The sequence below is a fragment of the Streptomyces sp. CNZ301 genome (assembly GCF_004217425.1).
The window spans coordinates 1-56053 of the sequence record NZ_SHLG01000001.1; the positions used below are offsets into that span (position 1 = coordinate 1).

The following is a 56053-nucleotide window of genomic DNA, read 5'->3' on the forward strand; positions in this document are numbered from 1 at the left end:
GGAGTGGAGAGGAAAGACGCCGGCGCTCCGCGCCGGAAGCGAGCTACGCGGAAGGGCCAGACCTTTCCGGTTCACCTCAGACAGCCTTTGGCGTCCATACACACCAGAGGCCATTCCGTCCTGTCCGTCGGACTCCGGGGGCCCTCAAGAGGCAGGAAGCAGGACTCCCCGTTTGGCGTCCGGACCCGGGGCATCCCCGCCGGAAATTGGGGCTTGCGCTCTTGACCGAACAGCCCGTTACAACACGGGCGCACTGATCAACGACTATGACCAGGAGGGCACTTGTAATGTCTGTCGACCTCAACTCGCCTGAGCCAAGGCGCAGATACGAACTGCGCACCAGGAGTGTCGATCTCAGCGTCGACGCGCACACCGTGGAGCGCCTCCGGGCGTGGCTCTGGCTATGGGCCCGGGTCTGGGCCCGAACAGGGCTGACACTGCTCGGGATCGCTGTCGCGGCGGGCTGGCTCCCACGCTGAGGCCATTTACCCGCGGGGCCCCTGCCGCTCAAGGCGGCAGGGGCCCCACGCCATTGCCGAGGTCAGTGCGCGGCGCCCATTCGCCGGCACAGGGGTGGTGCTGGAGGGGCTGGAGACTGCTGCGTGTTGGGTTGGGAGGGTTTACGCGCCGGGAGTTTCCCGGCGCTGTGGGGCCGGCTGGAGGCTGCGGTCAGCAGAGTGCGGATGGTCGAGGCGAACTTGGGGCCGGGGAGAGGCAGTTCCATGCTGGGTTCGCGGAGGTAGCCGACGGCTACGGCGGTGGGCATGTATTCCATGAGGTTGATGACCTGGGCTGATCGGGGTCGGGTCACCTGTTTGGCTAGGTGGCGCAGAACGCGCATGAGCGTGGTCGTCGGGACTTCGTCGATGCGTTCTGGGTGCGCTGGGGCTTGGGTGGGAGGTCGAGGCTGGACGTCGTCGGTTTGGCAGTGCCACCAGCGGGCGGTGTCGTCCTCACCCAGAGAGAGATGGTGAAGGTAGAGGCAGTAGGCGGCAGCGGGGTGGCCGGCGCCGGCGGCGTACTGCCACCAGAAGCGGGCGCCGTCGTCGGTGTCGGTCAGCTGCAGGACGCAGGCGAGGATGAGCGCGCTGCGGGGTTCGGGTACTTGGTCGGTGACGAAGGCGGTGACCACGGTGGCCGGGGCGTGCGTGACGAGGGTCTCGCACAGCGCGCGTAGTTCTTCGGCCGCAGCGGTGTTGGGTGTCTCTTCCGCGCTGTCTGGTGGGGCGGCCGGTCGGGTTCGGGGCGCATCCTCGCTGGACGGAACGACGTCACGGGGCACGGCCCGGTCACGGACCAGCAGCGCCCTGGACAGGATCTCTTCAAGAGGTGTCATGCGGTTGGCCCTCCGGACTGGGACGGGTAGATGACGCTCTCCAGGTAGCGGATGGCGTGGCGTTCGTCGGAGCGTACGGCGGCCAGCGGCACGCCGAGGAGTTGGGAGGTCCTCTGGTCGGTGAGGCCGCACAGGTGACGGAGGACCATGACGTCGAGCTGGGCGTCGGGCAGCTTGCTGATCGCTTTGAACAGCTCCAAGCTCTCGGTCAGCTGCGTCATGCGGCCGGTGTGAGACGTCTGGCTGCGCAGTGCGACGGTGTCGAATACGGAGTTCTCGAGTTCGGGCAGGCCGTCCCTGTGCGTCGCCTTGGCCATGACGGTGGTGCGGAAGATGTTCCACGCGTAGCGGCGGATGTCGGGGCTGGCCAGGCCGTCGTTCCAGGAGAGCCACAGGGCGGCGAAGGCTTCTTCCACCGCGGCGTCGCGTGCGTCATCGAGGAGGAACGTTTGGGCGTAGTAGCGGTAGTCGTTCTCGACCATCTGACGCAAGGCGCCGTGTGCCAGGGGCGGGGGCTGTGTGGTCGTCACAACGGCCTTGTCTGTGGAGCGTTCGATCCATTCTTTGGTCTTCCTGGCGTCGAGGGCGGCCTGTCGCCATAGCCGGTAGAGGGGCCAGTCGGGCATGTTCAGCTCGGTGGACAGGCGGTGGAGGACCTCCCACCGCGGGTAGTGGCCGACACCGCGTAGCAGTTCGGACAGCTTGGACTTGGCCATCCAGACGTGATCGCTGAGATCGCTGAGGGTGCGGCCGCTGGAGAGGTAGCTGTTGCGGGTCGGGACCAGCCAGGCCCGGTGGGAGCTGCTCACGCGGTTCGCGATCGGGCCGAGTTTGCGGCCTGGGCGCGCTGGTGCGTGGCGGGGGTTCGGCGCCGGTGACTCGTAGGGGGTTGTCATACGGCGCTGTCCTCCTTATCGGGCACCGCGGTCACGCGGTGCCCGGAGGCTCGTTCGGTGGTGCGTGAGCGTGCCGCACGCACGATCTGCTGCACGGTCAGGCCCAGGACCGGGGCGGCGGTGATGAGGGCCGCGTGGCCCAGCGCCGCCATTCCCATGCTCCAGCCGAACACCACCACCGCGATCATCAACGCTGTACCGGCTATGAGCTTGGTGTTCATCGATCTCCTTCGTGTCGTGCCGCAGCCATCCGGAAGACCACGCCTGGTAGGCCCCTTCAACGAGCGGGTGCCGAACCGCTGTTGGTGGGAGAACTCAGCATTAACCGACACGGGGGTGCTACGCCACGTGATCAAGGAATCACGGAACATTAGCTGTCGTGGAGTGCTCGATGTGCGTCCGGGGATGACCGTTCCAGGGCATGTAGAGCAAGGTCGAGCAGCCCGGTGGGGGGAAGTTCCCGGTTCTCCTTGCAATCTCTCGGGGTAGCCCGTCATATGGAGGCAGGACACCTTGGTGTCGGCCTTCCATCCGGAAGGGGCCCGCCCCGTGCCGAGAATGAAGGGGTGCGCGCCACAGGGTTCCCGCCTGGCCGGCGTTGGAGGCCAGGCGGGAACAGGGCGTCCCGCAGGACGGCGACGACCGTAACCCACAGGACTGACAGCGTCTCAGGTCCTTCCGTCGCAGTCGGGGCGTGCTGCCCGCCAGAACCGTGCCGGCCTTCACGGTCTCCGACATCAAGTCGGCCACGATCCGCCGTGATCAGTTCGCGTGCCGGTTTCGGTCAGACAGCCGCCTTATAGCGTCAAAGGTGCCGTTTCGCCTGCGTTGCCTCCCACTTGAGCAATAGACAGGAAGGGCGCGGTCACGCTGGCCGGAGTGGCGTGCGGAGGCAGGGGGAGGGGCCGGATGCTGACGATGGACGTAGCGGTCCTGCTGGCGATCATTGTCTTTGTGCGGCTGCGACGCCGTACCGAGGCCAGAAGTCGCTTCGATGAGAAGCTCACCGTCGTCATCGTCTGGGTACTGGGCATCCTGATCGCGCCGACCGATCTCGGGCACGGCCTCCTCCGGGTGACCGGCCAACTGATCGAAGGCGTCTCCCAGGTGAAGCTGTAGCTCGAGTGCGGGGCCCCGCTCCGGCTCTCCTCACCGCCCGTACGGGACGGGCGGATCGGACAACCGGTCAGGCTCCGATACCGATGCCGGAGACGTAGGCGTAGGCCACGTACTCGGAAGCGATCTCCGCGATGATGTCGCCCCACGCCTGGTCGAGTTGGGCGTCGTCGCCGGCGGCCCAGGCATGGGTGATGGTGGCCCAGTCCCGGATCCGGATGGAGCGCTGCGGGACGTCCCGCTGGCGCTGTACCGGCACATCGGTCTGGTTGACGGGGTAGATCTCCACGCGGGTGCCGCGGCCCTCCTGCTGGAGACGCTTCGTCAACGCGCCGGAGCGGGCCATGTTGTGGGCCCTGATCTCGCGGTAGGCGCGCTCGATCTTCTCCCTCGAGCCCTTGCTGGGCTTGGCCTTGCCCTGCTGCCAGCGGCGCAGGGTGCCCGGCCGGACGCCGGCCTGCCGCAGGGCCTGGCGGCCGGCGTCGTTGTCGAGGTAGTGCAGCCGGGCGCCCAGGCCGCGCGGGGTGGTGATGGGGGACTTGATGCCGGTCTCCCGCACGATGCGCTCCAGCTCGGCGGCGAGGGCGGCGGAGCCGGGGATGCCGCGGGCGCCGTGTTTGGCGTACCAGCCCCATTCTTCGCGGGCGCTCACTGGCCTTCACCTCCGAGGAGGTACTGGTGCTTGGGCTTCATCTCGGACAGGTCCCTTCCTTCCGTGAACACCGCGCGCCAGTCGCCGGCCAGGTGCAGCTCGTCCGTGCCGGTGACCTCTACGACCGTGAGGCCGGCCTTGTACGCCCGGTGGGCCTTGAGCCACAGGTTCGCGAAGGCCTGCGAGCGCAGGATGTGCATCCAGTCCGGCCGGCGGATCTCCCGGTTGTACGTGGACTCCCCCATGGTCGAGATGAACTTGGAGTACGCCGCCTTCAGGTACTCCGTCGTCACCTCGTCGCCGGCCTCGATCGCCTCCCGGCGCACCAGGGCGAGCGTGCGGCGCAGCTTCTCCAGCACGTTCTCGGTCGCGCCGGACGTCCACGACTCATGGATGACAGGGGCCTCGCACAGGCCGTCCCGGGCGCAGCGCTGGAGCAAGCGGAGGGTGGGTTCGGTGACCCAGACGTCGCCGGCCTTACGGCGGTCCCCCAGTGGCGAGGGCAGATCGTCGTGCTCCCAGGCGGGTGGGGTGATCAGGTGGATGCCGGCGCGCTTGGGGTCGTGCGTTCCGCTGGTGTCGTGGGTGAGCTGTCCGATCGGCAGGTGCGTCTTGAACGCCGCGAGGTAGGCGGCGTTCGCGTCCAGCGCCGTGACCTCCCGGGGCGTGGCGTCCGTGCGCAGTGGCATGTTCTTCCAGTTCAGCCGTCCTTCCCAGACGGCATCGGCGCCGGACTTCTGGCCCGTCTTCTTCAGCAGGTCATTCACCGGCGGGAAGGAGCTGTGTTCGTAGCGGCCGCCCTTGCGGGTGTGGTCGAACCAGCCCATCACATCGGGCACTGCCCGCTTGACCAGCGCGTTGGTGGCGGCGTCCGCGTCCCCGCCGGCAGCCTCCAGCGCGGCGGTGACGGTGGAGCGGATCTGGTCGGCCACGTCCGCGTCGACCGACCCGGACCGTGAAGCGGCAGGACGCGCCGTGGGAAGCGTTGTCGCGGGCGGGGACGCTGCCGCCGGGGGGTGGTTGGGCCCCGACGAGGCCGACCCGGGCGCAGACGGCTGCACAGGGGCTTGTGCGGGCGCCTGGGCCGGTGCGGGGCCGTCGAGGAAGCGGGCGCGCAGGAAGTCGGGCCACAGCCGGATCGTGGGACCGCTGGTGGCAGTGCCGAAGTCGCTTTCGGCAACGGCAAGTTGAGCCGTGTCGCCGTCGCGCTCCAAGCGCAGCACGACGTCCGCGGACAGTCGTCCGATGACGGCGGGGTCGTCGGTATCGACGGCCGCCAGCACCGGCACCTGATGTTCGCGGGCGAGGCGCACCAGGTCGCGCGTCACCGCGGGCAGAGCATTGCCTGACAGCGGCACAGCTGGGTCGGCGGCCGCCTGGAGGCGGTCGACCACCAGCAGGGCCAGGTCCTCCACGTCCGCGATGGTGCCTGCGATCGCGGTGGTGTCCAAGTCCTCGCCATCGTCGACCCAGAGCGGTGCCTGGCGGGCTTCATCGAGGGCTGCGTGCACCTCGGCGGGCGCATCGAGCGACCCGGCGCGCAGTAGCTGGTAGTTGACGCCCGCGTGAGCGGCGGCGACGCGGCACGAGACATCCGTGGCGCTCGGGCCCGAGGCCGCATACAGAACGGTACGGCCGTGCATGACAGCCGCGTCCCGGGCCGCGGACGCCGCCAGCAGGGAGCCGCCGACGCCAGGGGCCGCGGCGACAAGGGCGAGGCGGCCGGGCAGGAGACCACCCGTCGCCTCATCCAGCGCAGGCAGCCCGTAGGACAGCGGAGCCCGGTCGGTGCTCGCGAGCGAATCGAGAGCAGCCGCAGGCCCGGTCAACGTCCGCGGACGGCGGGCCGGGCGCGAGACCTGCGCCGACGGGCACGAGATACCAACCGACGGACCGGGTGTCGGGACCGGCGCCATGGGGATCACGTCGACGTCAACGGGGAGCAGCACCGCAACATCCCGGGTGCGCTTACGCAGCCGCTGCGGAGCACCGCTGGCCGCCTGAGTCACCAAGCTGCCCAGTGTCTGTCGAGCCTGGGTGAGCCCATGGGAAGGCCAGGACTCCAGCACCGCACGCTGCTCCTCAGTGAGCGCATCCAACGGGGTCAGCACAGCCCGCACGAGCATGTCACCGGACTCCCGCGTGATGACGACCGGAGCGCCTGCATCGAGCAGCTGGAAGAGAGCCTTACGAGCGGCCTCCGTCCCGTACAGACCCGTCTCACTATGCGCGGCCACGCGGCGACCCCCTCACAACTCCACCTCACACTTGCGCATGTAAGCCAATTACAGAAAACCTATCAAGAAGTGCGGCATCTGCGCGTTGGACTAGGGGTTTCTCTTGTGGGATGACTTGCCTTCATGCCAGGCGTCATGATCGGAGGGAAGCCTTCATTTGTAGCTGTCCTCGTGAGCTGGAGAGAGGGCCAGGAAGGTGCGCGGGTGTGCGTGGGTTCAACACGTCGGGTGCGGCATCGTGAAGGTATGTCTGTGTTTCAAGCTCGTGCGTGGCAAAGACTTTGATCCTGGAGAAAGAGCAACATGTACTGGAAGGCGGCGGGTTCGTCGTCGAGCCCGCTCTGTGGTGCGTGGTGGAGTCGGGGGCACGCGGGGTTGCATCACACTCCGGCGCAGGCACTGAAGGCTGGCGGCAGCCTGCCTCCGGTTATCGTGTGGCTACGGTGGCCGGATGGCGACGCATTCGGTGCGTTGCGGCAGATGCTGGTGCTGCCGCACTGTCCGGAGCGGTTCCTTGCAGGCACGGTGCAGGAAGAATGGTGCGGCCTGCCGGCCCATCACGACGGGCGCCATGGGTTCGAGTTCGGCCCTCCGCTCACGGACGCGGATATCACCCTGTGCTGATTGCCGGTAGTCCCAGCCAGCCCACACCCGCAAGCAGGCCCTACGCGCCAGCAACCCGCGGCCTATCCAGCCAGAGACTCGGCTAGCTCTTCGCTGATTTGCTAGCACCGCAGCATGGGCAAGGAAGGCCCCTGCGGGCTCACCCTGCTGGGGCGTCAGCGCGATGTTTGAGGCGGGCTCCCTCCTGTCGAGCGGAGTTCGCTCAATAGCTCTCGGGCTGCAGTCGTGAAGGGATGATCTGGTCCCAGACTGCGTTCACGCCGGACGAGGACGTCGGACATCAGCTCTACCGCTGATGACACGCGGCCAAGTGCCACTTGTATCCGGGCAAGGAGTTGTCTCGCAGAAAGCGTGATCGGGTAGTCGGGTCCGAACCTGCGCTGGTACTCCTCGGCAACCAGGCGGATTTCCTCGTCGGCCTCGTCAAGGCGGCCCAACACGTAGAGCGCCCATGCATGGTTGTGTCTGGCTCCCAAGGTGACGGTGTGCGCGGGGCCGAGGTGTTGGGCGCATTCTTCGGGCAGGGACAGCGGTGTGCAGGGGGCTTCGGCGGCGAGTTCAGCAGCGGGCAGGAGCGCCAAGAGACTTGAGCGGGATCGCAGGGTCAGCGGGTGCCCAGGCCCCAGCACGGATTCCCTCGCGGCTGCGATGGAGCGGAGGAGAGTGAGGGCTTCGTCGCGTCTGCCGAGGTTGTTGAGTACGAGTTGGAGCCCGTGACCGGTGTTCAGCGTGTCGGGGTCGGTGGCTCCGAGTGTGCGTTCCTGGGTGGTGTGGACGCGGCGAAGCAGCCCTTCTGCTTCACCGTAACGTCCGAGTCGGAAGAGTGCTCGACCGGTTCTGGACTCTGCGGCCAAGATGAGGCGGTGGTCGGGTCCGAGAGTGGGCTCTGCGACGGCTGTCGCGTCACGGAGGGTCTCCCAGGCGGAGAGGTAATCGCCAGTGCGGTGCAGGGCAGTGGCCAGACGTGTGGTTAGGGCCAATACGTCGGCTGTGAGGTGAGGTTCCGTGAGGCGTCGTAGCAGGACGAGCGTGTGCGGGGCGAGGAGTTGCAGTTCGGGATTGTGAGGTCCAGCATCCGGGGTTTCAGGAACCGCAGCATCGAGTAATTGAGCCGCTGTCGAATTGAAAGTGGCGAGTTGATCGGCAGGTGTGGCTGCGGCGACGCTGTCGAGCAGAATGCGGTGGCTTTGGGCGCAGGGTAGACCGACGTCCACGAGCTCGGTCAGTGAGTGGTCAAGGAGGGCTCTGAATGCTGTTTCTGATCGGGCGGGAGGCAGAACGCTGCTGATGTCGGAATTGTTGAGTACTGCGAGCGGCAATGGTTCGGGGGCCAGGCGTGCCAGGAGTCTGAGGAGGGCTGCTGCTTCGGGTAGGCCGTGAGTCTCGAATGCGTCGAGGGTGAGTTGCCAGGTCCGTCCGACGAGGTGTCGGGGGCTGTCATGGGCGAAGGGGTCTGCTCCTTGGTCGATGAGATCGATGTGTCCCTCGTCTAGGTGGTGTCCGTACGTCTCCATGCTCCAAGGGTCGATGACTTGGTGGGAGAGGAAGCCGCCGGCCAAGGTGAGGGCGAGAGGTAGGCGTCCGAGGCGGTCTGCTATGTGAGCGGCCTGCTCGAGGGTGCCGCTGTGGGGAGCGAGGTCGTGTAGGACGCGTGCGGCGTCTTCGCGAGGTAGTACGCCGATGTGCTGGAGTTGCGCTCCTGGCCACCAGCGGGCTGCTGCGCGGCGGGTGGTGACGACGACGGTTCCTTGAGGACTGGTGCGTAGCCAGCTGCCGTCTTTAAGGATGGTGGGGTCGTCAACGTTGTCGAGGACGAGCAGCCACGGCGTTGAGGAGTGGTCGAGGTATCCCCATGCCAAGTCGGCGGCGGGGCGTAGTCCGTTGCGTGCGGCGACCAGTTCGCCGTCTTGCGCTCCGCGGTCGGCTGCGACCGCGAGCATGCCGGCGCGGAGGCTCGCGCGGTCGGAGGCGTGAACCCAGAGCCCGATCCGCCCGGCCTCGGCGGTGGCGTAGTGGAAGAGTGCGTGTGCGACTGCTGTCTTGCCGCATCCGCCCATGCCGTGGAGCACAAAGACCTCATTGTGCTGGCTGGAGATGATGCTGTCCTGGAGGCGCTCGAGTACGGCCTCGCGGTCGCGCAGAACTATTGGTGCACGACCGACTGTGGGACGGCGGACGGAGTCGGGACCGGGTGGGGCTTCTTCACGGCCGTAGTGGTGATGCTCGTTGATGTACTGGTCGCCGCTTGCTTGGTAGACACGTCCGTCATCCTCGGCGTGTCCGTCCATCCCATTTGTCATCGGTCCTGAATGTGCTGGTCACGTCCGGCCTGGTAGATGCGCGCATGCCCGGAAGCCGTAGCGCGCTGGGCAACCGTTGGTGTCGCTGCCGTGCCTGCCGGGTCGAGCGCCTTGAGGAGTCGGCGCAGGTCAGGAACTGCTTCAGGCTTGGCGGCGAACAGGCGCTTGAACCAGTTCTGCCACTGCGCACGCACTTCATTCAGGGTCGCTTGATCATCATTCGTTTGGCCGATCAATACGTCTTCTCTGCTGATTTCTAATTCAGCAGAGACAATTTCCACTCGTTCTGGTTGTATTCGTTGCCAGAGTCGAGTCAGCTCCTCCCGCGCATGAGGCCATGCCTCCGTCGTCATCACAGTGACCAAAGTGACCCCAGCGGCCTGTGCGAGTGCCGTGACCTCAGAGCTCATCGCTCCCCCAATCAGCTATTTTACTGATTGCCCAACTTGCTAGCAGTAGGTCAGATAAGTACGCAATGCCTTGCGCCAAACAGTTGAATTAGCTGTACAATATTGACACTCTCCCCGGGTCCCACGCAACGAGTTGTCACTCTTCTCACACACCAGAGCCGAGCAACTGTGCTCAAGGCATATACCGATTCGAGTTCTGCTTGTGTCAGGCATGGCCCTTATTTCGCCCCGCTGCTACGGTGCCGTTGTCTTGTCGTGACCTACCTAAGGGGGAACGGCTGTGGCCAGGCCGTGGGAAGCGGATCCGACAACAGGCTTCAAGAAACGATGGGGAAAGTCACCTCAAGAACTAGGGGTGACAACTGATACCCCCGAATGCCCCGAAATCTGGGAGCTCGAGAACGGGGACATCGCCATTATCGGCAGGGACCTCACCGATTCACTCAGCAGAAAACTTCCGGATGGGGTATCCATCGGATCCGACGAGCGACTCGTGGTGATCCCAAGGAAGATGATGATCTCAGCAAAGAGAGATATTCCGCATGTTTGACTCGTTCCCAGGTGGCCACTACGAGTTCCTTGAGCGTGAGCGCTATCACGAAGATTTTCGCCATCAGCTCCGGAGCGGAATCCGGCACCTGGAAAAACTTGAACGCGGCCAGCACTTCCGGGAGCAAGGCTTCCCGAGTTGGGAAGCCTTCGCGGCTGGAGATTGGGAAAGGTCGCTCATGCTGATCGAGAAAAAGCGCGATATCTACAAACAACAGCTGCAGGATACGGCGGACAGCAACATCACAAACCGACGCCTGCGTGTTGTGGAAATTCCCGTAACACCGTACGTGCAATGGGAATTGCACGTCCTCCGCCTGCGTGTCGAGCTGGGTGACCAGATCAGAGTCCTTGACGCTGCATCCATCAAGGACATCGAATTAAATCGGACCGTTCCCGAAATTGTCATCCTCGGCGATTCGGTTATGTATGAGGTGCGCTACGATCAAGACGGGAGCCCAGCGGGGGCTAATCGCTATACCGACCTGGACCTGATTGAGGAAACTCTGGATGGCTTCGACACGCTTTACGACCGCGGAGAGGCCTTCAAAGATTTCTTTGATCGGGAAATTTCTCCGCTCACTCCTCCACTCGTAGATAGATAGTGGGCCACCTCAGCTGAGCAAATTCCTGATCTTCCCCGCGGTCTCCAGAGCCTCACCAAGCGGCATCCCTCACATCAGGTGCGAACTTGAAGGACCGGGGTAACGCCATGTCAGTCGACAGCCGCAGGTCCGGGCGCTCCTTGCAGAGCCCTCCCTCGGATGACTGCCAGGCGAACCTGCACGAAGGAAATGCCTGAGTGCGATTCTGTGAGTGGCCTACGAGATTGCTTGGCAGCAGTAGCGCCCGCGTGCTGTGTACACGCCTGGGCGAGGCGACGTTGTGCATTCGGCAAACACCAAGCAGGACTCCGTCGCCTTCGATGCGGCAGTCGCGGGGGTCTTCCAGCTCCCATGCAGGCGAGACGACGAGCACAACGCAGACGCAGGCCTGCTTGATGGTTGTCTCCCCCCACGGTGGCCTTGGCGCCCGGTTAACTCTCGTCGGAGGACCGTGCAGGTTAGTGACAGTGGATAGCACCCGATAAAAGATCCTCAGGCGCCCAGAAGGCCGGCCCATCCTCGCCGAAGTCGGCACGATCGCAGCCCGATGCCGAGGAAGCGGTTGCTCCAAGAGCGGATCAGGGCCCTGTATTCCTGGCACGGACGCCATGCGCGCCGTCCATGGGCGGATTGTGACTGACTGGGTGTTCGCTGTGCCAGTTGGTGGGCACGCTCGTGAGATCTTCTCTCCCATATTTGTTGCTCGTCGAACGGCTCGATACGAGTGAGGAGGGGCCGTGAACGGAGGAACGGGTGAGAATGTCGAGTCTGCTGAGCTGCTTGCGGCGGACAGGCTGCGGGGCAGGGCTGCGGACATGTTCGTGGAAGTGCAGCGAGCTGACGGGAAGGCTACGGTGCTGTGCGGCGTGGCCGGAGGAGTATTGGCTGTCTATGTGGCGATGCTGCCGAGACTGACTGAAATCGCCGGGCTCACGGCTGCGTTGGCGGTGGCATCTGCTCTCCTGGGCTTGGCGCTCATCGCCGCTCTGGTGGCTATCCGTCCCGTGCTGCCCCGTAACCACACGCTTACGGGCCTGGAAGCTACGTGCTCCGACGCTGCTGCGACGGATGTCGTCGCGGTTCTTCGCGCTCTGGGGCCACAGGAGCAACTGCGCATGGAGGCAAGCCGGTTGGCGGCTTTGAGCACTCTGGCTCGCAAGAAGTTCCGCGCGATCAAGGCAGCGGTCGACCTCACTGCCGCTGCTCTTCTGGTGGCCGGATTTGCGTCGTTGATCACCTACGTTACCCGTTGAGATTATCTAATGTGTGATGGAAGCCACATCTCCGGGGGAAGCATGTATCAGCCGCATATCGCCGTCATGGGTCAGCACCGGTGGTCACAGCTGCGCGACATGGCGCCAGTACGGGTGCGTCCGGCTAGAAGCGTGCTCCTGCGGCAGGGAGATCCCGGCACCCATGTGATCCTTTTGGATTCGGGGTCGACTCTGGTGACGCTGACAGGGCCAGATGGACAACGGACGCTGCTGGCAGTTCGCGGAGCGGGCGAGTTGCTGGGTGAGTTAGCCGTCCTGGACACCCAGCCTCGTACGGCGTCCGTCATCGCTGCTGAAACCTGTCGTGTGCACATTATTCCGGGTCCTGACTTCCTCGCGTTCGTGGAGCAGCACGATCTAGTGACTCCGTTGCTGCGTCATGCGATTGCGCGCGTACGCGAGGGGGAAGCGGTACGGCTCGAGCTTGCCACAGCTCCGGTGCCCGCGCGTCTCGCGGCCGCACTAGGGCGTCTTGTCTCCGCGGCTAGTGCAGCGAGTTCGGAGGTCTCAGTGCGGCTAACGCAGGCAGAGCTTTCGCAGATGATCGGGGCGTCCCGAAACGCTGTCGGAGATGCGCTAAGGGTATGGCGTGAGCAGGGCTGGCTTTCCACGGAGGCGAGTGGAGGGCTCCTCGTCCGGGACATCGGGTCCATTCAGACGCATGCAGGAAATCGGACGTGACGGACCGCACCGTGGTGGTGCCCAGTGCTGGGCACCACCTCTCCTCGGGGCGGGTCAGCATGGGGCCTCACCTCGACGTTCCTGTCTGAAAGGCCGGTGCCTCCGTGGAATCTTCCGTCCCCTCTGATGCGCTCGATGTACCGCCGGAGCATGCGCTCTTTGTGGTCGATATGAAGGGCTACAGCCAGATTCCCGAGGCGAGAATGGCCCCGGCGCGTTTGGATCTGGATGACATCCTGGTCACCGTCTTCGACCAGAGCGGGCTGAAAGACATCGAAGCTGTCAAGGACACCGGCGATGGCGGCATCTTCGTGTTGCCTACCCGGCACCTGGCGCGTCTGGTCGACCCCCTGCTCGGACATCTGGATGCTGCTCTGGCCCGATACGACCGGATGCGGTTGGCCAGCGCGCCGACGATTCGGTTGCGGGCAAGTGTGCACGTCGGACCGCTGTCGCCGTCGAGTCACCGGGGTGACGCCATCAACGAGGCGTGCCGGCTGGTCGAGAGTCAGGCCGTGCGGCAAGCGATGACCGCCGCAGTGGAAAGTGGCGTTTTTCTGGCGGCTGTTGTCTCAGAGACCGCGTTCCGCCGCACGGTGCATGCAGGGCGCACACCACGCCTCGATGGGCATCAGTTCCTGCTGGCCACAGCTCGCGTGGAAGGGAAACAGGACTTCGAGGAAGCATGCAGGCTGCTGGTCCCTGGTGTGACTCCCACGGTGCTCAGTACCTACCTCACGGCCGCCGAGCGCGAGATAGCGAGTCCGTCACGGCGCTCCGCAGGACAGAGGGACACGGGGAGCAACGGCGACGGGGAATCACAAGGCGTGGTGAAGCAGAAGGCCAAGGCGAGTGGTCATGCACGAATTGTGCAGGTCGGTCGTGATCAGAACACCATCCGTCCGGAGGGGAAATGACGGTGCGTGAAGAGACGAGGGTGAATCAGCAGGCCGAGGCTTCTGACAACGCCAGGGTGAACCAGGTCAGCGGCGACTACGAGGAACATCATCACCAGTACGTGCGGGGTTGGGAGTACCTGGGCGGGGTCCAGGTAGACAAGCTGGAGATGGACCTCGTGGAGCGGGCCTTCTTCGACGCATCGGTCAGCGAGCTACGGCGGGGGCAGGTGGCCGAGGCGGCAGGCATGTTGCGCCGTGAAGCCGTGCAGCCGTGCAACGTGCTTGTTCTCCTCGGTGAGGCAGGTTCAGGACGGCGCGCTGCGGCGCTGCGTGTACTGCATGAGGCGCGAGTGCCACGAGAGCAGGTCCAATGGCTGCTGCTGGACTGGGACAGCCCACGTGCGGAGCAGATCCCGCACACCCCGAGGCACGCGTTCGTCCTGGACCTTACGAACTACAGCTCTTTGCCTGAGGAGTTCTACACAGGGCTCTCCAACTACCGGAAGGACGCTGAAGCGTCTGAAGCCATCTTGATCATTCTGGCGACTCCGGGTACATGGAGCCCGGGACATCTCATCAACGTGCCGAGCGTGGCTCTACGGCGTCCTCCAGCGGAGCGGGTTGCCAAGGCTCATCTGCGGTATCTGGCTGCTGACAGGGTGAATTGGCTGGACGAGGCTCCCCTTCAGGGGCTGCTGACTGAGGGGACGCATGCCCGCGACGCAGCTCGCTTGGCCGAGCTTGTCGCCGGCGCTGACGAGAACGGCAAAGACACGGTCAGGCAGGAGTTCACTGGCTGGAAGGAGCATCTGCGGGGCTGGTTCGACAAGCACTGCAGTGCAGAAGACCTGCACGAGCGGTCACTTCTGGTGGCTGCGGCCTTGCTGGAGGGAGCGCCGGCCGATGTCGTGATGGATGCCGCTGACCAGCTCTTCAGGGCGGTCGGGGGCGTCTTGCCGCCGGGGGGTGCGTTGGCCGGCCGGGACCTGTCTGTGCGGCTGAGCACCATCAAGGCGTCGCGAGTGGGCGAGAAGATCTCGCTGGAGGCCGAGCGCCATGGGCTGGCCGAGGCCGTCTTGACGCACGTGTGGGAGCAGCGGCCCCAGCTGAGGAACGTGCTGCTGGAGTGGGCATCGAGGATCAGCGCTGCGAACGGGATTGCTGTGCGTCATCTGCGTCGCATCGCGGACGCTCTTGTTCAGCTGTCCTTGCTGCCGGGCGGCACGAAGGTGTCGTCGGTGGCAAGTAACTGGATCGACATGGGTCGTGTCGAGCACCGGCAGTTGGCCTTGGAAATCCTGGAGACGATGGCTCTCCACCCCGTCATAGGTGTCCGCGTCCGCAAGCAGTTGTACGACTGGGCGCACCAAGCCGGTACCAGCGAGGCGCTGGCGACGGCAGTGGCGGAGCTGTGTGCCGGCAGGCTGGGAGAAAGGTATCCCCGTGTTGCCTTGACCCGGCTGCGGCTGCTCGCATCACGAGGGGATGGCCGGGCTCGAGAGGCAGTGGCAGAGGCGGTACGCACGTTGGCCAGTGCTCCGGAGCAGCGTCTCTTGCTTCTGTCGGAGATTGTCGAGTGGTCCGAATCGGACGAGCTGGCCATGCGTCAGGCCGGAGCAAGCACCTTCCTGGCGCTGACTGATGTCACAAGCGACAAGCTGCTCCCGATTCCCCCGACAGCGGATGATGCGGCTGAAGACCCGGCCGATGCGCAGACTGGTCGGCTCTTCATACGCGGCTGGCGCGCGGCGATGTCGGAACCCGGTACAGCTGAGGCAGCCCATGAACACCTGGCGGCCTGGCTGGATTCGGACAAGCTATCCGACGAGCAGGTCCTGCCCCTGGCCACAACAGTGCTCCGCGGGCTCGTTGGCAGAACAACAGTCTCCAACGTGCTGGTGAGTTCTGCTGACGGCCCCGACCTCGGGCGGAGCCGGCGCCGGAAGCTACTTGATCAGTTGTTCGGCGGCCAGACGGCCTTCCCGGGCGAATCCCACGCGGTGCCTGAGCCTGACGGCCAAGGCGCCTCACGGGCGGCGTGAACATCCTGCTGTGGCGCGGTAAGGCTGCCCGCCAGCAAGCAGTCGACGCTGACGCAACACATCCGCTCACCCTGAATGGCGAGCGGATGGCCAGCCACATCTCCAGCGTGTTCTTCACCGTGAACCTCCGCGGTGCGTGGCGCCTGGAAGAGGACGAGGCAAACGCCTATCCCAACCTCGCAGGGCTCCTCCGTCATCACCTACGCCGCGCTGTAGGCCAGGTCCTGGAGAGTCATTCCGTTCTGCGTCTCGACGCTGCTCAGGACGCAGCCCATACAGCTGTGAGTCGGTGGACTCCCCCAGTAGCCGGACTAAAGATCACCGTTTCCGTTCAGCTGACCGCTTCATCTCAAGACCGGGACCTGGCCGAAGAACACGCACGTCGTCAACAGGCCAGCGAGCTCGAGCACGAAGACGAGCTGCGTCACCTGGCACATCTGCAGCGCATACTCGCCGATCCTGACGTGCGCCGAGTGTGGTGGATGGCTCAGTTCCCCGACCGACACAGTGAAATCCCCCAGCTGAAGACAGCGTTGGAGGATCTACCCCTCCCCCAGACCTCTGGGGATGGCGACATCCGCAGTGACATCAGGCGCTTCACCGACCGGCTCATCAATGTCCTGCAGACACCTCAGCAGCGCGAAGTCTTCCTCGAGGCGCTCACCCGGACCCTCCACACGCTCGGCCATCACAGCCTGGGAGCCACGGCCGCCCGATGGCATTCCTCAGACGAACCCCGGAGCACACCGGAATGAACCAGCACACCACCCGATGGCTTCTGGCCCCTCGGCTGCAGTTACGCACTCGCAGGCTCATGATCCAGCACGGGCTGACAATGCCGTACGGGACCGCATGGGCGCTGATCACTTTGCACAACGACCCGCACGACACCTATTGCGTCAGCGAGTGGGCTAGGGAGAACTCCTACGACACACCGGGCGTGCATTATGACCAATGGCATGACATCAGCCGTGCAGAACAGCACCGTCGCTGCCAGTGGTTACACCGCCATGGCCGCTCCCCCTTCCAACTCCTACGCCTCGACACCGACCTCATCAAGAGCACAGGAATCCATGTCCTCGATTGGGGCTCCCGCGCCCCTTGATTACCTTTGGCGCGATCAGCTCTCGCCAACACCCCTAGCTTTCACGCCAGCCCGGGACTCACAATCACTTCCATCCCGAGGACCGTCGAGGTACAGAGGTGAGCAGTTGAGACGGCTTCAGGGCGCGGTCGGGTGTCCATGCCGAAGGGGCGCGGCGATGAAGCAGGAAAACGAGGCGTTAGCCGGTACCACACAAGCGACCGTCTGAGTACTGGTCTCCTTGCTCGCTTGCGCCTTGGTGCGGGTGCATACAACGAACGGTGGAACTGCCGATCATGGAGTGACACCGGATGACTGATGTTGTGAACGGGGCCGAGGCCGCCGAGGAGCCCGCCAAGCCGTCGGAGCCTGCGGCTGGGGCGGTGGATGAGCAACTGGTAGGGATGCTGGTCGATCGGGCCCGTGCTCGCCTTCGAAGGCCGGTCTCCGCAGCCCGCCGCTGACCAACAGCCCCAGATCAACCGTTCGTTGGACACGCCCAATTGAGAACGCACACACTCCACGCGTGCCGCGGTCGCCGCGCCGTCGAGGGCACGGACGTGGTACCCGGTGTGGAGGCCGTGGCAGCGCTCGACGCGAAGCCCGGGCCGTCAACCGTTTCCTGCGCAGGCTGCCAGGGGTGTGGGCGCCGTCAGGCAGCGGTTGGCACCGATCGTGCGACGACAGGCACCCGGCTCGTTCTAGGGACTCGGCCACAGCGTGAGACGGTCGGCGACCCAGTCCCACACCTCGGCCTGCGCGCTCCTGTCCCATCCGCGGGGATCGAGGTCCGGCGCCCGATCATGGAGCCACTCTGCTGTGGCTTCGGGGTCCGTCACGGAGACGGAGAGCAGCCTCCATGGCGACCCGGGCCACAGCTCGACGCACACCACAGGACGGCCGGGCCGGAAGGCGACGAAGTCGTCCTCCCGGTGGTGGCGGCGTGTGCCGACATACAACATCCCCGAAATCCAGACGCCCCGGTGAGCGACTCCGCGCAGGGCACGCCACCAGTCATGCTCGACCCTCACGTGCCGTACCGCGGCGAACGGCATGCGCGCGTCCCCGTGCCGCGCCGCCGCTTTCTCCCACCAGGGCAGTCGAACGACCAGATCATTGCCTTCGACGAGTAGCCGTACCATCGCGCGCCCGTTTCCCACTCCGTGGCGATTCTGGCCATCAATCGGGTTCCCGCCGAGACCGGCTTCACTCCCGCCCCGTTTCACCGCGCGACGGTTGCGAGGTCGCCCCGTACTCGGTTCCTGTTCGCTCCGTGTGACAGTCGAGCGACGGAAAGCCATCACCTCTGGCCCCGGCACTCGTAGTCCTTAACCCCTGATGCATCGACATCGATCAAGCCCTCGCCCATGCTTAGTGCCGCAGGCGGAGAGCAGTCAGTCGCGAGAGGTTTCTGACCTCTTGGGAGTGCGCCCAGAGATGAAGCTGCTCTTGAAGGGAGGAAGTCAGGCCGGCCAGACCGTGGCGTGGGCGTCGATGGTGGGTTGCAGAGTCGCTTCGATTACTGACTCGGAACGCAGATGAGTGCCTCGCTGGTAGTCCTCGTCGCGCACCATCTGCGAGAAGGCGTGGCGGGAGGGGTAGGAGACGAGCAGGACCGCGTCCCAGTCCTGTCCGGCTTCAGCGACCACGGGGGTGGAGCCGGTTCCGTAGTAGATGATCGTTGCGCCGACTCGCTCCGCGTGAGGGCGGAAGTGGCGGAGGTAGTTCGCGTACCCCTGTTCGCCCCCTTCGGTGAAGCGAAGCAGGTTCAGCATCACGATGGGTTGATCCGGGTCTTCCTCGAGGAAACGCTTCAGGTCCTTGCCTGTTGGGTCGACTGCCATCTCAGCTCCCGTCTGCCTCTTGCGTCGTTACCGGTGCGGGTGTCGGCACGGTGGTGGCACCTACCGAAGCACAGGAGACTGTGTCCCGGTACTTGGCCATGACTCCGGTCGTGTATCGGGGTGGTGGCGGTGTCCAGTGGTTCATCCGCTCTTCCACTTCGTGTTCTGTCAGGTGGGCTGAGAGCTTGCGTGCGGTCAGATCGACCGTTATCTGGTCTCCGTTGCGCAACGCGGCGAGGGGGCCTCCGTCGGCTGCTTCTGGTGCAACGTGGCCGACCATGAGTCCGCGGGTTGCGCCGGAGAAGCGGCCGTCGGTCACCAGGGCGACGGAGCTGCCTAATCCGTGGCCGACAAGTGCGGCGGTGACGCCGAGCATTTCGCGCATGCCGGGGCCGCCGCATGGGCCTTCGTAGCGGATCACCAGGACGTCGCCAGCCTGGATCCTCCCGTCCTGCACAGCGGTCATGGCGTCTTCTTCGGAGTCGAAGACCGCTGCTGGGCCGGTCATTTGAGCTGTGACAGTGGCTGAGGCCTTCACGACAGCACCGGCGGGCGCCAGATTTCCCTTGAGGACCAGCAGGCCACCCGTGTCACTCAAGGGCCGGTCGCAGGGCAGAACGACCCGTTGTCCCTCTGCCTCCTGAGCGTGGCAGAGCTCGGCCTTGAGGGAGTGGCCAGTGACGGTGAGTGCGTTGTCGGCGAGGTGTCCGGCGTCGGCCAGCACCTTGCCGACGAGACGTGTGCCTCCGGCACGGTCGAGATCTACGGCTGTGTAGCGGCCACTTGGTCGTAGGTCTGCGATGACGGGGGTGCCTGCGCTGATGGTGTCGAAGTCGTCCATGCTCAAGGGAATGCCTGCCTCCTGCGCGATCGCGAGCAGGTGCAGTACGAGGTTCGTCGAACCACCGGTGGCCACGGCTGCGGTGATGGCGTTTCGGACGGCATCCGGCGTGAGGATCTGCCGTGGTGTCAGCCCTTGGTTCACCAGTTTCATGACGAGGGCTCCGGCGTCTTTGCATACCGCCGCCTTGCGAGGATCGGAGGCGGGGGGATCCATGGAGCCGAACGGGCTGAGCCCGAGGAATTCCATGGCCATGGCCATGGTGTTGGCGGTGTAGTGCCCTGCGCAGGCTCCGGCACCTGGGCAGGCTGCGCGCTCGAGCTCCTCCAGGCCGCTGTCGTCCAGTTCGCCGGCTGCGTTGCGGCCTACTGCCTCGAAGACGTCTTGCAGCGTTACCTCGCTGCCGCGGAAGTTGCCGGGAAGCATGGTGCCGGAATAGAGGATCAGTCCGGGGATGCCGAGCCGGACGTGGGCCAGGGCAGCGGCTGGGATGGTCTTGTCGCAGCCGGCAAGAGTGACCAGGCCGTCCAAGGCGTGGCCGCGGCCTACCAGTTCGATGGAGTCAGCGATCACTTCGCGGCTGACCAGCGAGGTTCGCATGCCCTCGGTGCCCATGGTGATGACATCGGAGATGGCTACGGTGTTGATCTCCATCGGTGTGCCGCCGGCAGCTCGGATTCCTGCCATGACCGCTTCGGCGAGACGGCGGTGGTTGAGGTTGCAGGGCATGGTGCCGATCCAGCTGTGCGCCACTCCGATGACTGGTTTGGCCAGGTCTTCGGTAGACAGGCCTATGGCTCGCAACGCTGCGCGTGCCGGAGCGCGGTCACGGCCGCTCAGGAACGGGTTCATGGGTCACGTCCCCCTGCTCTGGTGCAGGACTGCTCTTCAGTCCCGGCTTTAGGTCGAGGATCCTGGCCGCAAGCCATAGCACGTGGGGTGCTGTTCACTGGTACTGGTTCGCGGGCTGTGGGTACGTCAAATCCGTACTCCACATAGCAATTATGGGAATCTTGCAGCTTGTGAAGTTGCATCTACTGATGCTTGTAACCCTATGGGTCAGTCCCCCATGGCAACAGAATCCATGATGAGAAGCCACCTTTGGGCGTAGGGCGCCTACCCTCAAAGGTGTATATCTGTGCGTCCGATGTCCGTTTATTTTCATGCCAGTTGACCGGTAGCGTCGCAGTGAACGCTAAGGGATAGACTTTTCTTTGGGAGTGTCAAAAGTGCTGTCTGGTTCCGGTGCAGGAAATGTACACGTCGGCATCATTGGCGGTAGTGGCCTATATGACATCGAGGCATTGACCGACGTGCGCCCGGTGCATGTGCCCACCCCGTACGGTGATCCGAGCGATTCCTTGATGGTGGGCTCGCTGGGTGGTGTGTCGGTGGCATTCCTGCCCCGGCACGGCCGTGCCCATCAGTTCACTCCGACGCATGTCCCGGCCCGAGCGAACATCTACGCACTCAAGAGCCTCGGCGTTCGCCAAGTGATCAGCGTGAGTGCGGTCGGAAGCCTGCGCGAGGACTTCAAGCCGGGCGATCTGGTCGTTCCTGACCAGATCGTGGACCGCACGAATCGACGTGCCACGACGTTCTTTGAGGAGAACCTGGTCGTGCACGTGCCATTCGGTGAGCCGTTCTGCGGAAGGCTGCGCCCGCTGCTTGCTTCGGCAAGCCGGCGTGCGACTTCTGCGGATCTGCACGAGGCCGGCACCTACTGCTGCATGGAGGGACCCCAGTTCTCCACCCGGGCGGAGTCGGAGCTGTACCGGTCCTGGGGTATGGACATCATCGGCATGACGGCGCTCCCTGAGGCAAAGCTGGCGCGCGAGGCGGAGCTTTGCTACGCCGGTCTCGCGCTGGTCACCGACTACGACTGCTGGCGAGTGGGATTCGATGATGTGAGTGCCGGTGGAGTGGCAGCGGTGATGAAGCAGAACAGCGCTGCTGCTAAGGCCACGCTGGTGTCCCTGCTGGAGTCTCTGGACGTCGAGGCAGAGTGTGCATGCCAGGAGGCTCTTGCCGATTCCATCATCACTCCCCTCGACGCAGTGCCGCCCATCACTCGTGATCGAAACGAGCTGCTCATCGGCAAGTACTGCACCAGCAGTACTCCGACAGAGCGTCCGGTGACCGACACGCAGCCGGTGTGAGTGAACCGGCCGCACCATGGCGGCCGGGTCCACTCGTTCGACGTGGCGGCGGCTGTGATTCACGGCCGCCGCCAGCGTCTCCCCTCGCGTGCGAGCAGCTCGTCTGCCTCGGCGGGGCCCCAGGTTCCTGCGCGGTAGGGCGCCGGCCTGCCCAGGGCCTCCCAGTACTCCTCGATCGGGTCGAGGATCTTCCACGAGAGCTCGATCTCTTCGGTGCGGGGGAAGAGTCCGGGGTCGCCGAGCAGGACGTCGAGGATGAGTCGTTCATATGCCTCCGGGCTGGGCTGAGGGAAGGTCTCTCCGTAGGAGAAGTCCATCGTCACGTCCCGGATATTCATGGACGGGCCGGGCACTTTGGAACCGAAGCGCGCGGTGATGCCCTCGTCCGGCTGGACGCGGATCACGATGGCGTTCCCGCCCAGTTGTTCGGTGGCGGCGGTGTCGAAGGGTGAGTGGGCGCTCCGGAAGATGACCGCGATCTCGGTGAGGCGTCGGCTGAGGCGCTTTCCTGTCCGCAGGTAGAAGGGGACTCCCGCCCATCGGCGGTTGTCCAAGTGCAGTTTGATTGCCGCGTAGGTGTCGGTCCTGGAGTGGGAGTGGATGCCCTCTTCTTCCAGGTAGCCGCGCACTCTGCGACCATCCTGCCTGCCTGCTGTGTACTGGCCGCGCACAGTGTGCTTGCTCAGTTCGCCAGGCAGGTGGACTGCGTTGAGTACCTTGAGCTTCTCGGTGACCAGGGAGTCGGTGTCGAAAGCGGCAGGCTCCTCCATCGCGGTCAGAGCAAGGAGTTGGAGCAAATGGTTCTGGATCACGTCCCGAGCTGATCCGGTGCCGTCGTAGTAGCTGGCGCGGCCGCCGACGCCGGCGTCCTCGGCCATGGTGATCTGTACGTGGTCGACGTAGCGGCGGTTCCAGATGGGTTCGAACATCACGTTGGCGAAACGCAGCGCGAGGATGTTCTGGACGGTCTCCTTGGCCAGGTAGTGGTCGATGCGGAAGATCTGCTCGGGGGCGAAGGCCTCCGCTACGACTGCGTTCAGCTCCCGCGCGGATGTGATGTCGTGGCCGAAGGGTTTTTCGATCACGACGCGCCGCCATGCTCCATGTTCCTGGTTCGTCAGGCGGTGTCGGTTGAGCTGCTGGATGGCCCTGGGGAAGACGGTGGGCGGCAGGGCCAGGTAGAAGGCGAAGTTGCCGCCAGGGCCGTGGAGTTGGCCGTCTGCCGCCATGAGAGCTTTGAGCGTCTCGAAGGCGTTGTCGTCTTCGAGGTCTCCCTGGACGAAGCGCATGTTCTGAACGAGCTGCGCCCAGACCTCCTCGCGGAAGGGGGTACGGGCGTTGTCTTCAGCAGCCTCGCGCAGTTGCCGGGCGATGTCTTCGCCCGGTTTCTGGCAGCGGGCGAACCCGATGAGTGAGAAGTGCGCCGGTAACAGACCCCGGTTGGCCAGGTCGTAGACCGCAGGTATCAGTTTCCGGCATGACAGGTCGCCGGTGACACCAAAGATGACCAGGCCCGAGGGCTCGGTGAGGGGCAAGTGCCTGCGAGCCAGTACATCAGGAGGTGGGTGTGGTGAGGTGATTGACGGTGACAGCACTGGTGTCGGCCTCCGGGATGAGACAGCGTCACGCTCAGCCGGAGGCCGACAGCAGGGAGAAAACCTGCTCGGGAGCCAGGCGTGCCTGTCCCTGCAGTCCGGGGATCGCTGTCACCACGGCGTACCCGGCCACGACGGCATCACTGCCCAGGATCAACTCTCTGGCCGCGGCAAGCGTTCCGCCGGTGGCCAGGACGTCATCAACCACCAGGACTCGCTCGCCCGGAACCAGGGTGTCTTTCTGCAGCTCCAGGGTGGCGGTGCCGTACTCGAGCGCGTAATCCGCTCGATGCACGGGGCCGGGAAGCTTGTTCGTCTTCCGGGCCAGTGCGAGCGGTCGGTCGCTGACTATCGCCACGGCGGTCCCGAGTATGAACCCCCGTGCCTCGACGGCGAGGACCTGGTCGAACTCTCCTTGGAATGCGCCCGTGAACGCTTCCGCCACTCTCCGCACGAGAGAGGGCTGTCCGAAGACCGGGGTGAGGTCCTGGAACTGGATTCCCGGCTTGGGAAAGTCGGGGAACAGCCGGATCTTGGCCTCGAGGGCGTCGGTGAGTGCTGTGGTCTTAAGCATCGCTCTTCTCCGTCTCAGGCTGTGCGTTGGGGCTGTTTCACTGGGCCAGGTAGCCGCCGTCGACCGGCAGAACCGTGCCGGTGATGAAGGAGGCATCATCGGAGGCCAGGAAGCAGATCGCCGCCGCGACCTCCTCCGGTTCGCCAAGTCGTCCAAGGGGGTGCTGTTGTTCGATCCTGGTCAGGTACTGCGTGCCGCCCGGTTCCTGAGGCAGACGCCTTACTCGTTCGGTCCTGATGGTTCCGGGTGCGACCGCGTTCACGCGGATGCCGTGCTCGGCCCACTCGACCGCCAGGTGCATCGTCAGCCCGGAGGCCACGAACTTGGCCGGGCCGTATGTGCTCTGGCCCTTCTGGCCGGCCAGGCCGGAGATTGAGGACAGGCAGATGATCGACCCATGTTCGGCCGGCAGCATGGCTTCGATGGCGTACTTGCAGGTCAGGAACATGCCGCGGCCGTCGATGGCCATCACGTGATCCCAGTCTTCTGCGGTGGCTTCGGTGATCTCCTGCAGCGGGAGCACGCCCGCGTTGGCCACCAGCACGTCCAGCCCGCCGTGGGCGTCCACCGCAGTATCGATCATGCGTCTGGCGTCGGCAGGATCGGAGACATCGCCAACCACTGTGCTGACCTCGGTACCGCTGGCGGTGAGTTCAGCGCCAAGGTGTGTCAGCGCTTCCTCCTCCACGTCGCTGATCACCAGGCGGGCACCCTCACGTGCAAAGCGTTCGGCCGTAGCTCTGCCGATGCCGTAGGCGCCTCCGGTGACCAGACAAGACTTTCCCGCCAGCCGTTCTGCGGAACTGTTCATGGAATCTCCTGGGGTATCGAGCTCGTGTGGCGCTGCGCCGTTTGGTACTGCGGGGCGAGACGTTGCCTCCTCGCGTCGCGTGCGAGGGCCCGCTCGAGCCAGAAACCGGCGATCTGGCAGGTCACGATCGACATCAGCACGAGGGCGGCCAGGAACTCGGCGTTGATGATTCCGGCGCTGTAGGTGACGGTGGCGAGCAGTACGCCGACGGTTCCGCGGGCGTTCAGGGCTACGGCCAGCCGGGCGGAGAAGGTGCGCCCCTCGCCTGAAGCCATTCCGGCCAGCCACACGCTGCCGCCTTTGACGGCGCAGGCAAGCGTCAGGAACCAGGCGAAGAAGATTGGGTCGAACTGCCGCGTGAGGTCGAGCCGGAGGCCAACGAGTGCGAAGTAGACCGGTATGAAGAAGGCCAGAGAGAAGTGTTTGATCGCCTCCCAGGCGTGCAGTGCTCGCCCCTCTGCCTGAAGGTCGCTGTTTCCGGCGTCGCCTCGGGCCGCGCAGAGTCCGGCCATCAGTGCACCGAAGACGGGGTTGATGCCTACTGCGGCACAGCCGGCGACGCCCGCGAACAGGAAGACCAGGCGGAATGCTGTGGGGCTCTGCCGCTCGACGGCGTTCCAGCGGTGACCGACCAGCCAGTGGTAGAACCGGGGGCCCCATAGTGCGCACACGCCGAAGAACAGCAGGGTGGCGATGATGTAGTACGCCATCGTCGGAAGCGCCTCGTGCGTATGTGCCAGTGCCCACAGTCCTGTTGCTTCGGAGGACTGGGCCGCAGCCAGGCCGAGGACCACTGCCAGCACGATGTAGAGGACTGCGTCTTCGGCGACGGCGACCATGAGCACAATCCGCGCGAACGCTGTGTCTTGGATCCCCAGATCCATCACGATCCTGGAGATCACGGGGATCGCGGCCACCGCAGTGGCGATCCCGAAGACCAGCGCCAGGGACAGCGCTGTTCCGTTCGGCCCGGAGAAGTCCCGGTAGTCGACCATGCGCACGATCAACACTCCGGCGGCGAATGGCAGTACCAGTCCTGCAGCGGCGATGACGGCAGCAGTGCGTCGTTCCCGTGCTTGGGTCCGCACCCGCAGCTCTGAACCGGCCAGGAACATCATGAGCAGCAGCCCGATCTGGTACACCACGTCGAGTCCCGCAGCGACTGGGCCTGAAGTGGGAAAGAGCTCGGCGGTGGTTCCGGGCGCAAGTGCCCCCAGCGCTGTGGGGCCCAGTAGCAATCCTCCGACTACCTCACCGATCACTGATGGTTGCCGGAGTCGGATGAAGAGTCGCCCCATCAGGTGGGCGACGAGAACGATGATCATCAGTACGGCCAGCAGGTGTGCGACGTCGGCCGCTGACAGCGACATCCGTTCCTCCGGAATTCGATGACTGGGATAACGAATTCCAGAACATAATTCCCTGTGCGTACTTAACACCACTCTATTTCTGACACAACAGAGGTGCACATTCATCCTGGGGGAACTGCACCAAAGTAGCAGCATTCGGTGTGACTCTTGGTCGATGCGGCCTATTTATTTTTCAGGATAGAAACCGGGAAGAGTCTTGCGGCCGATATTCTCAATTCAAAGGAGCCGCTTGTGATTGTCCTTTTTTGTGGAGACATCGTTGGTGAGCGTGCGTCGGCTCGGCTTGCGGAGAGCCTGCCGGCGCTGCGTCGTGATCACCGGGTCGATCTTGTGGTGGCCAATGCTGAGAACTGCGCTCCGAACGGGCTCGGCATGGGCGCCAAGCAGGTGGATGCGTTGCTGGAAGCCGGGGTCGATGTTCTTACGGGTGGCAACCATTCCTGGGACAGCGAAGAGTCCGTCGAGCTGCTCGCACTCCCCCAGGTTGTCCGACCGGAAAACCTCCACGCAGGGGTGCCGGGGCGAGGCAGCGTTCAGGTTGAGGTGCACGGCGAGTTGGTCACCGTGCTGAACTTGGCGGATCACTGTGCGATGAAGTCGGTGAAGGCGACAGCGGGCAAGTTCCGTCCTGCGTATGAAGCGTGGTGCGCGGCTCCCAAGGCAGGAACGGTGATCGTCGACTACCACGGTGATCACGTGTTGGAGAAGCAGATCTTCGCGCATGCGGTGGACGGACAGGCCGCGGCGGTTCTCGGTAGTCACACGCACGAGGCCACGGGGCCGCTGCATATCCTGCCGGGAGGCACCGGGTTCGTTGCCGAGGTCGGCATGACGGGCCCGGGCGACGGAGTTCAGGGGTTCGCGCCGGCGAACCTCGTGTCCGGTCTTCGCGAGACGGGAAATCCCTTCTCCGCTCCGCTGCCTTCGGTCAGCCTCGGTCCGCTGGTGCTGGGGGCCGTGCTGCTGGAAATCCGCCACGAGCGCGCCGTGCGGCTGGAGCGGGTCTCCTGGCCGACGAGCGAGGAGCAGGCATCATGACCCAGAACGCTCTCCCTCTGGACCAGACAGCGGGGCCGTTCATGCCAGGGTGCGAAGTCCTCGACCTTTCGTTGCTGCTTGCCGAGGACTTGCCCTGCCACTGGGCGACACACCAGCCGTTCCAGCACAAGGTCTGGCACTGGTTCTCCACCCTCAAGGACAGCGCCGGTGCGGTCTACAACCGCAGTGGCGCACCGTATTCCACACGGTGGATGGCCATCGATGAACATACAGGCACCCACTTCGACGCTCCCAGTCACTTCGTTCCCCCACCCGATTCCGGACTCCCCGGCGCAGCGCCGGAAGGGGATACCACAGCGGAGAAGGTTCCGGTTTCCCAGCTCATGGGGCCGGCAGCGGTCATCGATGTCGTGGAGCTGACTGACCAGAGCGCTGAGGCTGGGGTCAGTCCCGGCATCGATCCTGAGCACATCGCTGCCTGGGAGGAGCGCCACGGCCGGCTGGATCCGTCGAACATCGTGCTGTTTCACACCGGTTGGGATCGGCTCTATCGGCGGGGTCCCGAAGGCAGCGCCTATCTGCACGATGTCATCGTGACCGGCCAGGCTCCGGGATGGCCAGCTCCCACTGTGGCAGCAATGGAACTCCTGCTGGATCGAGGGGTGCGCTGCGCCGGGATCGATGCGCCCTCCATCGGCCAGGCTCACGACCCGGTTCCTGTGCATGTGCTCGGTCTGAGTTCGGGCGCGGTGTACATCGAATGCCTCACCGGGCTGGAGCAGTTGCCGTCTCGGGGCGCTTGGTTCTGCTTCCTGCCGCTGAAGGTCGAAGGCGGTACTGGGGCGCCCGGCAGGGCTGTTGCTCTGCACAGCCGGCCCGGCTCGGTGTAGCCGTCGGGCCCTTCGGAGCTGATCGAAATTCTGCGCTGGTCTTTCTCTGAGTATTCGGCCTTGTCAGACGCCCCTGGGCGGGGTGTGACGAAGGGCTGTTGAGCGCTTCCCATCTGGCACTACTTCCAAGGAGTCTTCTCATGCGTCGTCTTCTCTGGCTGTCTGGCGCTGCCCTGCTCACCGTGGTGAGCGCTGCTGCTCCAGCGTCCGCGGTCTCAGCGTCCCCGTCCTCGGTGATCACATGCGCAGGAAGCGTCAAAGAGACCTACTCGCCCGGACTGACCGTCAAGAAGCGACCCACCAAGGTCTCCGCGCACAGCACTCTGTCCTGCAACGGCGGGCCGGTGCGCAGCGTTACGTTCTCCTCCAGCTACACCGTCGAGGCCAGTTGCCTGGTCAACCAGCTCATCACGGTGGGCTCGACCCAGTTCCACTGGGACAAGGGGCCGAAGAGCTCCGCGACCTTCACCTACGCGGTGGGCAGGCCCGCAGGGCAGACTGTGGCAGCCGGCGTGGGCTCGGTGACTGGTGGACAGTTCAACGGATACAGCGCAAGCCGGTTCCTGGCCTCTCCTTCCGCTGACGCGGTGAAGTGCCTGGGTGAGGGGATCTCCTCGGCGAGCGGGATGGATCAGGTCACGCTTGTCGCGCAGCCGTAATCGCGCTGCCGGTCCTCAAGGGGACGTCAAATGCGGTTGCCGCAAAGCCTGCAGGCTTTGCGGCAACCGCATTTCCCTCGCGACGGGGATAGCGACTGCCTGTCACTTGCCCAGGCAGTCATCCACATTGACGGCCCCTAGACGCTGACGTGCTGTGGCGCGGTGGCGGCTGCGATGAGCTGTCGTGCCGTCACGTGAGCTGTCTTGGCCGCCTCGAGGACGTTGCCCAGGGCGTGTGTGGCGATGGCGCCTTCGTAGATCAGCAGCAACTGGTCGACGAGATGTTCAGGCTCTGACGCCTCGGTCGCCTTGGCGAGCTCGAGCATCCGCTCACGCAGCGTCTGCTTGTATGAGGTGATCATGATTCGGAGCTGGTGTTCTTTGCCGGCGAGTTCGGCCGTGGCGTAGCTGAAGAAGCATCCGCGGAAACGGGAGGGGTCCGATGCCCACTGCTGCAGGGCGTCGAAGACAGCAAGGAGCTGCGCGTTGGGGGCTTCCCCCGCGTCGTTGATGCATCCTTCGAGCGTCACCTCCCAGCGCACCTGGCGTCCGTCGAGGTAGGCCATGAGGGTTCCGGTGTCCAAGGTGGTCACGGGATTCACCTTTCATAGAGAGTGTTGTCGTTCCCACGAGGGGGTCTCGTGGGTGAGTTACGCGGTGGGGCGATGTGCGCCTAACAGCGGGGCCTGCTCGGGTTCTTCGCGAGTACTGAGGTGTGGGATGACTTCCGCAGTGGTCTGCTGCGTGTGCTGTGCGGGGCGGGTGCGCCTGTGCTTGATCGCGTGTCCGGCATTGATGCCGTAGCCGAAGTCCTTGATGGCCTGGAGTACATTTCGGGCGATGAGCTGAGTGAGATCTCCCATGTGATTTCCTCCTGCGCTCGAGTGGGAAGTGATCGCGGTGCTGCGCTTGTGTGGCGGCTTGCCTTGCGATGTCTCAGGTGCGCGGGAGGAGTTGCCGGGTGAGTGCTGCGGTCAGCAGCAGTAGGGCTGCAGTTGCGGCAAGGCTCAGTTGCATGCCGTACGTGCTGAACTCCTGTGCGCTGTCGTGTTGTTGAGTGGCGAGCAGAGAGCCGAAGACAGCGACGGCGAAGGCGCCGCCTGTCTGGCGTACGGCGTTGAGCAGTCCTGAAGCGGTGCCGGCGCGGTGGCTGGGGACGCTGTCCATGAGCAGCGCGGTCAGTGCGGGGACGCTGAGAGCGCTGATGCCGAAGGGGACCAGGAGGAGCAGGACGAGCCACAAAGGCGTGTCAGGGCTGAGTGTGAGCAGGGCAGCCAATGCCAGGGCCAAAATCACCTGTCCCCAGGCGATCACTGGTCGGCGGCCGTAGCGGTGGGCAAGGCGTGGTGAGAGCAGGTTCACCACTGTGATCGCCAAGGCTGTGGGTACGAACATCAGCCCTGCGGTCGTTGCCGACATATCGCGAAGCTGCTGGTAATAGAGGCTGAGCAGGAAAATCGTGCCGTAGTAGCCGGCGTTGACCGCGAAGCCGACAACGAGGGGAACGGCCACCTGTCGTTTGCGGAGTATCTCCAGCGGCACCATGGGTGAGTGGTGCCTGGCCTCCACCACCCGGAAGATCACACCTGCGGTTATCGCTGCTGCAAAGGCTGTCGGCACCTGCCAGGCCGTCCACCCCACCCGTCCTCCCTCGATCACGGCGAAGGCCATGGCCGCCAGCGCGAGGACGGCCGTCAGCTGGCCGATGAGGTCGAATGGCGTGGAGAGCCTGGACGAGGGGGTGACACGGACGAGAAGGATAAGGATCAGCGCGCCCACAGGCAGATTGAGAAGGAAGACTGCGCGCCAGCTGGCCACTTCAGTCAGTACTCCGCCGAGCACCGGCCCGAGAGCCATGGCGACGGAGCCTCCCACTGACCAGAGGGCTATCGCCCGGGCGCGGCGCTGGGGTTCGTCGTAGGCCTGGCGTATTAAGGCGAGCGAGGCAGGCATGACGACAGCCGCGGCAGCACCTTGAACGGCTCGTGCTGTGATGAGTGCGCCGATCCCTGGTGCCAGGGCACAGCCGAGGGAGGCGAGGGTGAAGAGGCCGACGCCCCAGGCGTAGGCACGTCGAGCGCCGTACCGGTCGGCGAGAGCGCCTGCGGTGAGCATGAGGCCGGCGACCATGAGTGTGTAGGCATCGACGACCCACTGCAGTCCCGTGATCCCACCGTGCAGATCCGAACGGATCGCGGGGAGGGCGACGTTGACGCCGGAGACATCAACGGTGATGACGAGGAATCCCAGCAGCGCTGCGGTGAGCGCGAGGGCGGGTGTCCGCGGAGGATGTTCCGGGCTCGCGGATATCCCTGTGGAGACAGAGGAGGGGGACGCAGACATGAGCTGATAGACCTCCTGGCGACTGCTGCCGGATGAGGTGGTGTCACGCGATATGGGTGGGCGTTCCTGGCCTCGTCGGAGCATCCGTTGAAGGCGGATGGCCTCTAGGGCTTGTGTGCGGCCGTGTCGTTGTCAGGCCGCGTGGGAGGCAGGCACGCGGGCTAGTTGAGGAAGCGCAGAAGTTCTTCGGCGGTGCCGCGGGGGTTGTCCTCGGTGAGGAAGTGGCCGGCTGCAGGGACCGTTGCACGCTGAGCCCCGGGGATGGCAGCGGCGAGCCGGTCGCCGACGGAGGGATCGAGCCATGCGTCTTGCTCCCCCCACAGCACCAGTGTCGGGGTGGTGATCTGATCGAGTCGGTCCACTACATCGCTGGTGTCTTTGAAACTGACGCTTGCGACTTGGTCGACCCAGCGATGCTGTCCGGCCGTTCCCTCCCACGGGGCAAGGTAGGCGTGCGCAGCGGCCTCGCTCATCGGACGGTGTGTGGTGGTGCGGAAGCGTGCAGCGATGATGTCGGCGAAGACGTCGGAGGGCATGGTGCGATAGGCCTCTTCGTGGCGCTGCTGATGATCTGTGAAGGGCGTGTTCCACGGGCCCAGGACGGCAGCGTCCAGCAGAGCGAGGCGACGAGCGGGAACTTTGTGGATCAGATGGGTGCGTAGCACGACTCCGCCGCCGATGTCGTGCCCGACCAGGCTGGGTTCCTCAAGGCCCCAGTATTCGGTGAGTTCGGCCAGGGTGCTGGCCTGACGGGCGATCGAGGGTGCCACGTCCGGATTCAGGCGGGAGTCTCCGAACCCGAGTAGGTCCCAGACGTATACGGAGTGGCTCTCCGCCAGGAGTGGAACGACCTCACGCCACAGGTAGGACCAGGCTGGGGTGCCGTGGACTAGCACCACAGGTGGGCCTTGCCCGAAGACGTCGGTAGCGACTTCGCCACCCGAGACGCGGACCCGGTGGGAGAGCCTCCAGGTCTCGGCTTTGGTGCGTGCAGGCATGCCGACTCACTCCCGCCTAAGAGGTACAGTGGTGTTTCTCCGGTTACTGTAGCAGAGGAGTAAGGCTTGAACATACCTTTTTCCGATTACACTCTGGGAGCCGGTGTTGCGACAGCATTGGTGAACACCTCGGCACTGGTCCGAAGAAGCACAGGTGAGGCCCTCACGGACCCTGCTTCCCTGGCGCAGTTCCTCGCTGAGCACGGCCTGAGCCTCGACGCCTTGTCGGAGGGTCGTGAGGCCACCGAGGAGGATCTCGATCAGGTGTACGCACTCCGTCAGGAGGTCCGGGGCGTACTTGAGGCAACCAGTGAAGATCACCTGGTGGAGGGAGCGACTGCGCTGGTGATGCGTGCTGGTACCGGGCCCGTCCTGCGACGTGATGCGGATGATCACTGGCAGTGGCACGTCACCACGTCACCGGAAGCCTCACTCGCCGACGAGCTCGCGGTTCTCATGGGTACAGGCTTGCTCGGAGTCCTGCGCACTCTGAGCCACGAGCGCTTCCGTCACTGCGCTTCTGAGACGTGTGACGGCATGTTTGTCGATACCAGCCGCGCTGGCCGCCGCCGGTACTGCATGCCGGAGCTGTGCGGCAATCGCCTCAACGTCGCCAACCACCGGGCACGTCAACTGGCGGGCGGCGAGGGAGTATCCAGCAGACATGCAGGGTGAGGGGGGTCTGCTGGTGGAGTCGGCTTCATTGCGGAGTACCTCCGGGATGAAGCGTGTGGGGACACTCCTGGGAGGTGATCCCGCCCAAGACAGTCCCCCAGGTCTGCGTCAGCTGTGTGTAGGGGCGGACATTCGTATGAGTACAGATCCCTTGGAGTGCTGACGTCTCCCCTGCCGCCACAAGGCTCACCGCTAGCACCGTCACCGCCATCGGGTCGACCTTGGCCAGCAGCTCTCTGCGCTGCGCAGCCCGGGTACTCAAGACGTGAACGCTGGGAACCCACGAGCTGTACCAGTGCTCAGAGACCTGGCCCCCCAACCTGCTCGCCGCCCGCACTGTGGCGTCGTCTTTCAGGAGAAGAACCAGAAGGTGCGTGATATCGACAATTGCCTGGAGAGAGGAAGAGGAGTCGCTGACAGCGCGAGTGACGGTTGCACGTGTCACTTCGCACCCCTGGGCGCACACAGCCCCAGCCAGAGCTTTCTTGGTGGAGAAATGGAAGGTTAGGGCCCCCATGGTCACTCCCGCCGAGGACGTGATACGCGTGAGAGCCGTCCCCTCGTACCCCCGTCTGGCGAACTCCACGGCCCCTGCTCGTATCACACGGCGCCGTGTCTGTTCGGCTCGTGTCTGACTCATATGCGCTTCCAGACGCTCAGTCCCTCCCCAATCGGATTACCGCCATCGACACGGGCCGGGACGCGGACGGTTCCGGCTCCCGCCGGTGCAGTGGACACACCAAGGCGGGAGCCGGCTGTATCTCATGTTTCATTGCCGCTTCAAAGGTTGGCCAGCTCCGACTGGATTGCCTCTGCCTCGATCTCAACCAGCAACGCCGGATTCGCCAGTGCCGAGACCTCCACGAATGTCGTGGCGGGCCGGATTTCGCTGAACACCTCGGCGTGTGCCCGGGCAACGTCCTCGAAGTCCTGGATGTCGGTCAGGTACACGCGAGTGCGAATCACATCGGCCACGCCGGAGCCCGCTTCACCCAAGGCGTCGGCGATGCGCTTCAGCACCTCAGACGCCTGCTTACCCGCGTCGTCGCCCCCCACCGGCCCGTCCGGTGCAGACGCCGTCGTGCCGGAGACGTGGATGAAAGGGCCCACGCGAACAGCGCGGGAGAACCCGACCACGGCCTCGAACGGTGAGCCGGAAGGGAACAGCTTTCGCTCAGAACTCATGAGAATGATACTCCCAAACAAGACGAGAAAGATCCATTTACATTTGTGAGGTGGAATCCATTAGCGATAGCTTCATCATTGATGTTCGTCGCCTGCGGATCCTCGAGGAGTTGCGTAATCGGGGGACGGTCGCCGCGGTGGCGGATGCATTACACCTGACTCCGTCTGCGGTATCTCAGCAAATCGCCCGGATATCACGTGATCTTGGCGATGTTCCCTTGGTTACCCGACATGGGCGCCGAGTGCGCCTTACCGCTCAAGCCAATCTCCTTCTGAAGCATGGCGCGGTGATGCGACGACAGATCGAACGCGCCCGGGCTGACTTGCATGCGCATGACCCGGGACACACCGGACATGTATCGGTTGGCGGTTTTGCTTCCGCAATCATGAGCCTTATTGCCCCTGCCCTTGGAAACCTGACTCGTACGCGACCGGAGCTGAGCATCACTGTCCGGGAAGTTGAACCGCCCGACTCCTTTACCCAGCTTGAATGCGGGGAACTCGACCTCACCGTCACGGCTGCCCATCGAGGCGAACCCTCTGGTGCTGACCCTCGTTTCGAGCGAGTTGACCTGCTCGTCGATCCACTCGTTGCCGCACTGCCCGTGGGACACCCAGCGGCCGCGTCTTGTGCCGTCGATCTCGCCGTGCTGGCGGACGATGCGTGGATCATCGGTGCCGATAACGGTCCCTGCTCGGATGCCGAGTTCGCGGCGTGCGCGGCTGCCGGTTTCAGTCCCCTGGTGCGTCACCGGGTGAATGACTGGACTGCCGCACTCGCGATCGTGGCTGCTGGCGCAGGGGTGGCTCTGGTACCTCACATCGCTATCACTCCTCCCCCGCTCGGTGTGCTGTTGCGGCCGCTGGCCTCCCCGCCGGCAGGCCGCGTCCTGTACGCGGCGCTGCGGGGGGGCTCCCTGCAGATGCCCAGCTACCAGTCCGTTCTTGACGTGCTGTGTGCTCGGGCGCGCGAACTCGAGGGGAAACATACGAAGGTGACGGGTTACGGCAGGACTGCCGATGTAACAGGCACGGGCGTCAGCCAGCCGAGGTGAGAGAACTCTCTGCCGCTCACAGCACTGCGGAAGGCCTCCGACAGGGCCTCGAAGACGGGCCTCCTGGCGGGATAGCTGTGATCCTCGATAGAGGCTGCCGGGACGAGTTCACTGGCCGTCCCGGTGAGGAAAACCTCGTCGGCTGACATCAAGTCCCCTACCTCGACGGGCCCTTCACGCGCCGGGATGCCCAATTGACGTGCCAGGGTGAGCACCGTGTCTCGGGTGATTCCCGCCAAGAGGCTCTCTGAGAGCCAGGGGGTCAACAGGGTCCCGTCCGCGACGAGGAAGACGTTGGAGACTGTCGCTTCAGCTACCCGCCCTGATTCGGGGTCGAGTTGGACCGCATCGTCGAAGCCGGCCTGGACGGCTGCAGTCTTGGCAAGAGCCGAGGTGACGTAGGTGCCCACTGCCTTTGCCCGCGGCGGGAAGGATGCCGGCAGAGGGCGGCGCCATGGTGAGACCGTAAGGCGCACCCCGGGAGTCGCGGCAGGGGTGCGGTCTGCGCTGGAGGGCATGGGCCATACCTCGATGCCCAGAGTGAAGGGCACGCGGCTCAGGTCAATGCTGAGGTAGGGATCAGCAGCGAACAGCCCGGGGCGCACATAGCAGTCTCCCTGGGTGCTCTTCGCCGCCGCTGCAAGAGCCGTTTGGCGCAGGCGGTCCAGGTCGTAGCCATGGTTGATTCCCAGGAGCTGAGCCGAGTTCAGGAGCCTGGTCAGGTGTTCCTCGAGACGGAAGAGCACGGGTCCGTCTGGGGAGGAATAGCACCGGATGCCCTCGAAGACTGCTGTTCCGTGCTGGACGCTGCTGCTTCCGAACGGAATGCCCCTGCGGGGAGAGCTCTCCCCCTGGTAGGGGCCGTCCCAGACGGTGAGTGCGGACTCGGGCGGTTTCATTCTTCTCATCGCCTCTCTTCACAGCGCTGCGAGCACAGCACGTGTCATGTCGGCAGTGGTGGCAGTGCCGCCGAGGTCAAAGGTGCGCACTCCACGGCGCAAGGCTTCATCGACCGCGCGGTCGACGGCGTCAGCGGCAGAGTTCATCCCGAGGCTGTGGCGCAGCATGAGAGCCACCGAGAGGATCATCCCCAGCGGGTTGACCCGGTCGTGACCGGCGATGTCTGGGGCAGAGCCGTGGACGGGCTCGAAGAGTCCTCCGCGCACCCCCTCCGGCAGGGGGGCTCCGGGCAGGGAGGCGCTGGATAGCAGTCCGATGGAGCCCGCGACTGCTGCCGTTTCATCGCTGAGGATGTCCCCGAACATGTTCTCGGTGAGGATCACGTGGAAGGCCTTTGGCTCCGTGATGAGCCGCATGGCTGCTGTATCCACCAGCAGGTGCTCCACAGGTATCTGGGGGTACTCGCGGTCGGCCAGGTTCTGCACCACCTCTCGCCACAGGCGGGAGGTGTCCAGGACGTTCGCCTTGTCGACGGATGTCACGTGGGCTCCGCAGCCCTTTTGCGCGGCCAGTTCGAAGGCGACCCTGGCGACTCGTTCGATCTCCTGAGCGGTGTAGGTGCATGTATCAAAGGCGTGCTGTGCGGCGCGACCGCGTTGCCCGAAGTACAGTCCGCCGGTCAGTTCCCGGACCACGGTGAGATCGACGTCTTTGAGTCGGTCCGGCTTGAGCGGTCCGGCGTCGTGGAGAGCGGTAGCAGGCCGGACAGGGCGCAGGTTGGCGTACAGGCCCAGGTCCGCGCGCAGTTCCAGCACGCCCTGCTCTGGCCGGGGAGCCTTGGAGTCGGTCTGCGTGGTTCCGGTGCCTACGGCGCCAAGCAGGATCGCGTCGGCTTTCTCGCATGCGGTCAGTGTCGCGGCGGGGAGGGGACGGCCGGTTTCCTCGATTGCTGCGGCCCCGATCGGGTACTCCGCGATATCGAAATTCCCTATGGCCTGCAGTACTTGGAGTGCTGCGGCCATGACCTCGGGACCGACGCCGTCCCCGGGGAGAGCCACGACGCGGTGAGTTGTGCTCATAGCTCCTCCGGTGAGGCGAGCCGTCCCAGCGCTGCGGTGGCGGCGGCGACAGGCGGTGATACCAGGTGCGTGCGGCCTCGGTCGCCTTGCCGCCCTTCAAAGTTGCGGTTCGAGGTGGAGGCGCTGCGCTGCAGGGGGTCGAGGCGGTCAGGGTTGACGCCGATGCACATCGAGCATCCGGCCGTGCGCCATTCCGCACCTGCGGAGAGGAACACTTCGTCAAGTCCTTCGGCCTCGGCATCCAGCCGAACCCGCGCTGAGCCCGGTACGACCAGGGCTCGGACACCGGGGGCGACCTTCCGGCTCCGAAGCACCTCGGCGGCAGCACGGAGGTCTTCGAGGCGACCGTTGGTGCATGAGCCTATGAAGACGGTGTCGATCGGTATGTTCCGCAATGGGGTGCCGGGGGTCAGGTCCATGTATGCCAAGGCGGCTTCGGCTGCGGCACGTTCGCCGGCATCGGTGAGGGAGGACGGGTCCGGGACAGAGTCGCTGAGAGGGCATCCCTGCCCGGGGTTGGTGCCCCAGGTGACATAGGGGCTCAGTGCCGTGGCGTCGATGTGGACTTCCTTGTCGAAGACCGCGTCGTCGTCTGTTCGCAGTGTCCGCCAGTGCTCCAGGGCGGCGTCCCAAGCGCTGCCTTGTGGGGCGAAGTGACGCCCCTGCAGGTAGGAGAATGTGCTGTCGTCCGGTGCGATGAGTCCTGCGCGTGCTCCCGCTTCTATGGACATGTTGCATACCGTCATGCGGGATTCCACTGACAGCGAGCGGATCGCCTCACCGCGGTATTCGATGACGTATCCCTGCCCGCCTCCAGTGCCGATCTTGGCGATGACGGCGAGTACGAGGTCCTTTGCCGTCACCCCCGTGGGCAGCGCTCCGGACACGTTGACCGCCATAGTCCGAAACGGCCTCACCGCCAGCGTCTGGGTGGCGAGAACGTGCTCGACTTCGCTGGTGCCGATACCGAACGCCAGCGCGCCGAGGGCGCCGTGAGTGCTGGTGTGGCTGTCTCCGCAGACGATCGTCATGCCGGGCTGGGTGAGACCCAGTTGAGGGCCTATGACGTGCACGATGCCTTGGTTGTCGTGGTTGAGGTCATAGAGTTCGACCCCGAACTCTGCGCAGTTGTCCTGCAACGCCTGCATCTGGGCACGGGAGACGGGGTCGGAGATGAGCTGGCGGCTTCGGCTGGCCCAGTCGGTTGGCACATTGTGGTCGGTAGTGGCGACGGTCAGCTCTGGCCTTCGCACGCCGCGCCCGGCCGCCCGCAGTCCGTCGAAGGCCTGCGGGCTTGTCATCTCATGCATCAAGTGCAAGTCGATATAGATCAGGTCAGGTAAATCATCGGCCTGATCAACGATATGCTCCTGCCATATTTTCTCAGCTAATGTGTTCCCCATGACAGGCCAGGCTACATCGATACTTCTTGCCGATGAAGAATCGGTTGCACCCTGTGAGGAATTCTATCCTGGAGGGTAATGCACGTACGACCAAAGTGACATGGCGCATAACCGTCCGGTACACCTTCGAATGCGTCTATCGCTGGGTACAGGGAGGGCATTCCAAGGGCGACACTCGGAGGGTGACTACTTACTCCGGAAAGAAGCCTTCCGATCAGGTTCCTTCACGTCCCAGTATGCCCATTCACAAGTATCGCGGGTATCGGCCGTTCACCCTGCCTGACCGTACCTGGCCGGACCGGAGCCCGCAGCGGGCGCCGATTTGGTGCAGCGTCGATCTGAGGGACGGCAATCAGGCGTTGATAGATCCCATGGATCTGGAACGCAAACGTGAAATGTATGACCTACTGGTCAAACTCGGGTTCAAGGAGATCGAGCTCGGGTTTCCTATGGCCTCTCGCGCGGATCTTGAATTCACGCGGGATGTCATCGAGGGAGACGCCATACCTGATGACGTGACGATCCAAGTGATGTCGCCGATTCGGGACGGGATGATCGAAGACACCGTCAGGGCCGTCAAGGGCGCTCCGCGTGCCATTGTGCAGATCTTCAATCCCACCTCGGTGACGCAGCGTCGTGCTGTCTTCGGAATGTCCCGGGCCCAAGTGAAGACATTGGCTCTGCGTGGAGCCGAGACGGCACTGAAGCTGCGGGACTCACTGCCGGGGACTGAGGTCTTCCTGCAGTACGGAACCGAGTCGTTCACGCAGACGGAGCCGGAGTTCGCGCTTGAGGTGCACAACGCGGTACTCGACCTGTGGCGCCCGGAGCCTGAGGAACAGGTCCGCATCGTCCTGCCGGCTTCAGTGGAGTGTTACCCCCCTCACGAGTTCGCTGATCGCATCGAGTGGATGCACCGCAACCTCGCCTATCGGGACGCGATCACTCTCACCCTGCACACCCACAACGACCGTGGCAGCGCGGTGGCAGCGACCGAACTAGCCCTGCTGGCCGGCGCCGACCGGGTGGAGGGAACACTTTTCGGCAACGGTGAACGCGCAGGCAACGTCTGTCTGATCACGCTGGCGATGAACCTCTTCTCCCAGGGGATCGACCCCCAACTCGACTTGAGCAACCTCGATGAGGCCCGCCGTGTCACCGAACACTGCAATCGTCTCCCCGTCTCCCCGCGTCACCCCTGGGTGGGGGACTTCGTCTACACCTCATTCGCGGGATCTCATCAGGACGCCATCGCCAAGGGCCTGCACGCGATGGAGGAGAGCGGCTCTCAGGTATGGGACGTTCCCTATCTGCCCGTTGATCCTCGTGATGTTGGGCGTGACTACCAGGCCCTGATCCGCATCAACGGGCAGTCGGGCAAGGGCGGGATCGCTCACCTCATGCGCACCGAACACGACTTCAATCTGCCGCGTCGACTGCAGATTGAGTTCGCGGCGGTAGTGCAAGCACAGACCGAAGGGAGCGGCGAGGTGACCTCTTCGGACCTGCTGGCCTGGTTCTCGCAGGAGTACCTCCGCGAGGGTGATGTCCTGCAGGGAACCCCTGACAAGCCAGCGAACGCCGTTCTTAACGATCTTCTCCGCCCGCATGGGCAGGAGGGTGTCGTGCGTGAGACGCAGTTCCAGACCTCGTCGGCCGAGGAGGCCGATCGGTGGGTGGCCTACGCGGAGACCGCCGTCGGTACGATCACGCGATGGGGGGTGGGGGTGGGCACCTCGAAGGCGGAGAGTCTCGAGCGCTGTCTGCGTTCAGCCGCACGGCGGCTGCTGGAGGTGGCATCGGCATGACGCCCACGCCGATCTCTCGACACACCGGAGCAGCAGTGCCTCTGCGACGCCGTGATGTCGACACCGACCAGATCATCCCCGCCGAGTTCTGCAAGCGGCTTGGCCGTACCGGCTACTCGGATGCGCTGTTCCACCGCTGGCGGCAAGAGCAGGATTTCGTTCTCAATCGTGAGGAGTTCACCGGAGCGACGGTCCTGGTCGCCGGCCCGGACTTCGGCATCGGATCATCCCGTGAGCATGCGGTGTGGGCGTTACGCGACTTCGGGTTCCAGGCTGTGGTCGCGCCGGGGTTCGGTGACATCTTCCGCGCCAATGCAACCAAGAATCAGCTGTTGACCGCCCGAGTCTCCGAGGCAGCGGTGGAGAGGCTGTGGACCCTCATCGAGGCTGCTCCGACCAGTCCGGTGACCGTTGACCTGATGCATCGTGTCGTGACTGCCGGCGATATCAAGACCACTTTCGAGGTCGACGACTACAGCCGCTGGCAGTTGATCAACGGTCTCGATGACATACACGTCACGCTGCGCCGCAGCGGATCCATCGAGGCATACGAACACCGGCGCCATCGCTGGATGCCTCGGGTCGCAGGACACGAGTGATGCCCGGTGCTGGAACTGATGGTGAGGGCGGAGGCTGCTGCCTCCGCCCTCACTGGGGGTCTGCGCCCTTGCCTGTTCACGATCGACCGCTGTCGGCCCCGGCAGGCAACAGTCGCATAGCCACTGCTTTGTTGATGGCGTTCATCCGGGACCGCACGTCAAGCTTCAGATAGATATTGGTCAGGTGACGCTTGACCGTGCCTTCGGATATGAAGAGCCGAGCGGCAATCTGAGCATTGCTCAGCCCTTGGGCCACGAGCCCCAGGACCTCTAGTTCACGAGTGGACAAGGGCCCATCCGCGGGGCGTTCGAGTCGGCTCATGGTTTCCTTGGCCACCGACAGGACAACGCGGTCTGAGTTCTGTCGGACAGCCCGGATCGCCGCCAGGAGCTCCTCGCGGGTGGAGCTTTTCGAGATGTACGCCTGTGCTCCGGTTGCCAGCAGCTTGCTCATAGTTCGCGCATCGTCGTGCATGGTCAAGATGGCGACGCTGGGAGGGGACTGGGCATGCAGGATCTGTTTCAGTGTCTCTTCCGGGCCTGGTCCGGGCATCTCCACGTCCAGCAGCACCACGTCAGGGTTCTCTCGCCGGACGATGGTGACCGCGAGGTCACCATCTTCGGCCTGGCCGACGACGTGGAGATCGCTCTGTGTCTCGCAGATCTCCACCACCCCTTCCCGGAAGAGGGTGTGGTCGTCGGCGATCACCAGCCGGGTCGACGTGCTCTCCCCCGTCATCGCCGGGCTGCCATCGGGACAGTGACATCGACCCGGGTTCCGCCGGACGGTCCGGGGGCCATGGTGAAAGACCCGCCCAGCAATGCTGCCCGCTCGAACATGGATTGCAGCCCCAGGCCTGCGGTCTCATCCTCCGATGCGCTTCGGCTGCCTTCGGGGCCGGAGCCGTCGTCCTCGACCGCAGCGACCATGGTCTCTCCCCCGGCTTGGAGGCGGATCGTGATGTCGTCCGCCCCGGAGTGTGTCAGCGCGTTGCCTACGGCCTCTCGCAGGATGAGAAACACCTCAGGGTCGAACCGCTCGGGCGTATCGGCGAGGGTGGAGCCGGCTGCAGGCGACTTTGCTGCGGGGACAGTCTCGACAAGGGGGCTGTCGGTCCGCGGCGTGCGCACCCGCGCAGCTAGCACTCTGGTCATTTGTAATGCTTGCCGGAGGGCTTCGGTGGCGTCGCTCCGTTTGCTCTGTGCCTTCTCAGGATGGTCCTCACAGGCGTAGTAGTCGCTCATCTCCAGGCAGTTCAGCCCGACAGCTATCGAGTGCGCCACCCAGTCGTGCAACTCACGGCTCAGTGCCTGTCGTTCAGCCCACCGCAGGTCATGGGGATGACTCCGTGTGTCCGATTCGCGAGAGGGCTCCTCCTCAAATGGTTCCGCTCTCCTCATGTTCCGTGCCCGCTCATGTAAGTAGTCACCAGCAGCTACCGACATACAAATCACGTTCCTCGAGTCGCACACCTCATAACCGCCCTGCCGTATCGGCGGAGCGGGCTGTGCGGGAGGCGACAAGGTCGACGCTCCCCTTTGTGCTCTCCTCCAGCGATTGCAGCCACGTGACACGGTGTGACCTGCGCACCTGTGCCAGTCGTAGACGAATCTGCAGTGTGTGCATTGTGTTGGCCTGAGGGACCAATACGGGCTTCGCGCCTTCTACAGGACCTCGGCCGGATCGGTCCTCCCTCCCCAGTGACCCCCTTGCGTGGCGGAGCTTCGGTGACGCTCCCCAGCCCATGCGCCGGCTGGCCTCCTGGGGCAGCAGCCACGCAACCAGTGGCGTAACAAAAATAGCGCTCTTTTTGTAAAATGGACAGACCTGCAGCTCAACAAGCTGACAGAGGGCTCAAGTTCAAGGGCTTCCGCGAGGTGAGCAGCGTCTCCTCGTGGTGTGCCGGTAGGCCAGTGAGCGTCTTCACCAACGGGCGGCGGGCCAGCGATGAAGCAGCTGCCCCCTCACAAGCCACGTCCTGGGCTGATGCGAGGGGAGGTATCCACTAAGGCGCAGTGCGCGGTGCGACCTTCGCTCGATGTGGGTCTCGGGGCTTTGAGGGACGCTGCGAGCATGACGAATGCGATGAAGAGCAACAGCAGGGTTGCCGTCATCACCGGCGCCCGCCAGGGAATCGGACGACGAATAGCCGAAGTGTTCGCCGAGCACGGCTACTCCCTCGCCTTGGTCGACCAGGAGTTTCCCAAGGAGACGCTGGAGAACATCACGGCAGAGGCGGCGATGGGGATCGTTGCTGACGTATCCGATGCCTCACAGGTCGACGCCGCCAGGACACAGGTTCTTGACCGCTTCGGTCAGGTCGATGTGCTGGTCAACAACGCCGGAGTGAATCTGATCGCTGCGGCCGAAGCCACCGCGGCGGAACAGTGGCGGCGGGTTCTCGAGGTGAATCTCACTGGTCCCTTCCTGCTCAGCCAGGCGTTCGGTGCCGCCATCATGCAGACGGGCTCGCAGGGGGCGATCGTCAACGTCGCGTCCATCGCGGGGATGGGGGGCATTCCTGATCGCGTTGCCTACAACGCGAGCAAGCATGGCCTTCTCGGGCTCACCCGCACGTTGGCGCTGGAGTGGGGAGCACGGGGCGTACGTGTCAACGCCGTCTGTCCGGGCTTCGTCAAGACGGAGATGGATGAAGCGGACCTGGCTTCGGGCGCCTACACCGAATCCGACATCCTCGACCGGGTTCCGCTGGCCCGGTTCGCGATACCTGACGATGTGGCTGAGGCAGTCGCTTTCCTCGCAGACACCCAGCGAAGTGCCTTTATCAACGGTGCGGCCCTTCCCGTCGACGGCGGGTGGCTGGCCGATGCCGGCTGGCGGGCTCTGCGCCTGAGCAAGCGCGGCGCGTCAGCGGTCAGCGATGCCCGCCATGCCGCCTAAGGCGGAGGAACAGCAGCAGCTGTCCTGTCTGTCCGATCGACCGTCAGCTACCGGCAGACAGCCTCTCTCCTCTCATTTCTTCGTTCCCCGGGAGCCGTTCATGGCATCTGTCCTGTTCACCTCGGAATCCGTGACCGAGGGTCACCCTGACAAGATCGCTGACCAGATCAGCGACACCATCCTCGACGCGCTGCTCAAGGAAGACCCGCACTCGCGGGTCGCCGTCGAGACTCTGATCACCACCGGCCTCGTGCACGTTGCGGGTGAGGTGACGACCAAGGCCTATGCCCCGATCTCCTCGCTGGTGCGCAACAAGATCCTCGAGATCGGCTACGACTCCTCGAAGAAGGGCTTCGACGGCGCCTCCTGCGGCGTCTCCGAGTCCATCGGCGCGCAGTCCCCGGACATCGCGCAGGGCGTCGACACCGCCTACGAGAACCGTGTCGAGGGCGACGAGGACGAGCTCGACAAGCAGGGCGCCGGCGACCAGGGCCTGATGTTCGGCTACGCCTGTGACGAGACCGCCGAGTACATGCCGCTGCCGGTGCAGCTGGCGCACCGGCTCTCCGAGCGCCTCTCCGACGTCCGGAAGAACGGCACGATCCCCTACCTGCGCCCTGACGGCAAGACGCAGGTCACCATCGAGTACGAGGGCGACAAGGCCGTCCGCCTCGACACCGTCGTGGTCTCCTCGCAGCACGCCGCGGACATCGACCTCGACTCGCTGCTCGCCCCGGACATCCGCGAGTACGTCGTGGAGCCGGAGCTCAAGCGCCTCGTCGACGAGGACGGCGTGAAGCTCGACACCAGCGGGTACCGGCTGCTGGTCAACCCCACCGGCCGCTTCGAGATCGGCGGCCCGATGGGCGACGCCGGCCTGACCGGCCGCAAGATCATCGTCGACACCTACGGCGGTATGGCCCGCCACGGTGGCGGTGCCTTCTCCGGCAAGGACCCCTCCAAGGTCGACCGGTCCGCGGCGTACGCGATGCGCTGGGTCGCCAAGAACGTCGTGGCGGCCGAACTCGCCACCCGTTGCGAGGTCCAGGTCGCCTACGCGATCGGCAAGGCCGAGCCGGTGGGCGTCTTCGTCGAGACCTTCGGCACCGCGGCCGTCGACGTGGAGAAGATCGAGCAGGCGATCGGAGAGGTCTTCGACCTCCGCCCGGCCGCGATCATCCGCGACCTGGACCTGCTGCGTCCGATCTACGCCCAGACCGCGGCGTACGGCCACTTCGGCCGTGAACTCCCGGACTTCACATGGGAGCGCACCGACCGCGTGGACGCGCTGCGCAAGGCCGCCGGGCTGTAACCGGCACGCTCGCGCACGGACTCACGGGCCCGGCCTCCCCTCACGGGGCGGCCGGGCCTCGTCGTGCGCGGGCGCGCGGGATTGAGAATGCGGGGGCTGCGGCTTCATAGGCCCCTGCCCGTGCGGAAGTCGGGTTGCCTCGCTACCGGTCCTGCAGGTGCGCTGGGCAGAGACACGTCTGTCCGTGCCCGTTGGGCGGGCACGGACAGATGTGAGAGGGCATCAGGCCTGCGGAATCTTCAGGACCCAGTAATGCGCGGTTTCGTTGTTCAGATAGGACTGGTCGGCATTGCACTCGACGACTGTCACGCGCCGTTCGGCAGCAAGAGCATCGAGATGCTTCTCGAAGTCGGTGTCATCGATGTATCGCCTGCTAGTGCTGAGGAGGACGAGCCCCCCGGGCCGCGTCACACGCAGCAGCCCCTCCAGTGCCACAGGCTGTACGTGCCCTGTCGTGAAGACTCCTAGACTTACTGTGACATCGAAGGTGTCTGCAGCGAACTCATGCAGGCCCAGGTTGAGATCAACGCCGCTGGCCAGCAGGCGGTAAGCGCCCGTCTTGGCAGCCTGCGTGACCATCTCGTGGTTGAGGTCGAGCCCGTCCAGCACAGTCACTCCGCGCTCGATCAGCAACGGACCTGCTAGCCCTGTGCCGCATCCGGCATCGAGAGCGACAATCTCCTTGCTGCGCAGGTGTTGTGGCACTACCCGGGTGAAGAGGTCGGCGAGCATGCCCGGCCCCTGGTAACCGAGGTTTTGGGCATCTTTCTCATATGTGGTGGCCCAGTCGCCGTAGTACGCACTCAGCAGCGTCGTACTGCCGTCGAGCTGGTGAGACCGATCTACGATCTCGTAGCTGTCACTCATGTGGCCTCCAACAGCGAGGGCTTAGGGGGCTTTGGATGAGGTGAGCGCAACGGAAAACCTGCCAGGCAAAAGGGGCCGGCGTGCGCCCTCGAGTCGTGCTGCGCCGGGCGTGGGCTGCAGGCGTTCTGCAGCCCACGCCCGGACGCGGTGTCAGGTCAGGCTCAGCGTCAGGTTTGTGCCCTGCCCCACGTCATACTTCTCCAGGAAGCTGCCCTGGTTGAGGCCGAAAGCGACCTTGCCGCGGCTGTTGGTGTAGACGAGCGGTTCGCCCACCGGCACCTCGCCGAAGGTCGCGTAGTACGGGATCTCTACGGACAGACCGTCCGAGGAGGACAGCCGGAAGGACTTGCCTTCCAGCACTCCCCCGCCGGAGACGGCTCCGAGCGGGATGTTGGTCCAGACGTTGCCGAAGGCCTTGTCGATGCGCACGACTTCACCCTGCACTGAGCCGTCGTCGAGCCGGATCGGTGCGGTGGTCGGCAGCTTCACCAGGTTTGCCGGGTCCAGCTTGGGGCCCACCGCGGAGGGCGCTACGCCGGCGGCGAGGTGGGCAGCGCATGCCACGACGACATCCTTGCCGTACCAGGTCGGCGTGACCGGCTGGTTCATCACCTCCGGCGAAGTCACCTCATATACCTCGACCGCCGGCACTTCCTCAAGGGCCCAGGTCAGCAACCCGTTGTTGGGTGCAACGATAAGCTGACCCTTTTCGTTGCGGACCACGACCGTACGGGTCGAGGTTCCGGTCTCGGGGTAGACGTAGGCACAAATGATTGCGTGGGCAGGGAAGGAATCAGGAACGTCCTGCAGGAACAGCCCTCCCTCACGCACATCGAATGGTGTGACCTGGTGAGTGATATCGACGATATCGACCCCGGGGGCGATGCTGTGCATGAGCCCCTTGCCCAGGGCGTGCGCCTCATCGTGGGAACCGATGTCTGACAGATAAGCGATGATGGGTTTCTCCACCGATCCGACCTTCCGTTTTTCGACTGGATTTTCCTCATCATTGTTCGAAGACCCTGAGCGATGCAATTCATAGATGGTGACAAGGGAAGGTGCAACCTTAGGCACACTCCCCTGCCTTCTGGCGGAAGTTGTTCTCGAGCGGGTTCCTGTTCTTCGCGTCAGGACGGAACTCCTGCTCCGCAACGCGAAGTAGCAACTACATGCGGGTACCGTTGTCTGGGCGGGCCAGAGGGTCGCATGGTGCTTCTGAGCAGTGTCTAAACGGATCCATGTCTTCTGGGCGACCCAGCTCATTTTCTGAGCTCAAGGTCCCATTGACGCATGCCAGTTGAACGTGTACGACCTTTTCTTGTTCGGCGCAAGTCGGCAGTCACCGAGCCCTCCTGAAGTGCGCAAACGTGAGCTCCTGTAGGTTTGGCCACATTCCATCAGCGTTTCCTGAACCCACCCGGTGGGACCCTGCGCTGCAACGGCACCGACTGGACTTATCCGCGCACATCTACCACGCTGCAGTTGCGGCTCTAGGGCCCGGAAATCCTCTGCCAGGAGCGGAGTTGCAATTCTTCAAATGCTGATGGGGAGATTAAATGAGTATCGATGGTGTGGACGGAATGTCCGGTAAGTTGGCTGTGGTGACGGGGGGCACCAAGGGAATTGGGCTGGCCTTCAGTCGCAGGCTCGTCAAGACGGGACACAAGGTTGTCGCCCTGTATCGCCACGACCAGGAGGCGGCTGAGGCAGCGCGCGCCGAACTGGGCGGATCCTGCGTGATTCTCCAGGCGGATGTGGCAGACCCCGGGGACGTAGCAAACCTCGCTCAACGGGTCTTGGCTGAGCACGGGCCGCCGAGGATTCTTGTGAACAACGCCGGCCGGAACATCGACCAGCCGTTGAGCGAGATGTCGGACGCCAACTGGCGAGCGGTGATCGACACCAACCTCTCCGGTCCGTTCTACACGGCACGTGCGTTCGCTCAGCCCATGCTCGATGCGGGTGGTGGCTCCATCGTGAACGTGGGTGCGACCACGGGGATCCGACCCAGGTTCAACGGTGTCAACTACTGCTCAAGCAAGGCAGGTCTCTTGCACCTGACAAAGTGTCTGGCGCTGGAACTGGCACCCAGTATCCGGGTGAACTGTCTCATTCCTGGGATGATCGACACCGAGGACATGCAGATGCGCGTGCGGAACGCGGCGCCCGAGCACCGTAAGAGCATGCTGACAAGCATCCCGCAGGACCGGATCGGCACTCCTGAGGAGATGGCGGCTGCGCTGGAGTTCCTGGTCGGCGACGGAGCTCAGTACATCACCGGGCAGAAGCTGATTGTCGACGGCGGTCAGTTCATGTGGTGAAGGGTGCTCCGCAGACGCAACGTTGATACGGGGACCCGGGAGGATCAGTCTCTGCACGGATGGGGTTCTGGACCCATCGCTCTCCGCAGGCCTCCTGAGTCCTCGTCAACGAACACGCACCGCCCCCTGCCTTGCGCTGTTGTGTGCGCGCCAACGCCTGCGCAGAAAGGCGACCCCGGTCCACAGACAGAGGGCAGGTGTCTTGCCGCGGCGATTTCTCTTTGCATCAGCTCATACCCCCATGTGACCACATGGGGGTACGGATGAGATCGCTCGGGCGCCAAGTCTCTATGCATGCCATCTCGCTAGGGCCGCAGGGGATTCCCGTCCGGTGCTAGCGATACGGAGTCGGTGTGGATTGGTTGGCATTGCCCAGGCGGCTCCGCCGGAGCCCGCCCTTTGTCTCTGGCGCGCGTGTACTGGTCACGGGTGTGAGTGCTCGTGGCGTTCTCCTCCAGGGCATGACCCCTCGGGTGAATCTGTCCGGCAGTCGATCCCGGATAAGGGCGTCGCGGGATCGCTTTGACGCGAAGGCCCGGCGTGTGGCTCTTCGGGTCAGTTCTGGGCGACGACGTGCGTGGTGAAGGTGGTCTGCCCGTTCTGCGTTCCGTTGATTTCTGTGTGTGAGATGCCCGGTTGAGGCCTCTCCAACGGTGAGGCTTCGATCCAGCAGGGCGCGTCGAGTTCCGTGTAGCGGGTGAAGCGGGTGCGGCAGGTGACGGGTGTGGCCGGCTCGGGACCGGACATGTACTGGAGCGCCTGGTCGACGGCCTCGAGGAGGACCATGCCCGGGATGTGGTCGTGTGCGTGATCGAAGAGGACAGGGTGAGCGGTGTCGACACGCAGTTGCCAGCATCGCGGGCCGGAAGCGGGTGAGAGCACTACGTCGTCGTAATGAGGGCGGCCGACAAGGTCGGCACAGACGGGGTCAGCGGGAGGAGGCGCGTGCGCGGTGACTTGCTGGGCATCGCGGTGAGCACCGCGCAGTCGCTCATATATGGCGGGAGGGTGAGCGGTGTACTTGATGGAGACGGCCCCCAGGGGTTCGCCCTCCCGGGTGGCTTGGATGTGCGCGGCCAGACGGGCCGATCCCCTCCAGCGCCGTTGAACCGGTGCAAGGTGCGTGACGGTCAACTCCACCACTGCGGGCTCCTCTTGCAAGGCGTGTAACGCAGTGGGGGCTATGACGGAGCAGCAGTATTCCCAGCCCAGCCGATAGTCGAGGGGGATGTGGTAAGCGGTGTGGGAGAGCAGGGCGAGTGTCTGGCGAGCGGTCTCGATGAACAGCAGTGAGCTGTAGGCCTCCGGACGAGGGCGGTAGAAGCGGTGCGAGCTCGGCCACACCGCGGCTACACGGTGGGTGTCGGTGCCGAGTCGGTGCCAGTCGGTGATCAGCACTTCCTCCGGCTCGCTCTTGCGAACCAGGGTGCCAGGCAGGGCGGTGCCCTCAGGCCTGGTGAGGTGCTGTGCGGTGCCGTTCGGAGCGAGCATGAGAGTCCCCTTCTTTCGAGACGCCGCGTGCAAAAATTGCGACACGTACTGGAAGAAGCGCAGGCCACATGCCGTAACATAGAGAGCGTTCTTTTTTTTGTCGAGTGCGATCGAGCGAGAATCTGGATGACAAGGCGGAATCAGGACAGGGGCCTGCCCAAGCAGGACAGAGCGGTGCGGACGCGTGCTGCCATCGTGCGGGCGGCGGCAGAGGTGTTCGCGGAGCAGGGCTTCGCCGGAGCTACGGTCACGGACATCACCAAGCGAGCAGGGCTGACGCTGGGCGCGATGTACTTCCACTTCAAGTCCAAGGAGGCGCTGGCTCGGGAGATCGTGCTGAGCCAACCTGACCGTGTCGCTCCTCGGCTTGATTCAACGGGGCTGCAGCAGGCGGTGGATATTACGTTGACATGGGCTCATCAGCTTCTGGAGGATCCGGTCCTACTGGCGGGCGCCCGGCTGGTCATGGATCAGGAAGCATTCGTGGCCCGGGAGGAGAACTCCCATCAGCAGTGGTCAAAAATCCTGGAGCGGGAGCTGCGCGCTGCCCAGCAACAGGGGGAAGTGCTCGAGAACGCCGATGTGAAGGCTCTGGCTGCTCTGGTGGTCAATGCCTGCACCGGCGCACAGATGCACGCGCAGATGACGTCCGGCCGACGTGACCTTCCGGAACGTGTAGCGGAAATGTGGCGGTGTCTGTTGCCCGCCATCGCAACACCCGCCGCAGCGGCAAGACTGGACGTGAGCAAGACCCGGGGAAAGACCGCGAGGTCTGCACGCTCGCGACAGCGGACGGGAGGGGCGCAGTGACGAGAGCGAATACTGCGGTTACGAGCCGCAGCTTGCGGAGGTCGGCTTGTTGGCCACTGCAGGCGGGAATTCCACCATGCGTTGCTGACCGGTTCTTACCCGTTCACCACCACTTATGTGCCGGTTCATAGGGTGAACCGGCAGGGGGGAACAATGGTGCTGACAAGGAGAACTGAGGGACTGCTCAGCGAAAAGACTGTGATGATCACTGGCGCCTCGAGTGGGATCGGCGCGGCAGCCGCCCGATTCTTCGCGGCTGAGGGAGCCAATGTGGTGCTGATGGCTCGCCGCAAGGACAAGCTCCGGGTGCTTTCCGGTGAGATCAGCCTGACAGGTGGTCAGGCCACTGTCGTGGTGGGGGATGTGACCCGGCCCGAGGACGTCGAGAGAGCGGTGGCCGCGGCGATGGAGGACTTCGGCGGGCTCGACGCGGCGTTCAACAACGCAGGGCAAGGGACGTTGGGCCGGCGGCTGCACGAGACCGATCAGGCCGATTACGACCGGATCATGGAAGTGAACGTGGGGGGCGTGTGGAACTGCCTGCGCGCTCAGATCCGCGTCATGCTCAGGCAGGGCAGTGGCGGAGCGATCGTGAACACTTCCAGCACGGCTGGCCTCTTCGCCACCGGGGCCCTGGCACCTTATGTGGCTTCCAAGCATGCTGTGCTGGGGCTGACGAAGAGCGCCGCGGCGGAGTACGGCGACGAAGGAATCCGTGTCAATGCCCTCGTCGTGGGGGCGACGCGGACCGAGATGATCGAGAACGTACTGGAGTCTTCACCGGTCGAGGAAAGCGATCTGGTCGCCCGTGCCATACAGACCCGCCTGGCGTATCCGGAGGAGGTAGCGCGTATTGCTGCATGGCTGTGCAGCGATCACGCATCCTTCATCACAGGCGGTGCGGTGCCGGTGGACGGGGGCTGCACCGCCGTCTGATCACGCGACCGTGGTGGATGGGGCTGATTCCTTGCGGCAGGACTCTCTCCCTTACCAGTTTTCCGGCTCTTTCCTTCCCCGCGCCAGCGCGGGGAAGGAAAGAGCCGTCATTTCGTTGACGGCGGACCGGCTGGCGTGTGTCCAGAGACGTGCGGCGTCCGCTGTCTTTGGTCGGGGTTGCCATCTGGGTGGTGGTGGATCCAGGAGAGGCCGCCGAGGTCGAGGTGGTGGCGTGCGCGGGTGACGGCGACGTAGGACAGGCGTGCTTCGGCAGGATTGATGGGGCCGGGCAGGGGGTTGCCGTCCTCGTCTTTGCGGTCTTCGTCGTCGTGGGGTGGGGGGAAGTCGTCGGCGATGCGGACGGTGGGCCATTCGCGGCCCTTGGCCTTGTGGGCGGTGGAGATAGTGATCTGGGCGCGGTCCTCGTGGGTGAGCTGGTTGATGGCTTGGAGGATGGTGTCGGTGCCGTGTTCGTCGACGAGGTCGACGAGGGAGGCCAGGTCGCGGCCGGCGGGATCTTTCTCGGCGTAGTCCTGCAGTTCGCCCCAGCTCTTGAACAGGAGGAGTTCGGGGTGAGTGGTGGGTTTGCCGGCTTTGAGGTCTCGAGCGGCCAGAGCGAGGGATTGGAGTGCTCCTCCCCCGCCGGCGAGGGCGACGCGGTGACCGGCTGAGAGGTGGCGGAGGACTTCGACCATGGCGCCGACGTTGGTGCGGCACAGTACGGCGGCGGGTCGCTGACCGCTGTCACCGATGGTGGTGGGGATCTCGGAAGTGCCGGTGAGGCGGATGGGAGCTTCGGCGATCGCCAGCCAGCGGTTGGCTTCTGTGGCGAGGTCGGGCCCGAAGCGGAAAGAGCGGGAGAGGTGGAGGTGTTGGCCGTCGAAGCCGGTCATGACGTCGCGGGCGCCGCGCCAGCCGTAGATGGCCTGGGCCGAGTCGCCGACCACCACCAGTTGGGCGTGGCCGCGTTGGGCGTGGACGACGTGTTCGAGGACGGGGTTGGTGTCCTGGGCTTCGTCGAGGAGGAGGAAGTCGGCGGGGATGCGGGGGTCGGTGAGGGCCCAGATTTTCAGGTAGTGGTCGTGGTCGAAGCGGACGATGCCTTCGTCGGGCTGTTGGAGGTCGTCCCAGGCTTTGCGGGCGTAGGGCAGTACCAACTCGGCAAGTTCCGCGCGGTCTTGGGGTGCTTCGATGCCGCGCAGCGCGGGGACGTGGCGGGCTTGGATCTCGCGGTCAGCTGAGTGGCAGAAGCGGGTGACGGTCTGCAGGAGGGTGTGGGAGAGGGCGCGGGTGCTGGCCTCTCGCGTGCCGATGCGGGCGGGTTTGGTGATGCCGAGGTCTGCTCCGGTTTTCCAGCTGGGGATGCGAGGGGCGTTCATGCGGGTTCGGTAGCGGTGGCCGACGGCGGCGTAGGCCATGGCGTGGGCGGTCTTGCACAGCACGTGGCTGGGGAAGGTGCGGGTGGCGGCGGTGGCGATGGCTTTGTTGAAGGCGATGTAGCGGCCGCGGGTGGTCACGCTGTCGGCGAGCAGCGCGAGGGTGGTGGTCTTTCCGGTGCCGGCGCCTGCTTGGAGGGCGAGGTGGTGGCCGTCGCGGAAGGCGTCGATGGCGGCGAGTTGTTCGTCGGTGGGGTCCAGCATGGCGGTGTCGTTCCTCGAGGCAGGCGTGGGCGTGAGCAGGAGACAGCGCTGTGCGGCCTCAGCGCTCTGGGTGGGAGGGGGCGGTCGGGCGTGGGGTGCCGGTCGGCGGGGGCTGCAGGGGTGTGCGGCGCATGGCGGGAAAGTGGCACGCGACACGCCGCGTTCTGGGAGGGCTGGCGGATAAGTCCCTCTCACGCACGCACGGATTCGCTCAATATTTCGATGCGTGGCACGTGTGTTTGAGGTCGCTCACCACTTCGGGGATGTTCTGCCGACGGGGTGGCGGGGCTGGGGGCAGCCGGCGGTGAGCGGTCAGGCGGTGGGAGGCGTGGGCGGGGTGTGGTCCTCGCAGAGGGAGGCGAGGAGGTCGCCGACGGGTACGCCGAGGGCGTGGGCGATGGCGTGCCAGGTGGCCAGAGTGCCTACGGTGCGGCCTTGTTCGATCTCGATGAGGGTGCGCCTGGCCAGACCGGTGCGCTCGGCGAGCTGGTCGTAGGTCCAGCCGTACTCCGCCCGCCTGCGTGCGAGCTCCATGCGGAGAGCTTCGAGGTCAGGGTCGGGCGGAAAGATCGTCACTCAGTTATCGCACGGTGCAGACCCCTGCCCTGTCAGTGCAGACCTCTGCCCTATTTGACGCGTTTTCAGGAGAATCACTGAAGGGCAGGGGTCTGCACTACAGTGCGCGCCGCCCGGCCCTGGAGGTCTGGTCCGTCCACGTCGCGCATGAAGGAGTGCAGAGATCGTTCCGGCCCGTATCCCGCCCCCTGCTCCGCCACCGCCGCGGATCTGGACTGTCCAGGTGCTCCCTTGCTCCGGTGGTCCACGGCTGCGCTGCGGCGTGTGCGGAGTTCTGCCCGTGCCCTGCGGCGGGGTGCGCGAAGAGGTGCTGGCGCACCTTGCCCGTCACGCTCGGGAGAATCCTCTGGCCCGGCATCTGCGTACCTGTCGCTGCCGTGAAGCCGGCTGCACCTGGCATCCGCGACGCCGGGGGTGTGACGGGGAGATCCTCCTGGTTCTCAGCCGCTGCGGGCACGCGTGGCGTCTGGCCGACCTGTGTCACGGCTGCGCCGCGGTCACTCCCCACACAGCTCCTGTCATGGAAGGTCTCGGGGAGACCGCTCCTGGCCCCGGGCCGGTCGAAGGTGTGGTCCCCTCCGGGTGGGCACAGGTGTGGGAGGAGGATGCGCAGGCCTGGTGGCCTGCGCTGTAGGGGTAGTTGAGCTGTTACGGCGCGGGTGAAGGAGTGACGGTGGCCTCCGGGCAGTCGCCGGCGAGGTGTTGCAGCTTGGTTCGCTCTGTTGCGTCGACGGCCAGTTTCCAGCGCAGTTTGGTCTGCACCCAGTCGGTGGCGTACCGGCAGTGTGAGGAAGCGGTGGGGGGAAGCCACTGGGCGGGGTCTTGGTCGCCTTTGGAGCGGTTGGTGCTGAGGGTGACGGCGACGAGTGAGCGTTCGGCTTCCAGGTCGTTCGCGTAGCGTTCCCGCTTGGCCGGGCTCCACCTCGAGGCGCCTGAGTCCCATGCTTCGGCGAGCGGGACGACGTGGTCGATGTCCAGGTCACCGTCGTCGGTGACTGTCTTGCCGTCGTAGTACGACGTCCATTGCCCGCCTGTCAGCCGGCACTCCTCCCCTTGGTCGGGCTTTTTCGTTGCTTCGGACAGGAGGACTTCCTTGCGTGTGTCGCAGCCGTCGTGGTCGGCGTCGACCCACAGTTTGAACTTCTCCCGCTCATAGCCGTCTCGGGATTCCTTCCTGACTGTCAGCTGCTTGACTGCTGCAGTTAAAGGAAGGGATCCGGCGGACGTGGTCGGGGCGTTTGCTGGTGGTTTTTGAGGTTGCGAGTCGCGTGACGCCCCCTCGTTGATTGAGCAAGCGGTGAGCAGCGCGAGGCAGGAAGCGAGGAGGAGACCTAGGCGTCGAGTGATCATGTGGCACTCCCTTTGGCCGGTGCCGGCCTGGTGTGGGTGGACTCGCGACGACGTCTTGGTCCTTCCGTCTGAGCCGGCCGCCGGGGCTCGATCGCTGTGAAGCGGCATGGATGCGATACCCCTTTTGCTTGGGGGAGTTACGCGAGGCAGGCGTTTTTGAGACGCGGTCACATATGCGTGGGTGCCAGGAGGCGTCAGATCTCTTCAGGCGCTGGCCTGGTGGCTCGAGCCGACGTGGGCCCAAGGGTGGTCCGGGTCGGGTTCTCTTGGCGGCCCTCTCCCCCCGTGGCGAACGCAGTCGCCTCATGCCTCACGTTGAGTCTGCTGTCTTGGGAAGCGCCGGAGGTTCGACGGCCGGGCGTTGGGAAAGAAAGCCATTTGTGTGTGTTCCAGCGCATGGTGCGGAGCTGGATTCCGTTACCTGGAATTGACGTGGTGGGATGCGGCCGATCATCATGTTCCTTTCTGGCAGGTGGATATCTGGGAAGGAAATGTCATGGCGCAGCGAGTCGTTACTCTCCTCATCGACGATCTTACGGGCGAGGAGTCGGAGGACGTGACGAATGTGCAGTTCTCCGTCGCCGGTACGGACTTCGAGATCGACCTCAACGACAAGAACCATGATGCGTTCATGAATGCTCTGGCGCCTTACATGAAGAACGGTCGACGTATCAAGCGCAGCCGGAAGGCGGGCAGGGGTTCGGGGCGTGCGCTGGCGGCCAGTGGCGGCACTGAGACCGCGAAGATCCGGGAGTGGGCCAAGGAGCAGGGTTACGAGGTCAACGAGCGGGGCCGGGTTCCTGCAGGTGTGCGTGAGGCATACGAGAAGGCTCACTGACGCACCGTCGTCCGGGGGCGGACAGGCCGGTGCGGAACGTTCGGGGCCCAACAGGCAGGGGGTCCGGCTGGTGTTGGGAACTTGTGCTGTGCTTGTTTCTCCGGCGCGGCCCTGTGGTGGGTGTGCCCGGGGTATCGGGCCGTTGCTGCCCCGGCGTCGGAGTCTTCGCGCTGCGCTGTGGCAGGAAGTCGCGGAGGACGAGGGGCTGTCGGAGGCGCGGTGAAGTCTGCTGCGCCTCCGACAGCTTGTGGTGGCTGCATCCCTGGGACGGGCTTTGCACTGGGGACTGTTCCACCTTGGGTCCGGCTGCACAGGTGGCGTGGCTGAAGTCGATCGAAAAGGCCAGGTCCAAGCTGCACGACCGACCATCTTGGAGAGTCTCGGGCTGCGGCGGCAGGGCGAGCCGGCCCCGGGTGCGGACTGCTGTGAGCGTGGGTGGTGTGCTCGTAGCCGGGTACGCGCCCACCATGATCGTGATCCGCTGTGCGCGGATCCGCTCAAGAGAAATCACTTCGGAG

Annotated in this window: 54 protein-coding genes; 23 read left to right on the top strand and 31 right to left on the bottom strand. The window is 64.7% G+C overall.

The genetic code is table 11. The features are described from left to right. Window positions 1–541: 541 nt before the first annotated feature. Genes EV375_RS00005 through EV375_RS00015 form a run of 3 tightly spaced genes read right to left on the bottom strand, consistent with a single transcriptional unit; the run spans window position 542 to window position 2453 of the window. Window positions 542–1336 carry a hypothetical protein gene (locus EV375_RS00005; RefSeq protein WP_207227951.1) on the bottom strand — a complete coding sequence of 265 codons (795 nt, stop codon included), beginning with the start codon at window positions 1334–1336 and terminating at the stop codon, window positions 542–544. After that, window positions 1333–2232, bottom strand: coding sequence for a sigma-70 family RNA polymerase sigma factor (locus tag EV375_RS00010; protein ID WP_130297584.1), 900 nt, complete (start codon window positions 2230–2232; stop codon window positions 1333–1335). Before EV375_RS00010 ends, EV375_RS00005 begins: the two co-directional genes overlap by 4 nt. Then, the gene (locus tag EV375_RS00015; protein WP_130297585.1) at window positions 2229–2453 is read right to left on the bottom strand and encodes a hypothetical protein; all 225 of its coding nucleotides are present in this window, start codon (window positions 2451–2453) and stop codon (window positions 2229–2231) included. The genes EV375_RS00010 and EV375_RS00015 overlap by 4 nt, the downstream gene beginning before the upstream one ends. Window positions 2454–3141: 688 nt before the next feature. On the opposite strand from EV375_RS00015, the gene EV375_RS00020 reads away from it, so the two are divergent. Then, window positions 3142–3351: a hypothetical protein gene (locus EV375_RS00020; protein ID WP_130297586.1), complete on the top strand. Its 210-nt coding sequence runs from the start codon at window positions 3142–3144 to the stop codon at window positions 3349–3351. 67 nt (window positions 3352–3418) lie between these two features. Here the strand turns inward: EV375_RS00020 and EV375_RS00025 are convergent, their stop codons facing one another. After that, window positions 3419–4000 carry a hypothetical protein gene (locus tag EV375_RS00025; RefSeq protein WP_130297587.1) on the bottom strand — a complete coding sequence of 194 codons (582 nt, stop codon included), beginning with the start codon at window positions 3998–4000 and terminating at the stop codon, window positions 3419–3421. Continuing rightward, window positions 3997–6237: a DnaB-like helicase C-terminal domain-containing protein gene (locus EV375_RS00030; protein WP_130297588.1), complete on the bottom strand. Its 2241-nt coding sequence runs from the start codon at window positions 6235–6237 to the stop codon at window positions 3997–3999. Before EV375_RS00030 ends, EV375_RS00025 begins: the two co-directional genes overlap by 4 nt. A 303-nt stretch (window positions 6238–6540) precedes the next feature. Between EV375_RS00030 and EV375_RS00035 the strand changes: the two genes are divergently transcribed. After that, entirely contained in the window at window positions 6541–6861 is a 321-nt protein-coding gene (locus EV375_RS00035; RefSeq protein WP_130297589.1) for a hypothetical protein, read from the top strand. A gap of 155 nt (window positions 6862–7016) precedes the next feature. Here the strand turns inward: EV375_RS00035 and EV375_RS00040 are convergent, their stop codons facing one another. Together EV375_RS00040 and EV375_RS00045 are read right to left on the bottom strand one after the other, a co-directional pair. After that, on the bottom strand, window positions 7017–9161 hold the full coding sequence (locus tag EV375_RS00040) for a tetratricopeptide repeat protein (protein WP_486588193.1): 2145 nt from the start codon (window positions 9159–9161) through the stop codon (window positions 7017–7019). Then, window positions 9158–9442: a hypothetical protein gene (locus tag EV375_RS00045; RefSeq protein ID WP_486588194.1), complete on the bottom strand. Its 285-nt coding sequence runs from the start codon at window positions 9440–9442 to the stop codon at window positions 9158–9160. The genes EV375_RS00040 and EV375_RS00045 overlap by 4 nt, the downstream gene beginning before the upstream one ends. Window positions 9443–9851: 409 nt before the next feature. Here EV375_RS00045 and EV375_RS00050 point away from each other — a divergent pair, with 409 nt between their 5' ends. From EV375_RS00050 to EV375_RS00080, 7 genes are all read left to right on the top strand, one after another. Next, on the top strand, window positions 9852–10121 hold the full coding sequence (locus EV375_RS00050) for a hypothetical protein (protein WP_130297591.1): 270 nt from the start codon (window positions 9852–9854) through the stop codon (window positions 10119–10121). After that, entirely contained in the window at window positions 10114–10725 is a 612-nt protein-coding gene (locus EV375_RS00055) for a DUF6879 family protein (RefSeq protein WP_130297592.1), read from the top strand. Before EV375_RS00050 ends, EV375_RS00055 begins: the two co-directional genes overlap by 8 nt. Before the next feature lie 737 nt (window positions 10726–11462). Further along, a complete protein-coding gene (locus EV375_RS00060; protein ID WP_130297593.1) occupies window positions 11463–11978 on the top strand; it encodes a Pycsar system effector family protein in 516 nt (171 codons plus the stop codon). A 99-nt stretch (window positions 11979–12077) separates the two neighbouring features. Further along, window positions 12078–12680: a Crp/Fnr family transcriptional regulator gene (locus EV375_RS00065; protein WP_486588679.1), complete on the top strand. Its 603-nt coding sequence runs from the start codon at window positions 12078–12080 to the stop codon at window positions 12678–12680. A gap of 104 nt (window positions 12681–12784) precedes the next feature. Then, on the top strand, window positions 12785–13597 hold the full coding sequence (locus tag EV375_RS00070; protein WP_130297595.1) for a hypothetical protein: 813 nt from the start codon (window positions 12785–12787) through the stop codon (window positions 13595–13597). Continuing rightward, entirely contained in the window at window positions 13594–15621 is a 2028-nt protein-coding gene (locus EV375_RS00075) for a hypothetical protein (RefSeq protein WP_130297596.1), read from the top strand. Before EV375_RS00070 ends, EV375_RS00075 begins: the two co-directional genes overlap by 4 nt. Further along, complete coding sequence (locus tag EV375_RS00080) at window positions 15618–16376, top strand: hypothetical protein (protein WP_130297597.1); 759 nt, start codon at window positions 15618–15620, stop codon at window positions 16374–16376. Before EV375_RS00075 ends, EV375_RS00080 begins: the two co-directional genes overlap by 4 nt. A 1030-nt stretch (window positions 16377–17406) precedes the next feature. On the opposite strand, the gene EV375_RS00085 is transcribed toward EV375_RS00080, so the two are convergent. The 3 genes from EV375_RS00085 to ilvD all read right to left on the bottom strand — a co-directional run bounded on the left by EV375_RS00085 (window position 17407) and on the right by ilvD (window position 20242). After that, window positions 17407–17847: a hypothetical protein gene (locus EV375_RS00085; RefSeq protein WP_130297598.1), complete on the bottom strand. Its 441-nt coding sequence runs from the start codon at window positions 17845–17847 to the stop codon at window positions 17407–17409. 321 nt (window positions 17848–18168) lie between these two features. Continuing rightward, window positions 18169–18549: a DUF1330 domain-containing protein gene (locus tag EV375_RS00090; protein ID WP_130297599.1), complete on the bottom strand. Its 381-nt coding sequence runs from the start codon at window positions 18547–18549 to the stop codon at window positions 18169–18171. 1 nt (window position 18550) lies between these two features. Beyond that, entirely contained in the window at window positions 18551–20242 is a 1692-nt protein-coding gene (gene ilvD, locus EV375_RS00095; RefSeq protein WP_130297600.1) for a dihydroxy-acid dehydratase, read from the bottom strand. 368 nt (window positions 20243–20610) lie between these two features. Between ilvD and mtnP the strand changes: the two genes are divergently transcribed. Further along, a complete protein-coding gene (gene mtnP, locus EV375_RS00100; RefSeq protein WP_486588195.1) occupies window positions 20611–21549 on the top strand; it encodes an S-methyl-5'-thioadenosine phosphorylase in 939 nt (312 codons plus the stop codon). A 59-nt stretch (window positions 21550–21608) separates the two neighbouring features. Here mtnP and zwf read toward each other — a convergent pair whose 3' ends face one another. The 4 genes from zwf to EV375_RS00120 are packed head-to-tail and all read right to left on the bottom strand — an operon-like array spanning window position 21609 to window position 25899. Continuing rightward, on the bottom strand, window positions 21609–23129 hold the full coding sequence (zwf, locus tag EV375_RS00105; protein WP_130301497.1) for a glucose-6-phosphate dehydrogenase: 1521 nt from the start codon (window positions 23127–23129) through the stop codon (window positions 21609–21611). A gap of 49 nt (window positions 23130–23178) precedes the next feature. Continuing rightward, window positions 23179–23718: an adenine phosphoribosyltransferase gene (locus EV375_RS00110; RefSeq protein ID WP_130297601.1), complete on the bottom strand. Its 540-nt coding sequence runs from the start codon at window positions 23716–23718 to the stop codon at window positions 23179–23181. A gap of 37 nt (window positions 23719–23755) precedes the next feature. Continuing rightward, the gene (locus tag EV375_RS00115) at window positions 23756–24529 is read right to left on the bottom strand and encodes an SDR family oxidoreductase (RefSeq protein ID WP_130297602.1); all 774 of its coding nucleotides are present in this window, start codon (window positions 24527–24529) and stop codon (window positions 23756–23758) included. Further along, the gene (locus tag EV375_RS00120; protein WP_165434656.1) at window positions 24526–25899 is read right to left on the bottom strand and encodes a cation:proton antiporter; all 1374 of its coding nucleotides are present in this window, start codon (window positions 25897–25899) and stop codon (window positions 24526–24528) included. Before EV375_RS00120 ends, EV375_RS00115 begins: the two co-directional genes overlap by 4 nt. A gap of 147 nt (window positions 25900–26046) precedes the next feature. Here EV375_RS00120 and EV375_RS00125 point away from each other — a divergent pair, with 147 nt between their 5' ends. From EV375_RS00125 to EV375_RS00135, 3 genes are all read left to right on the top strand, one after another. After that, window positions 26047–26937, top strand: a complete 891-nt coding sequence (locus tag EV375_RS00125) for a YmdB family metallophosphoesterase (protein WP_486588196.1) — start codon at window positions 26047–26049, stop codon at window positions 26935–26937. Then, window positions 26934–27788, top strand: coding sequence for a cyclase family protein (locus tag EV375_RS00130; RefSeq protein WP_130297604.1), 855 nt, complete (start codon window positions 26934–26936; stop codon window positions 27786–27788). Before EV375_RS00125 ends, EV375_RS00130 begins: the two co-directional genes overlap by 4 nt. Before the next feature lie 140 nt (window positions 27789–27928). Then, window positions 27929–28447, top strand: coding sequence for a hypothetical protein (locus tag EV375_RS00135; protein WP_130297605.1), 519 nt, complete (start codon window positions 27929–27931; stop codon window positions 28445–28447). Between the two features lie 137 nt (window positions 28448–28584). Here EV375_RS00135 and EV375_RS00140 read toward each other — a convergent pair whose 3' ends face one another. The 4 genes from EV375_RS00140 to EV375_RS00155 all read right to left on the bottom strand — a co-directional run bounded on the left by EV375_RS00140 (window position 28585) and on the right by EV375_RS00155 (window position 31788). Continuing rightward, window positions 28585–29040 (bottom strand): TetR/AcrR family transcriptional regulator, encoded by a 456-nt coding sequence (locus EV375_RS00140; protein ID WP_130297606.1) that lies wholly within the window; start codon window positions 29038–29040, stop codon window positions 28585–28587. 57 nt (window positions 29041–29097) lie between these two features. Continuing rightward, the gene (locus tag EV375_RS00145; RefSeq protein WP_130297607.1) at window positions 29098–29310 is read right to left on the bottom strand and encodes a hypothetical protein; all 213 of its coding nucleotides are present in this window, start codon (window positions 29308–29310) and stop codon (window positions 29098–29100) included. Between the two features lie 73 nt (window positions 29311–29383). Next, window positions 29384–30790, bottom strand: coding sequence for an MFS transporter (locus EV375_RS00150; RefSeq protein ID WP_130297608.1), 1407 nt, complete (start codon window positions 30788–30790; stop codon window positions 29384–29386). 161 nt (window positions 30791–30951) lie between these two features. Then, window positions 30952–31788, bottom strand: a complete 837-nt coding sequence (locus EV375_RS00155) for an alpha/beta fold hydrolase (protein ID WP_130297609.1) — start codon at window positions 31786–31788, stop codon at window positions 30952–30954. A gap of 66 nt (window positions 31789–31854) precedes the next feature. On the opposite strand from EV375_RS00155, the gene EV375_RS00160 reads away from it, so the two are divergent. Beyond that, complete coding sequence (locus EV375_RS00160; RefSeq protein WP_130297610.1) at window positions 31855–32463, top strand: CGNR zinc finger domain-containing protein; 609 nt, start codon at window positions 31855–31857, stop codon at window positions 32461–32463. Between the two features lie 25 nt (window positions 32464–32488). On the opposite strand, the gene EV375_RS00165 is transcribed toward EV375_RS00160, so the two are convergent. Together EV375_RS00165 and EV375_RS00170 are read right to left on the bottom strand one after the other, a co-directional pair. Further along, window positions 32489–33103 carry a TetR family transcriptional regulator gene (locus EV375_RS00165; RefSeq protein WP_130297611.1) on the bottom strand — a complete coding sequence of 205 codons (615 nt, stop codon included), beginning with the start codon at window positions 33101–33103 and terminating at the stop codon, window positions 32489–32491. Window positions 33104–33243: 140 nt separating this feature from the next. Further along, complete coding sequence (locus EV375_RS00170) at window positions 33244–33648, bottom strand: RidA family protein (RefSeq protein ID WP_130297612.1); 405 nt, start codon at window positions 33646–33648, stop codon at window positions 33244–33246. Between the two features lie 50 nt (window positions 33649–33698). Here EV375_RS00170 and EV375_RS00175 point away from each other — a divergent pair, with 50 nt between their 5' ends. Then, complete coding sequence (locus EV375_RS00175) at window positions 33699–34703, top strand: LysR family transcriptional regulator (RefSeq protein WP_130297613.1); 1005 nt, start codon at window positions 33699–33701, stop codon at window positions 34701–34703. Here EV375_RS00175 and EV375_RS00180 read toward each other — a convergent pair. Genes EV375_RS00180 through leuC form a run of 3 tightly spaced genes read right to left on the bottom strand, consistent with a single transcriptional unit; the run spans window position 34652 to window position 38085 of the window. Further along, complete coding sequence (locus EV375_RS00180) at window positions 34652–35602, bottom strand: aminotransferase class IV (protein ID WP_130297614.1); 951 nt, start codon at window positions 35600–35602, stop codon at window positions 34652–34654. The genes EV375_RS00175 and EV375_RS00180 overlap by 52 nt on opposite strands. Window positions 35603–35620: 18 nt before the next feature. Continuing rightward, window positions 35621–36682 (bottom strand): 3-isopropylmalate dehydrogenase, encoded by a 1062-nt coding sequence (gene leuB / locus EV375_RS00185; RefSeq protein ID WP_130297615.1) that lies wholly within the window; start codon window positions 36680–36682, stop codon window positions 35621–35623. Continuing rightward, entirely contained in the window at window positions 36679–38085 is a 1407-nt protein-coding gene (leuC, locus tag EV375_RS00190) for a 3-isopropylmalate dehydratase large subunit (RefSeq protein WP_130297616.1), read from the bottom strand. Before leuC ends, leuB begins: the two co-directional genes overlap by 4 nt. A gap of 182 nt (window positions 38086–38267) precedes the next feature. Between leuC and EV375_RS00195 the strand changes: the two genes are divergently transcribed. Both EV375_RS00195 and leuD read left to right on the top strand, forming a co-directional pair. Next, complete coding sequence (locus EV375_RS00195) at window positions 38268–39893, top strand: 2-isopropylmalate synthase (protein WP_486588197.1); 1626 nt, start codon at window positions 38268–38270, stop codon at window positions 39891–39893. Further along, the gene (gene leuD, locus EV375_RS00200) at window positions 39890–40492 is read left to right on the top strand and encodes a 3-isopropylmalate dehydratase small subunit (protein ID WP_130297617.1); all 603 of its coding nucleotides are present in this window, start codon (window positions 39890–39892) and stop codon (window positions 40490–40492) included. The genes EV375_RS00195 and leuD overlap by 4 nt, the downstream gene beginning before the upstream one ends. 76 nt (window positions 40493–40568) lie before the next feature. On the opposite strand, the gene EV375_RS00205 is transcribed toward leuD, so the two are convergent. Both EV375_RS00205 and EV375_RS00210 read right to left on the bottom strand, forming a co-directional pair. Beyond that, on the bottom strand, window positions 40569–41201 hold the full coding sequence (locus tag EV375_RS00205; protein WP_486588198.1) for a response regulator: 633 nt from the start codon (window positions 41199–41201) through the stop codon (window positions 40569–40571). 26 nt (window positions 41202–41227) lie between these two features. Next, window positions 41228–41938 carry an ATP-binding protein gene (locus EV375_RS00210; RefSeq protein ID WP_130297619.1) on the bottom strand — a complete coding sequence of 237 codons (711 nt, stop codon included), beginning with the start codon at window positions 41936–41938 and terminating at the stop codon, window positions 41228–41230. Between the two features lie 628 nt (window positions 41939–42566). Here EV375_RS00210 and EV375_RS00215 point away from each other — a divergent pair. Together EV375_RS00215 and metK are read left to right on the top strand one after the other, a co-directional pair. After that, window positions 42567–43394 (top strand): SDR family oxidoreductase, encoded by an 828-nt coding sequence (locus tag EV375_RS00215; RefSeq protein WP_207227952.1) that lies wholly within the window; start codon window positions 42567–42569, stop codon window positions 43392–43394. A gap of 100 nt (window positions 43395–43494) precedes the next feature. Further along, the gene (metK, locus tag EV375_RS00220) at window positions 43495–44706 is read left to right on the top strand and encodes a methionine adenosyltransferase (protein WP_130297620.1); all 1212 of its coding nucleotides are present in this window, start codon (window positions 43495–43497) and stop codon (window positions 44704–44706) included. A gap of 222 nt (window positions 44707–44928) precedes the next feature. Here the strand turns inward: metK and EV375_RS00225 are convergent, their stop codons facing one another. Together EV375_RS00225 and EV375_RS00230 are read right to left on the bottom strand one after the other, a co-directional pair. Continuing rightward, window positions 44929–45573 carry a class I SAM-dependent methyltransferase gene (locus EV375_RS00225; RefSeq protein ID WP_130297621.1) on the bottom strand — a complete coding sequence of 215 codons (645 nt, stop codon included), beginning with the start codon at window positions 45571–45573 and terminating at the stop codon, window positions 44929–44931. Between the two features lie 150 nt (window positions 45574–45723). Further along, a complete protein-coding gene (locus EV375_RS00230) occupies window positions 45724–46542 on the bottom strand; it encodes an SAM-dependent chlorinase/fluorinase (protein WP_130297622.1) in 819 nt (272 codons plus the stop codon). Window positions 46543–47129: 587 nt separating this feature from the next. Here EV375_RS00230 and EV375_RS00235 point away from each other — a divergent pair. Further along, entirely contained in the window at window positions 47130–47894 is a 765-nt protein-coding gene (locus tag EV375_RS00235) for an SDR family oxidoreductase (RefSeq protein ID WP_486588199.1), read from the top strand. A 555-nt stretch (window positions 47895–48449) separates the two neighbouring features. Here the strand turns inward: EV375_RS00235 and EV375_RS00240 are convergent. Beyond that, a complete protein-coding gene (locus EV375_RS00240) occupies window positions 48450–49385 on the bottom strand; it encodes a ScbA/BarX family gamma-butyrolactone biosynthesis protein (RefSeq protein ID WP_130297623.1) in 936 nt (311 codons plus the stop codon). A 126-nt stretch (window positions 49386–49511) separates the two neighbouring features. Here EV375_RS00240 and EV375_RS00245 point away from each other — a divergent pair, with 126 nt between their 5' ends. Both EV375_RS00245 and EV375_RS00250 read left to right on the top strand, forming a co-directional pair. Continuing rightward, a complete protein-coding gene (locus tag EV375_RS00245; RefSeq protein ID WP_207228255.1) occupies window positions 49512–50195 on the top strand; it encodes a ScbR family autoregulator-binding transcription factor in 684 nt (227 codons plus the stop codon). 153 nt (window positions 50196–50348) lie between these two features. After that, entirely contained in the window at window positions 50349–51131 is a 783-nt protein-coding gene (locus EV375_RS00250; RefSeq protein WP_130297625.1) for a glucose 1-dehydrogenase, read from the top strand. A gap of 107 nt (window positions 51132–51238) precedes the next feature. Here the strand turns inward: EV375_RS00250 and EV375_RS00255 are convergent, their stop codons facing one another. The 3 genes from EV375_RS00255 to EV375_RS00265 form a co-directional block, all read right to left on the bottom strand. Then, window positions 51239–52771, bottom strand: a complete 1533-nt coding sequence (locus tag EV375_RS00255; protein ID WP_207227953.1) for a UvrD-helicase domain-containing protein — start codon at window positions 52769–52771, stop codon at window positions 51239–51241. Between the two features lie 312 nt (window positions 52772–53083). Beyond that, window positions 53084–53347 carry a helix-turn-helix domain-containing protein gene (locus EV375_RS00260; RefSeq protein WP_130297626.1) on the bottom strand — a complete coding sequence of 88 codons (264 nt, stop codon included), beginning with the start codon at window positions 53345–53347 and terminating at the stop codon, window positions 53084–53086. Window positions 53348–53995: 648 nt separating this feature from the next. Further along, window positions 53996–54697: an HNH endonuclease family protein gene (locus EV375_RS00265; RefSeq protein WP_130297627.1), complete on the bottom strand. Its 702-nt coding sequence runs from the start codon at window positions 54695–54697 to the stop codon at window positions 53996–53998. Window positions 54698–55193: 496 nt separating this feature from the next. Between EV375_RS00265 and EV375_RS00270 the strand changes: the two genes are divergently transcribed. Beyond that, window positions 55194–55535, top strand: a complete 342-nt coding sequence (locus EV375_RS00270; protein WP_130297628.1) for a histone-like nucleoid-structuring protein Lsr2 — start codon at window positions 55194–55196, stop codon at window positions 55533–55535. The last annotated feature ends 518 nt before the right edge of the window (window positions 55536–56053 follow it).

What these genes read in the sequence shown, in the direction of transcription:
- EV375_RS00120 (WP_165434656.1), bottom strand. Translation starts at nt 25,899, where the DNA reads ATGTCGCTGTCAGCGGCCGACGTCGCACACCTGCTGGCCGTACTGATG.
- EV375_RS00130 (WP_130297604.1), top strand. Translation starts at nt 26,934, where the DNA reads ATGACCCAGAACGCTCTCCCTCTGGACCAGACAGCGGGGCCGTTCATG.
- EV375_RS00270 (WP_130297628.1), top strand. Translation starts at nt 55,194, where the DNA reads ATGGCGCAGCGAGTCGTTACTCTCCTCATCGACGATCTTACGGGCGAG.
- EV375_RS00250 (WP_130297625.1), top strand. Translation starts at nt 50,349, where the DNA reads ATGGTGCTGACAAGGAGAACTGAGGGACTGCTCAGCGAAAAGACTGTG.
- EV375_RS00150 (WP_130297608.1), bottom strand. Translation starts at nt 30,790, where the DNA reads ATGTCTGCGTCCCCCTCCTCTGTCTCCACAGGGATATCCGCGAGCCCG.
- EV375_RS00240 (WP_130297623.1), bottom strand. Translation starts at nt 49,385, where the DNA reads ATGCTCGCTCCGAACGGCACCGCACAGCACCTCACCAGGCCTGAGGGC.
- EV375_RS00225 (WP_130297621.1), bottom strand. Translation starts at nt 45,573, where the DNA reads ATGAGTGACAGCTACGAGATCGTAGATCGGTCTCACCAGCTCGACGGC.
- EV375_RS00215 (WP_207227952.1), top strand. Translation starts at nt 42,567, where the DNA reads ATGACGAATGCGATGAAGAGCAACAGCAGGGTTGCCGTCATCACCGGC.
- EV375_RS00065 (WP_486588679.1), top strand. Translation starts at nt 12,078, where the DNA reads ATGGCGCCAGTACGGGTGCGTCCGGCTAGAAGCGTGCTCCTGCGGCAG.
- EV375_RS00085 (WP_130297598.1), bottom strand. Translation starts at nt 17,847, where the DNA reads ATGGTACGGCTACTCGTCGAAGGCAATGATCTGGTCGTTCGACTGCCC.
- EV375_RS00005 (WP_207227951.1), bottom strand. Translation starts at nt 1,336, where the DNA reads ATGACACCTCTTGAAGAGATCCTGTCCAGGGCGCTGCTGGTCCGTGAC.
- leuB (WP_130297615.1), bottom strand. Translation starts at nt 36,682, where the DNA reads ATGAGCACAACTCACCGCGTCGTGGCTCTCCCCGGGGACGGCGTCGGT.
- EV375_RS00110 (WP_130297601.1), bottom strand. Translation starts at nt 23,718, where the DNA reads ATGCTTAAGACCACAGCACTCACCGACGCCCTCGAGGCCAAGATCCGG.
- EV375_RS00015 (WP_130297585.1), bottom strand. Translation starts at nt 2,453, where the DNA reads ATGAACACCAAGCTCATAGCCGGTACAGCGTTGATGATCGCGGTGGTG.
- EV375_RS00055 (WP_130297592.1), top strand. Translation starts at nt 10,114, where the DNA reads ATGTTTGACTCGTTCCCAGGTGGCCACTACGAGTTCCTTGAGCGTGAG.
- EV375_RS00155 (WP_130297609.1), bottom strand. Translation starts at nt 31,788, where the DNA reads ATGCCTGCACGCACCAAAGCCGAGACCTGGAGGCTCTCCCACCGGGTC.
- EV375_RS00210 (WP_130297619.1), bottom strand. Translation starts at nt 41,938, where the DNA reads ATGTCGGTAGCTGCTGGTGACTACTTACATGAGCGGGCACGGAACATG.
- EV375_RS00180 (WP_130297614.1), bottom strand. Translation starts at nt 35,602, where the DNA reads ATGAAACCGCCCGAGTCCGCACTCACCGTCTGGGACGGCCCCTACCAG.
- EV375_RS00245 (WP_207228255.1), top strand. Translation starts at nt 49,512, where the DNA reads ATGACAAGGCGGAATCAGGACAGGGGCCTGCCCAAGCAGGACAGAGCG.
- EV375_RS00255 (WP_207227953.1), bottom strand. Translation starts at nt 52,771, where the DNA reads ATGCTGGACCCCACCGACGAACAACTCGCCGCCATCGACGCCTTCCGC.
- EV375_RS00235 (WP_486588199.1), top strand. Translation starts at nt 47,130, where the DNA reads ATGAGTATCGATGGTGTGGACGGAATGTCCGGTAAGTTGGCTGTGGTG.
- EV375_RS00145 (WP_130297607.1), bottom strand. Translation starts at nt 29,310, where the DNA reads ATGGGAGATCTCACTCAGCTCATCGCCCGAAATGTACTCCAGGCCATC.
- EV375_RS00265 (WP_130297627.1), bottom strand. Translation starts at nt 54,697, where the DNA reads ATGATCACTCGACGCCTAGGTCTCCTCCTCGCTTCCTGCCTCGCGCTG.
- metK (WP_130297620.1), top strand. Translation starts at nt 43,495, where the DNA reads ATGGCATCTGTCCTGTTCACCTCGGAATCCGTGACCGAGGGTCACCCT.
- EV375_RS00040 (WP_486588193.1), bottom strand. Translation starts at nt 9,161, where the DNA reads ATGACAAATGGGATGGACGGACACGCCGAGGATGACGGACGTGTCTAC.
- EV375_RS00090 (WP_130297599.1), bottom strand. Translation starts at nt 18,549, where the DNA reads ATGGCAGTCGACCCAACAGGCAAGGACCTGAAGCGTTTCCTCGAGGAA.
- EV375_RS00075 (WP_130297596.1), top strand. Translation starts at nt 13,594, where the DNA reads ATGACGGTGCGTGAAGAGACGAGGGTGAATCAGCAGGCCGAGGCTTCT.
- EV375_RS00115 (WP_130297602.1), bottom strand. Translation starts at nt 24,529, where the DNA reads ATGAACAGTTCCGCAGAACGGCTGGCGGGAAAGTCTTGTCTGGTCACC.
- leuD (WP_130297617.1), top strand. Translation starts at nt 39,890, where the DNA reads ATGACGCCCACGCCGATCTCTCGACACACCGGAGCAGCAGTGCCTCTG.
- EV375_RS00020 (WP_130297586.1), top strand. Translation starts at nt 3,142, where the DNA reads ATGCTGACGATGGACGTAGCGGTCCTGCTGGCGATCATTGTCTTTGTG.
- EV375_RS00035 (WP_130297589.1), top strand. Translation starts at nt 6,541, where the DNA reads ATGTACTGGAAGGCGGCGGGTTCGTCGTCGAGCCCGCTCTGTGGTGCG.
- ilvD (WP_130297600.1), bottom strand. Translation starts at nt 20,242, where the DNA reads ATGAACCCGTTCCTGAGCGGCCGTGACCGCGCTCCGGCACGCGCAGCG.
- EV375_RS00170 (WP_130297612.1), bottom strand. Translation starts at nt 33,648, where the DNA reads ATGAGTTCTGAGCGAAAGCTGTTCCCTTCCGGCTCACCGTTCGAGGCC.
- EV375_RS00010 (WP_130297584.1), bottom strand. Translation starts at nt 2,232, where the DNA reads ATGACAACCCCCTACGAGTCACCGGCGCCGAACCCCCGCCACGCACCA.
- EV375_RS00165 (WP_130297611.1), bottom strand. Translation starts at nt 33,103, where the DNA reads ATGAGTCAGACACGAGCCGAACAGACACGGCGCCGTGTGATACGAGCA.
- EV375_RS00135 (WP_130297605.1), top strand. Translation starts at nt 27,929, where the DNA reads ATGCGTCGTCTTCTCTGGCTGTCTGGCGCTGCCCTGCTCACCGTGGTG.
- leuC (WP_130297616.1), bottom strand. Translation starts at nt 38,085, where the DNA reads ATGGGGAACACATTAGCTGAGAAAATATGGCAGGAGCATATCGTTGAT.